Source organism: Streptomyces sp. NPDC029151, from assembly GCF_055564315.1.
In genome coordinates this window covers 1,093,507-1,149,547 of record NZ_JBVHWQ010000002.1, presented here as the reverse complement: position 1 = coordinate 1,149,547, position 56,041 = coordinate 1,093,507, and the positions used below count along the sequence as shown (strand labels likewise).

The 56,041-nt window shown below is 74.5% G+C and carries 49 protein-coding genes and 2 pseudogenes; 20 read left to right on the top strand and 31 right to left on the bottom strand.

The features are described from left to right. The first annotated feature begins 191 nt into the window (after positions 1–191). Positions 192–668 carry a single-stranded DNA-binding protein gene (locus ACZ4VF_RS12880; RefSeq protein WP_467925551.1) on the top strand — a complete coding sequence of 159 codons (477 nt, stop codon included), beginning with the start codon at positions 192–194 and terminating at the stop codon, positions 666–668. Positions 669–1,133: 465 nt separating this feature from the next. Beyond that, the gene (locus ACZ4VF_RS12875; RefSeq protein ID WP_467925654.1) at positions 1,134–2,492 is read left to right on the top strand and encodes a Cys-Gln thioester bond-forming surface protein; all 1,359 of its coding nucleotides are present in this window, start codon (positions 1,134–1,136) and stop codon (positions 2,490–2,492) included. 8 nt (positions 2,493–2,500) lie between these two features. Here ACZ4VF_RS12875 and ACZ4VF_RS12870 read toward each other — a convergent pair whose 3' ends face one another. Both ACZ4VF_RS12870 and ACZ4VF_RS12865 read right to left on the bottom strand, forming a co-directional pair. Further along, positions 2,501–3,682 (bottom strand): cellulose-binding domain-containing protein, encoded by a 1,182-nt coding sequence (locus ACZ4VF_RS12870; RefSeq protein WP_467925549.1) that lies wholly within the window; start codon positions 3,680–3,682, stop codon positions 2,501–2,503. A 140-nt stretch (positions 3,683–3,822) separates the two neighbouring features. Next, positions 3,823–4,500, bottom strand: coding sequence for a lytic polysaccharide monooxygenase auxiliary activity family 9 protein (locus ACZ4VF_RS12865; RefSeq protein ID WP_467925547.1), 678 nt, complete (start codon positions 4,498–4,500; stop codon positions 3,823–3,825). Between the two features lie 305 nt (positions 4,501–4,805). Here ACZ4VF_RS12865 and ACZ4VF_RS12860 point away from each other — a divergent pair, with 305 nt between their 5' ends. Both ACZ4VF_RS12860 and ACZ4VF_RS12855 read left to right on the top strand, forming a co-directional pair. Continuing rightward, positions 4,806–5,108 (top strand): hypothetical protein, encoded by a 303-nt coding sequence (locus ACZ4VF_RS12860; protein WP_467925545.1) that lies wholly within the window; start codon positions 4,806–4,808, stop codon positions 5,106–5,108. A 13-nt stretch (positions 5,109–5,121) separates the two neighbouring features. Next, entirely contained in the window at positions 5,122–5,379 is a 258-nt protein-coding gene (locus ACZ4VF_RS12855) for a DUF7660 family protein (protein WP_467925544.1), read from the top strand. A 475-nt stretch (positions 5,380–5,854) separates the two neighbouring features. On the opposite strand, the pseudogene ACZ4VF_RS12850 reads toward ACZ4VF_RS12855, so the two are convergent. Further along, positions 5,855–6,133 (bottom strand): annotated as a pseudogene (locus tag ACZ4VF_RS12850) (site-specific integrase); the annotation flags it as partial. A 5-nt stretch (positions 6,134–6,138) separates the two neighbouring features. Between ACZ4VF_RS12850 and ACZ4VF_RS12845 the strand changes: the two are divergent. Beyond that, a pseudogene (locus ACZ4VF_RS12845) lies at positions 6,139–6,322 on the top strand (UTRA domain-containing protein); the annotation flags it as partial. Here ACZ4VF_RS12845 and ACZ4VF_RS12840 read toward each other — a convergent pair. Beyond that, the gene (locus ACZ4VF_RS12840; protein ID WP_467925540.1) at positions 6,312–6,812 is read right to left on the bottom strand and encodes an HAD domain-containing protein; all 501 of its coding nucleotides are present in this window, start codon (positions 6,810–6,812) and stop codon (positions 6,312–6,314) included. The pseudogene ACZ4VF_RS12845 and the gene ACZ4VF_RS12840 overlap by 11 nt on opposite strands. 242 nt (positions 6,813–7,054) lie before the next feature. Here ACZ4VF_RS12840 and ettA point away from each other — a divergent pair, with 242 nt between their 5' ends. From ettA to ACZ4VF_RS12825, 3 genes are read left to right on the top strand one after another with little or no spacing between them, the layout of a single operon-like run. Continuing rightward, positions 7,055–8,719: an energy-dependent translational throttle protein EttA gene (gene ettA, locus ACZ4VF_RS12835; protein ID WP_467925539.1), complete on the top strand. Its 1,665-nt coding sequence runs from the start codon at positions 7,055–7,057 to the stop codon at positions 8,717–8,719. A 6-nt stretch (positions 8,720–8,725) separates the two neighbouring features. Beyond that, a complete protein-coding gene (locus tag ACZ4VF_RS12830) occupies positions 8,726–9,139 on the top strand; it encodes an acyl-CoA thioesterase (protein WP_467925537.1) in 414 nt (137 codons plus the stop codon). Beyond that, on the top strand, positions 9,136–9,813 hold the full coding sequence (locus tag ACZ4VF_RS12825; RefSeq protein WP_467925535.1) for a DUF8185 domain-containing protein: 678 nt from the start codon (positions 9,136–9,138) through the stop codon (positions 9,811–9,813). Before ACZ4VF_RS12830 ends, ACZ4VF_RS12825 begins: the two co-directional genes overlap by 4 nt. A gap of 11 nt (positions 9,814–9,824) precedes the next feature. Here ACZ4VF_RS12825 and ACZ4VF_RS12820 read toward each other — a convergent pair whose 3' ends face one another. The 4 genes from ACZ4VF_RS12820 to ACZ4VF_RS12805 form a co-directional block, all read right to left on the bottom strand. Next, the gene (locus ACZ4VF_RS12820; protein ID WP_467925533.1) at positions 9,825–10,775 is read right to left on the bottom strand and encodes an ABC transporter ATP-binding protein; all 951 of its coding nucleotides are present in this window, start codon (positions 10,773–10,775) and stop codon (positions 9,825–9,827) included. Positions 10,776–10,815: 40 nt separating this feature from the next. Further along, positions 10,816–13,551 (bottom strand): ABC transporter permease, encoded by a 2,736-nt coding sequence (locus tag ACZ4VF_RS12815; protein ID WP_467925531.1) that lies wholly within the window; start codon positions 13,549–13,551, stop codon positions 10,816–10,818. A gap of 1 nt (position 13,552) precedes the next feature. Further along, positions 13,553–16,888, bottom strand: a complete 3,336-nt coding sequence (locus ACZ4VF_RS12810; RefSeq protein ID WP_467925529.1) for an FtsX-like permease family protein — start codon at positions 16,886–16,888, stop codon at positions 13,553–13,555. 163 nt (positions 16,889–17,051) lie between these two features. Continuing rightward, positions 17,052–17,456 (bottom strand): globin, encoded by a 405-nt coding sequence (locus ACZ4VF_RS12805; protein WP_467925527.1) that lies wholly within the window; start codon positions 17,454–17,456, stop codon positions 17,052–17,054. A gap of 95 nt (positions 17,457–17,551) precedes the next feature. Between ACZ4VF_RS12805 and ACZ4VF_RS12800 the strand changes: the two genes are divergently transcribed. Beyond that, positions 17,552–18,529, top strand: a complete 978-nt coding sequence (locus ACZ4VF_RS12800) for a methyltransferase domain-containing protein (RefSeq protein ID WP_467925525.1) — start codon at positions 17,552–17,554, stop codon at positions 18,527–18,529. A gap of 6 nt (positions 18,530–18,535) precedes the next feature. Here ACZ4VF_RS12800 and ACZ4VF_RS12795 read toward each other — a convergent pair whose 3' ends face one another. The 7 genes from ACZ4VF_RS12795 to ACZ4VF_RS12765 all read right to left on the bottom strand — a co-directional run bounded on the left by ACZ4VF_RS12795 (position 18,536) and on the right by ACZ4VF_RS12765 (position 29,408). Beyond that, complete coding sequence (locus ACZ4VF_RS12795) at positions 18,536–20,326, bottom strand: FHA domain-containing protein (protein ID WP_467925523.1); 1,791 nt, start codon at positions 20,324–20,326, stop codon at positions 18,536–18,538. 34 nt (positions 20,327–20,360) lie between these two features. Then, positions 20,361–21,704 carry a hypothetical protein gene (locus tag ACZ4VF_RS12790; RefSeq protein ID WP_467925521.1) on the bottom strand — a complete coding sequence of 448 codons (1,344 nt, stop codon included), beginning with the start codon at positions 21,702–21,704 and terminating at the stop codon, positions 20,361–20,363. Positions 21,705–21,818: 114 nt separating this feature from the next. Further along, entirely contained in the window at positions 21,819–23,132 is a 1,314-nt protein-coding gene (locus tag ACZ4VF_RS12785) for a PP2C family serine/threonine-protein phosphatase (protein ID WP_467925519.1), read from the bottom strand. 3 nt (positions 23,133–23,135) lie between these two features. Continuing rightward, complete coding sequence (locus ACZ4VF_RS12780) at positions 23,136–25,610, bottom strand: serine/threonine-protein kinase (RefSeq protein WP_467925517.1); 2,475 nt, start codon at positions 25,608–25,610, stop codon at positions 23,136–23,138. Next, positions 25,607–26,887, bottom strand: a complete 1,281-nt coding sequence (locus tag ACZ4VF_RS12775; protein WP_467925515.1) for a coiled-coil domain-containing protein — start codon at positions 26,885–26,887, stop codon at positions 25,607–25,609. Before ACZ4VF_RS12775 ends, ACZ4VF_RS12780 begins: the two co-directional genes overlap by 4 nt. A 41-nt stretch (positions 26,888–26,928) precedes the next feature. Then, positions 26,929–27,960 carry a glutamate ABC transporter substrate-binding protein gene (locus ACZ4VF_RS12770; protein ID WP_467925513.1) on the bottom strand — a complete coding sequence of 344 codons (1,032 nt, stop codon included), beginning with the start codon at positions 27,958–27,960 and terminating at the stop codon, positions 26,929–26,931. Positions 27,961–27,974: 14 nt separating this feature from the next. Continuing rightward, complete coding sequence (locus ACZ4VF_RS12765) at positions 27,975–29,408, bottom strand: hypothetical protein (RefSeq protein WP_467925511.1); 1,434 nt, start codon at positions 29,406–29,408, stop codon at positions 27,975–27,977. 232 nt (positions 29,409–29,640) lie between these two features. On the opposite strand from ACZ4VF_RS12765, the gene ACZ4VF_RS12760 reads away from it, so the two are divergent. Continuing rightward, the gene (locus tag ACZ4VF_RS12760) at positions 29,641–30,057 is read left to right on the top strand and encodes a hypothetical protein (RefSeq protein ID WP_467925509.1); all 417 of its coding nucleotides are present in this window, start codon (positions 29,641–29,643) and stop codon (positions 30,055–30,057) included. 95 nt (positions 30,058–30,152) lie between these two features. Here the strand turns inward: ACZ4VF_RS12760 and ACZ4VF_RS12755 are convergent, their stop codons facing one another. From ACZ4VF_RS12755 to ACZ4VF_RS12725, 7 genes are all read right to left on the bottom strand, one after another. Further along, positions 30,153–31,151, bottom strand: coding sequence for an N-acetylglucosamine kinase (locus tag ACZ4VF_RS12755; RefSeq protein WP_467925507.1), 999 nt, complete (start codon positions 31,149–31,151; stop codon positions 30,153–30,155). Continuing rightward, positions 31,142–32,407, bottom strand: a complete 1,266-nt coding sequence (locus tag ACZ4VF_RS12750) for a 6-phospho-beta-glucosidase (RefSeq protein WP_467925505.1) — start codon at positions 32,405–32,407, stop codon at positions 31,142–31,144. Before ACZ4VF_RS12750 ends, ACZ4VF_RS12755 begins: the two co-directional genes overlap by 10 nt. Before the next feature lie 7 nt (positions 32,408–32,414). Next, positions 32,415–33,248: a carbohydrate ABC transporter permease gene (locus tag ACZ4VF_RS12745; RefSeq protein ID WP_467925503.1), complete on the bottom strand. Its 834-nt coding sequence runs from the start codon at positions 33,246–33,248 to the stop codon at positions 32,415–32,417. A gap of 3 nt (positions 33,249–33,251) precedes the next feature. Further along, positions 33,252–34,193: a carbohydrate ABC transporter permease gene (locus ACZ4VF_RS12740; RefSeq protein WP_467925501.1), complete on the bottom strand. Its 942-nt coding sequence runs from the start codon at positions 34,191–34,193 to the stop codon at positions 33,252–33,254. After that, positions 34,193–35,536, bottom strand: a complete 1,344-nt coding sequence (locus ACZ4VF_RS12735) for an ABC transporter substrate-binding protein (RefSeq protein WP_467925499.1) — start codon at positions 35,534–35,536, stop codon at positions 34,193–34,195. The genes ACZ4VF_RS12740 and ACZ4VF_RS12735 overlap by 1 nt, the downstream gene beginning before the upstream one ends. 68 nt (positions 35,537–35,604) lie before the next feature. Beyond that, a complete protein-coding gene (locus ACZ4VF_RS12730; RefSeq protein WP_467925497.1) occupies positions 35,605–36,816 on the bottom strand; it encodes an ROK family transcriptional regulator in 1,212 nt (403 codons plus the stop codon). Positions 36,817–37,032: 216 nt separating this feature from the next. Beyond that, on the bottom strand, positions 37,033–37,860 hold the full coding sequence (locus ACZ4VF_RS12725; RefSeq protein ID WP_467925495.1) for a hypothetical protein: 828 nt from the start codon (positions 37,858–37,860) through the stop codon (positions 37,033–37,035). Positions 37,861–38,089: 229 nt separating this feature from the next. On the opposite strand from ACZ4VF_RS12725, the gene ACZ4VF_RS12720 reads away from it, so the two are divergent. Beyond that, positions 38,090–38,701 carry a hypothetical protein gene (locus tag ACZ4VF_RS12720; RefSeq protein ID WP_467925493.1) on the top strand — a complete coding sequence of 204 codons (612 nt, stop codon included), beginning with the start codon at positions 38,090–38,092 and terminating at the stop codon, positions 38,699–38,701. On the opposite strand, the gene ACZ4VF_RS12715 is transcribed toward ACZ4VF_RS12720, so the two are convergent. Both ACZ4VF_RS12715 and ACZ4VF_RS12710 read right to left on the bottom strand, forming a co-directional pair. Then, positions 38,691–39,311, bottom strand: coding sequence for a Uma2 family endonuclease (locus ACZ4VF_RS12715; RefSeq protein WP_467925491.1), 621 nt, complete (start codon positions 39,309–39,311; stop codon positions 38,691–38,693). The two genes, ACZ4VF_RS12720 and ACZ4VF_RS12715, sit on opposite strands and share 11 nt — an antisense overlap. Before the next feature lie 133 nt (positions 39,312–39,444). Next, entirely contained in the window at positions 39,445–40,557 is a 1,113-nt protein-coding gene (locus ACZ4VF_RS12710) for a mechanosensitive ion channel family protein (RefSeq protein ID WP_467925489.1), read from the bottom strand. Positions 40,558–40,873: 316 nt separating this feature from the next. On the opposite strand from ACZ4VF_RS12710, the gene ACZ4VF_RS12705 reads away from it, so the two are divergent. Beyond that, positions 40,874–41,410: an HNH endonuclease gene (locus ACZ4VF_RS12705; protein ID WP_014672759.1), complete on the top strand. Its 537-nt coding sequence runs from the start codon at positions 40,874–40,876 to the stop codon at positions 41,408–41,410. Between the two features lie 98 nt (positions 41,411–41,508). Here the strand turns inward: ACZ4VF_RS12705 and ACZ4VF_RS12700 are convergent, their stop codons facing one another. From ACZ4VF_RS12700 to ACZ4VF_RS12680, 5 genes are all read right to left on the bottom strand, one after another. Beyond that, on the bottom strand, positions 41,509–42,111 hold the full coding sequence (locus tag ACZ4VF_RS12700; protein WP_467925487.1) for a hypothetical protein: 603 nt from the start codon (positions 42,109–42,111) through the stop codon (positions 41,509–41,511). Next, positions 42,108–43,469 (bottom strand): hypothetical protein, encoded by a 1,362-nt coding sequence (locus tag ACZ4VF_RS12695; RefSeq protein WP_467925485.1) that lies wholly within the window; start codon positions 43,467–43,469, stop codon positions 42,108–42,110. Before ACZ4VF_RS12695 ends, ACZ4VF_RS12700 begins: the two co-directional genes overlap by 4 nt. After that, a complete protein-coding gene (locus tag ACZ4VF_RS12690; RefSeq protein WP_467925483.1) occupies positions 43,466–44,239 on the bottom strand; it encodes an ABC transporter ATP-binding protein in 774 nt (257 codons plus the stop codon). The genes ACZ4VF_RS12695 and ACZ4VF_RS12690 overlap by 4 nt, the downstream gene beginning before the upstream one ends. A gap of 230 nt (positions 44,240–44,469) precedes the next feature. Next, on the bottom strand, positions 44,470–45,459 hold the full coding sequence (locus ACZ4VF_RS12685; protein WP_467925481.1) for a cupin domain-containing protein: 990 nt from the start codon (positions 45,457–45,459) through the stop codon (positions 44,470–44,472). Beyond that, positions 45,456–46,064 (bottom strand): RNA polymerase sigma factor, encoded by a 609-nt coding sequence (locus ACZ4VF_RS12680; RefSeq protein ID WP_467925652.1) that lies wholly within the window; start codon positions 46,062–46,064, stop codon positions 45,456–45,458. The genes ACZ4VF_RS12685 and ACZ4VF_RS12680 overlap by 4 nt, the downstream gene beginning before the upstream one ends. A 161-nt stretch (positions 46,065–46,225) precedes the next feature. On the opposite strand from ACZ4VF_RS12680, the gene ACZ4VF_RS12675 reads away from it, so the two are divergent. From ACZ4VF_RS12675 to ACZ4VF_RS12665, 3 genes are all read left to right on the top strand, one after another. After that, on the top strand, positions 46,226–46,477 hold the full coding sequence (locus ACZ4VF_RS12675) for a hypothetical protein (protein WP_467925479.1): 252 nt from the start codon (positions 46,226–46,228) through the stop codon (positions 46,475–46,477). Then, entirely contained in the window at positions 46,478–48,673 is a 2,196-nt protein-coding gene (gene malQ, locus ACZ4VF_RS12670; protein WP_467925477.1) for a 4-alpha-glucanotransferase, read from the top strand. A gap of 80 nt (positions 48,674–48,753) precedes the next feature. After that, positions 48,754–49,035, top strand: a complete 282-nt coding sequence (locus ACZ4VF_RS12665) for a hypothetical protein (RefSeq protein ID WP_467925475.1) — start codon at positions 48,754–48,756, stop codon at positions 49,033–49,035. Between the two features lie 206 nt (positions 49,036–49,241). Here ACZ4VF_RS12665 and ACZ4VF_RS12660 read toward each other — a convergent pair whose 3' ends face one another. After that, complete coding sequence (locus ACZ4VF_RS12660) at positions 49,242–49,799, bottom strand: TetR/AcrR family transcriptional regulator (protein WP_467925473.1); 558 nt, start codon at positions 49,797–49,799, stop codon at positions 49,242–49,244. 433 nt (positions 49,800–50,232) lie between these two features. On the opposite strand from ACZ4VF_RS12660, the gene ACZ4VF_RS12655 reads away from it, so the two are divergent. After that, positions 50,233–51,768 (top strand): FAD-dependent monooxygenase, encoded by a 1,536-nt coding sequence (locus ACZ4VF_RS12655; RefSeq protein ID WP_467925471.1) that lies wholly within the window; start codon positions 50,233–50,235, stop codon positions 51,766–51,768. A gap of 12 nt (positions 51,769–51,780) precedes the next feature. Here the strand turns inward: ACZ4VF_RS12655 and ACZ4VF_RS12650 are convergent, their stop codons facing one another. After that, positions 51,781–52,281: a MarR family winged helix-turn-helix transcriptional regulator gene (locus ACZ4VF_RS12650; protein WP_467925469.1), complete on the bottom strand. Its 501-nt coding sequence runs from the start codon at positions 52,279–52,281 to the stop codon at positions 51,781–51,783. A gap of 116 nt (positions 52,282–52,397) precedes the next feature. On the opposite strand from ACZ4VF_RS12650, the gene ACZ4VF_RS12645 reads away from it, so the two are divergent. The 4 genes from ACZ4VF_RS12645 (at position 52,398) to ACZ4VF_RS12630 (ending at position 55,877) form a co-directional block, all read left to right on the top strand. Further along, on the top strand, positions 52,398–53,354 hold the full coding sequence (locus tag ACZ4VF_RS12645; protein ID WP_467925467.1) for an EamA family transporter: 957 nt from the start codon (positions 52,398–52,400) through the stop codon (positions 53,352–53,354). Between the two features lie 127 nt (positions 53,355–53,481). Next, the gene (locus ACZ4VF_RS12640; RefSeq protein ID WP_467925651.1) at positions 53,482–54,387 is read left to right on the top strand and encodes a DMT family transporter; all 906 of its coding nucleotides are present in this window, start codon (positions 53,482–53,484) and stop codon (positions 54,385–54,387) included. A 54-nt stretch (positions 54,388–54,441) separates the two neighbouring features. Beyond that, positions 54,442–55,386 (top strand): LysR family transcriptional regulator, encoded by a 945-nt coding sequence (locus ACZ4VF_RS12635; protein WP_467925465.1) that lies wholly within the window; start codon positions 54,442–54,444, stop codon positions 55,384–55,386. A gap of 251 nt (positions 55,387–55,637) precedes the next feature. Next, positions 55,638–55,877, top strand: a complete 240-nt coding sequence (locus ACZ4VF_RS12630) for a hypothetical protein (protein WP_467925463.1) — start codon at positions 55,638–55,640, stop codon at positions 55,875–55,877. Positions 55,878–56,041 lie beyond the last annotated feature (164 nt).

Genomic DNA, 56,041 nt, shown 5'->3' with positions numbered 1-56,041 from the left:
GGACGTTTGGGTTGAATGGAGCTCACAGGTGGGTTCGGGCGGGGGGGGTGGGGGGGGGTGGGGGGGTCGGGGTGTGGCTGCCCCCCCCCCCCCCCCCCCCCCCCCCCCCACGGCAGACGCAGCCGTACGGGACGGGCCCGTACGCGTGTCCGCCCGGCCGCAAGGGACGGGCGGGGGAGGGGAGCGAGGACATGAACGAGACCATCGTCTGTGTGGTGGGCAACGTGGCGACCCAGCCGGTGTACCGCGAGGTCGCGACGGGGCCGTCGGCCCGGTTCCGGCTGGCGGTGACCGCGCGCTACTGGGACCGGGAGCGCGGCGTGTGGACGGACGGGCACACCAACTTCTTCACCGTGTGGGCCAACCGGCAGCTCGCGACCAACGTGGCCGCGTGCGTGGAGGTGGGCCAGCCGCTCGTGGTCCAGGGCCGGTTGAAGGTGCGCACGGAGGCGCGGGAGGGGCAGCAGCAGTGGGCCTCCGCCGACATCGACGCCGTGGCGATCGGCCATGACCTGTCGCGCGGCACGGCGCTCTTCCAGCGCGCGGTCAAACCCGACGGGCCGCCGGTGGCGGCCCGGCCTGAGCCGGCCTGGGAGACACCGCGACCGGCCGACCCGCAGGACGACCAGGTACGGCAACAGGCGGAGGCGGCAGTGGCCGTGACGTGACAACGGGCGGAAGCAGCACTGGCCGTGACGTGACAACGGGCGGAAGCAGCACTGGCCGTGACGTGACAACGGGCGGAGCGCGTAGTGGCCGCGGCGGGACAACCAGCCGCGACCGTCGTGGTCGTGACGGAGCGTCAGGCCGGGTGTCATACGCGTCTCCGGGCCCATTGGTCGCTGCCGTCCTGGCGGGGCCGCCGGTGGGGACAGGCTGTACGAACCGGTGGATTTGTCGATATGGCCAGCTCAAGAGGGGTCCCCGCGATAACGATTGCGGATCGGATCGGCCATCGGATGATCCGACCGTCGGGTGGGGCTCCCGATGATCCATAGGATGCCGGAGCGTGCCCCTAGGGGCTGCCAATTCTGCTGGTGGGACCGTCCCCCACGTCCAACGGGTCCTGCTCGAAGGGGAATTCTGTGCTTGCTGCGCTCTCTGGGTTCCGCCGGTCCACCCGACCGGCCCGCCTGGCCACCGCCACCACGGTGTCCGGCCTCGTGGCCGCCGGCGTGCTCTCCGGTGCCGGTACGGCCCTGGCGGAGGGCAGACCCCAGGCGCAGGGCGGGGCCACGGCCACGCTCAACGGTCTGAAGACCTACGGCGAGGCCGTGATCCACGAGGACGGCGGCGACCAGCGGGTGTCCGCGGGCCTGTTCGAGATGTCCGTGGACGGCGGCGGCACCCTGCAGACGTACTGCGTCGACCTGCACAACCCCACCCAGCGGGACGCCAGGTACCAGGAGACGCCCTGGAGCGGCACCTCGCTGGGCACCAACAAGGACGCGGGCCGGATCGGCTGGATCCTGCGCAACTCCTACCCGCAGGTCAACGACCTCGCCGCGCTCGCCCGGCGGGCGGGCACGAGCGGGCTGACCGAGCAGGACGCCGCGGCCGGCACCCAGGTGGCCATCTGGCGCTACTCCGACGGTGCGAAGGTCGACGCCGTGGACCCGCAGGCGGAGAAGCTCGCCGACTACCTGGAGAAGCACGCACGGAGCGTCGCCGAACCGCAGGCCTCGCTCACCCTCGATCCGCCCGCCGTCTCCGGCCGGCCGGGCGACCTGCTCGGACCGGTGACCGTGCACACCAACGCGGGCGCGGTCACCGTGAGCCCGCCGGCGGACGCGGCCGCCGACGGGGTGCGGATCATCGACCGGACGGGCCAGGTGATCACCTCGGCGAAGGACGGCACCCGGCTGTACTTCGACGTCCCCGAGGACGCCGCGGACAGCACGGCCCAGCTGACCGTCCAGGCGTCGACCACCGTCCCAGTCGGCCGGGCCTTCGCCTCCGAGAGCCGTAGCCAGACCCAGATCCTGGCCGGCTCCAGCGAGTCGACGGTCTCCGCGACCGCGACGGCCGGCTGGGCGGCCGACGGCGGCATACCGGCGGTCTCCGCCCGCAAGAACTGCGCCAAGGGCGGAGTGGACATCACCGCGGTCAACAAGGGCGACGAGCCGTTCACCTTCCGGCTGATGGGCGCCGAGCACACGATCCCCGCGGGCGCGTCCCGCACGGTGACCGTGCCGCTCCAGGAGGACCAGGCCTACGACTTCACGATCACCGGCCCGCACGGCTTCAGTCACCGCTTCACCGGCGTCCTGGACTGCAGGACCCAGGGCACGGTCACCACGCAGACGGCCCAGCTCCGCAACGGGCCCAGCCCGGCCACGGTCGGCGGCAGCACGGTCCCCGACACCAACCTGGCCGAGACCGGCGGTTCCGCCATCACGCCCCTGATCGCGGGCGTGGCCATCGGCCTGGTGGTGATTGGCGGCGCGGTGCTGGTGGTGCTCCGCCGGAAGGAGACCCCGCCCGGCGTGTGAGCGGCCGGTCAGCAGCCGATCGGTGCGGAGCCGGCGGCCACGTCGTCGAACCACACGGTGTCGTCGCCGGTGCCGTAGCTCTCCCAGCCGAGCCGCAGCGCGGTCGGCCGGGGCGGCACGGTCCGGGAGAGCCACTGCTGGTCGACGTCCTGCGTCGGCACCCCGTCGGCGTGCAGGCCGGGCACCCGCTCGTCGCCGAGCCAGGTGTCCAGACCGGGCGCCGAGGTGTCGACCGCGAACCGCAGGCACTGCCAGCTCCCCGTCGGCAGCGGCCTGCTCAGCGCGACCCCGGCCGGGCTCTGCGCGGGGAGGGTGGCGTCGTCGCTCTCCCGGTTCCACTGCAGCGCGCCGTTCTGTCCGCCGACCCGCAGCGCCCGGCCGCCCTGCGAGGTGTCCGGCATGGACACGAACGTGACGTGGGAGGAGGGGAGGGCGGTGGTGTGCCGGACCCACAGGCGGACGTACAGGACGGGGCCGACCGAGGACAGGTCGGTGGTGGCGGCGACGAAGGCGTGGTTGCAGTAGCCGGCCCGTCCGTCCACCCGCAGCGACCTCGTGCCGCTGTGCGCGACCGACGTGTCGACGGCGGCCGTGCCCGTGCCCTGGCAGTCGGGGGCGGTGAACCGCCAGCCGCCGGAGGGTGAGGTGCCGGTCTGGTCCTCGAAGTCGGTGCAGAGGACGGCAGCGCCGCATCCGGAGGGCGCGGGGGTGGGAGCGGGCGTGGTGGGCGGTGGGGTCGGCGGCTCGGTCCCGTCGCCGGTGCAGGGCGCGCCGTTGAGACGGAAGTCGGTGGGCGCGGGGTCGGCGGACCGCCAGGTGCCCTGCAGCCCGAAGTCGGTGCCGGCACCGCCGGCCAGGACGGCGTTCCAGGCCGTGCCGACGGCGGTCACGGAGTGGCCGGACTGGGTGACGGTGGCGTTCCAGGCGGAGGTGACCTGCTGGTCGCCGCCGTAGGTCCAGGTCAGCCGCCAGCCGTTCAGGGTGGCGCCGAGGTTGGTGACACGGATCTGGGCGGTGTAGCCGCCGGCCCACTCGTTGACGGTGTGGTCGACGCGGCAGGCGGGGGCGGTCCCGGCGCTGCCGGCGGCGGGGGCGGCGGCGAGGAGTGACCCGGCCAGCGCGAGGGCGGCCGCGACCGCCCCCCAGGGCCCGCGTATCCAGCGCGGGCAGCGGGTGAGCAGGGTGGACATGTGAGCCTCCTGAGGGGGCCGGTGCGGGTGGTTCCGGGAGCGCTCCCAGTCGGAGGCGGGCGCGGCCCCACGAGTCGGACTGCGCCCGGTGGGCCGGGATGGACCGCGCCCGGTGGGCGGGGATGGGCGACGCCGGCGGATCAGCGGAAGTTCACGTCACTGCACAGGAAGTACGTCTGGTCCATGTGCGAGGCCTGCCAGATGGTGTAGACGACGTGGCGCCCGCTGTAGCCGGAGGTGCTCACGGGGACCGAGTAGTTCTGGCTTGGCGCGTACCTGCCGGTGCGGGCGACGAGTTGCAGGTCGTTCCAGGTCAGCGGCCGGCTGGTGGGGTCGAAGCCCTGCCGGGTGACGTAGACGAGGAAGTAGTCCGCGCCGTGGCTGGCCTGGTCGTACAGCTTCACGGTGAAGTCGGAGCCGATGTCCGTGGTCTTCCAGGGGCCGACGGCGTCCAGGGAGTTGTAGCGGCCGCCCTCGGTGTGGCCGCCGCTGCACAGCTGCCCGTCGGGGACGACAGCGGGGAAGTTGCCGGCGGAGCCGTTGCGGTACAGGCCGTTCCAGTTCCACATGGCGTTGGGGTTGGCCTGCCACGCCTGCCAGCACATGGGGTCGAGCTGCGCCATCGCCGGGTTCTGGAAGTCGCTGCCCCAGCGCTGCCAGCAGCCGTAGTTGCGCGAGGCCGGGTCGACCACCGAGCCGTGGGCGGACGCCGTGCCGCCCCAGGTGATCAGGCTGACCAGCACCGCGACGAGAGTGCCGAGGACGAGGGCCAGGCGGCGGGAGCCCGGTCCGCGATGTTCATGCTCATGACAATGCATGACGGAGATCTTCCTGTGGGGGAGTCGGTTCTCTGTGGGGGTTGGAGTCGGCCGTGGGAGCGCTCCCGCAGCCGCGGTTCCAGGCTGCGCGGCGGACCGCGGGGACGGCAACGGTTCGTTTCCGCCAAACCTGGCCACCCCGTCCCCGGCCGTGCGGCGGCACGCGAAAGCCCGGCTGGTGACGGTGGCGCAGGGGCCGCAAAGCCCGCGCCCGGCCGGCGGCGTTTCTGAACCGATGGCCGGTGCCCGCCGGCGCGACCCCTCGTCGAGGCCCGCCGGACCGGCTCTCCTGGAATGATCTCGCCGTGGCCGAATACACGATCAGCACCGCCCATGGTGAGGACTGGCCCGTCTTGCCCCGTGCCGACTTCGAAGCCGTCCTTCAGCCCCGGTCGCTCGCATGTGACGCCGTCGACAGTGACGACGACCATTGCTTCCGCGCGGGCGACATGACGGTGTCGGCGTCATGGGAGCTCGCGGGCACCTGGTACGTGTGCGTCGACGGCGCACCCTCCCTCGGCGTGGCGGACGCGATCGTCGCGGAGATGGCTCGGCAACTCGGCGAGGCGACCGGCAAGAAGGCGAACCACCACCGGATCATCGACTAGGGAGGGTTTCCGCGTGACCATTCCTCTGACGCCTCGTGATCGCATCGCCGATCGCGAGGGACTGTGCGCCTTCCTGGCGCACCTCCGAGCCGAGTACGAGGAGAGCGGTGCGGGGTGGGAGAACCGGACGCTGGACACCTTCCTCGAGGCCCTTGAGGCCTGGGTCTCGTCGGCGCCGGGCTGGTACGCCAACCATGGTCAGGTGCTGCCGGCCGACGGCGACTGGACGTTCTTCGCCCGGGCACTCAGCGCGGCACGACACTACGAGTGACCAGGGGCTGCGGCGTGTCCGGTGGGAGGGCACGCGGCGGCCGGCAGCGGGGAGCGCCGACAGCTCCCCAGGGCGCCCGTGTCGGCACCCGCCGGGCCGGCGCCCAGTCGCGTGTGCGAGCCGCCGGACCAAGGCGACCCGGCTTCCATGACGGTGATGCTGCCGTCCGGCACGCTCCCGCACCCTCGGCCGTTCACCGTCGGGCCGTCCCCCAGCGGCCCCCGGCCGTCCTCAGCCGGGCGAGGCCGCCCGAGGCCGCCCGAGCACCCGAGGCGCCCGAGGCCGCCCGAGTGTCTTTCCGCAACAGCCGACAGTGAGGCGAGCCCAGCCCGCAGCAGCAAAACGCCAGGTCGGAGCGCCCGGACCAGACGCGTTTCCACCCAGGGGTCGCCGTCAGGCATGGTGGGGTGTTACTTGCCGCGAGGGCATGAAAAGGCCCCTCACCAGCAACTTTTCCCGCCGATGAGGGGCCGTCTCAGGCAGCCTGGGCCGTCTCTGGGCCGTCGCCCGTCTTCGGGCCGTCGTGAGCGTGACCGGCCACCCCCCAGTACATCGCGGAGACGGCCTTCCGGGTCCGGGTCTCGCCGGACGGCATGAGGTGCGGGTAGACGCGGAGGGTGAACCCCGGACCGCTGTGGCCGGGATAGAGGCTCAGAGCCTTGACGCTCTCCCCGGCGTCCAGGAGCACCGAGGCGTAGCAGTGGCGGAGGGCGCGCATGCCGTGTTCGCGGGCGGCTGCACAGCGCTGTCCTTCTCCCGCAGCCCGAGCCGAGGCAGGCGACCGCCGAGGAGGCGTCACTCCTGGGCACGCAGAAGGCCCGCCCTTGTCACGCACATCCGGCGGACGTACTCCAGCGACGAGGGACGGCCCGTCGAGACGGCGGACATCGTGGTGCCCGCCGCGCACTGCGGGATCGTCTACGGGATCCCGGTCAACCGGTAGTCGGCGCCCTCGCATCGAGCCAGTCGCCGAGCGCCGAGAAGTCGGCGTCTACGAGTCCTTGAGCCGGGTCGACACGATGGAGTAGCGACGGCCCAGGGTGTTGGGCGTCGACCCACAACCGATCCATGGCGCTGATTTCGTCGTCGACCCAGATGAACGGTCGACCGGCGGCCCACGCGATCAAGGGGCGGGTCTTCCAGTGCAGACCGCGGGGCCCGTCGTCGGCTCCGGCATCCGGCCACTCCACCACGGGCAGCTTCGGCAGTCCCAGGCGCGGAGCGACGGCCTCGTTCGCGTCCTCCATCCACGTCGTGGCCCATACGAGAGGGCAGCCCAGGGCGAGGAGGCGCGAGCCGATGCCGTGGTCTAGCCGATCAAGCAGCGGGTTCCCCTGATCGACAGACGTCGAGGAGCCGTACGACGCCCCGAACGGGATGAGCGGCCCGTCGACGTCGAGGAAGAGGATGGGACGCTCCGCTGCGCTGGCCACAGCGGCACGATAGCCCGGCGCGGTGCCGGCGGGGACCCCGCTTCCCGGGCCGTCCCCGGGCCGTGCGAGGGTGGCCGAGGTCGGCCGATGATGACCGGCAGTGACAGGCGAGTCCAGGACGATCAGCGGGAAACCCCAGGTCACAGCCCCCGGATCCAACGGGTTTCCCCCCAGGGGTGGCGGTCAGGCAAGATGGGGTGTATCTGCCCACTGCCAGATTTCAAGCTGCCGGACGGTTTCTCTTGGCTGAGTACATCTACACCATGCGCAAGGCGCGCAAAGCGCACGGCGACAAGGTGATCCTCGACGACGTCACCCTGAGCTTCCTGCCGGGGGCGAAGATCGGCGTCGTCGGGCCGAACGGCGCGGGTAAGTCGACCGTCCTGCAGATCATGGCGGGACTGCAGCAGCCGTCCAACGGTGACGCGTTCCTGTCGCCGGGCTACAGCGTGGGCATCCTGCTGCAGGAGCCGCCGCTGGACGAGGAGAAGACCGTCCTGGAGAACGTCCAGGACGGTGTCGCCGAGGTCAAGGGCAAGCTCGACCGGTTCAACGAGATCGCCGAGCTGATGGCGACCGACTACTCCGACGCGCTGCTCGACGAGATGGGCAAGCTCCAGGAGGAGCTCGACCACGCCAACGCCTGGGACCTCGACGCCCAGCTGGAGCAGGCCATGGACGCGCTGGGCTGCCCGCCCGGCGACTGGCCCGTCACCAACCTCTCCGGTGGTGAGAAGCGCCGCGTCGCGCTCTGCAAGCTGCTGCTGGAGCAGCCCGACCTGCTGCTCCTCGACGAGCCCACCAACCACCTCGACGCCGAGTCGGTGAACTGGCTGGAGCAGCACCTGGCCAAGTACCCGGGCACCGTCGTCGCCATCACCCACGACCGGTACTTCCTGGACAACGTGGCCCAGTGGATCCTCGAGCTGGACCGCGGGCGCGCCTACCCGTACGAGGGCAACTACTCCACGTACCTGGAGACCAAGGCCACCCGTCTCAAGGTCGAGGGCCAGAAGGACGCCAAGCGGCAGAAGCGGCTCAAGGAAGAGCTGGAGTGGGTGCGGTCGAACGCCAAGGGGCGCCAGGCCAAGTCCAAGGCGCGTCTGGCGCGGTACGAGGAGATGGCCGCCGAGGCCGAGAAGATGCGGAAGCTGGACTTCGAGGAGATCCAGATCCCGCCGGGCCCGCGCCTGGGCAACGTCGTCGTCGAGGTCAACAACCTCAACAAGGCCTTCGGCGACAAGGTCCTCATCGACGACCTCTCCTTCACCCTGCCGCGCAACGGCATCGTCGGTGTCATCGGCCCGAACGGCGCCGGCAAGACGACCCTGTTCAAGATGATCCAGGGCATCGAGCAGCCCGACTCCGGATCGATCAAGGTCGGCGACACCGTCAAGATCTCCTACGTCGACCAGAGCCGCGAGAACATCGACCCCAAGAAGACGCTGTGGGCCGTCGTCTCCGACGAGCTGGACTACATCAACGTCGGCCAGGTCGAGATGCCGTCCCGGGCGTACGTGTCGGCCTTCGGCTTCAAGGGCCCGGACCAGCAGAAGCCGGCCGGTGTCCTGTCCGGCGGTGAGCGCAACCGCCTCAACCTGGCGCTGACCCTGAAGCAGGGCGGCAACCTGCTGCTCCTCGACGAGCCCACCAACGACCTCGACGTCGAGACGCTCTCCAGCCTGGAGAACGCCCTGCTGGACTTCCCCGGCTGCGCCGTGGTCGTCTCCCACGACCGGTGGTTCCTCGACCGCGTCGCGACGCACATCCTCGCCTACGAGGGTGAGTCGAAGTGGTTCTGGTTCGAGGGCAACTTCGAGTCGTACGAGAAGAACAAGGTCGAGCGGCTCGGCGCGGACGCCGCGCGTCCGCACCGCGCCACCTACAAGAAGCTGACCCGGGGCTGATCGGTCTTGCGTCACGTCTACCGCTGCCCCCTGCGCTGGTCCGACATGGACGCGTACGGTCATGTCAACAACGCGGTCTTCATCCGCTACCTGGAGGAAGCCCGGATCAACTTCCTGTTCCGCCCGGACAAGGAGTTCAAGCAGGGGTCCGTGGTGGCGCGCCACGAGATCGACTACAAGCGGCAGCTCGTCCACCGGCACCACCCGGTCGACATCGAGCTGTGGGTCACCGAGATCAAGGCCGCGTCCTTCACCATCACCTACGAGGTGAAGGACGACGACCTGGTCTACGTACGGGCCTCGACGGTCGTCGTGCCGTTCGACTTCGAGACCCAGCGGCCGCGCCGGATCACCCCGGAGGAGCGCGAGTTCCTCCGGGAGTACACGGACGAGGCCGACGAGGAGGCCGTCGCGGCATGACCATGCTGCACCTGGCCGACGAGAGGGAGGCCGCGGACCTCGCCGCCTTCCTCTCCCGGCTGCTCCACTACGACCGTGGGGCCGCGGTGCGGCTGCAGGCGGCCGGCACCGCCCTCGCCGTCTTCGGCCGGCCGCCGTCCTTCGAGGTGCTGGCCGTCCGCGCGGTGCGGCTGGCGAAGCCGTACGAGGACGGGCTCGACGTCACCCTGGACGTGACCGTCTCCGCGGGTGAGTTCCTGGAGTCCGTGGACGAGCGGGCGGCCACCGCCGCCGTCCCGGGCGCGGTCACCGGCCCCCCGTGGGCCGGAGTGCTGCCGCCGCGGACCGGCTGGCGGCCGGAGCCGGGGCTGCCCGCGCCGGACGCGCTGCGCGCCACGGTCGGCGCGGCGGTGGCCGAGTTCCGCTCCCGCACCGAGGAACTGGGGCCCGAGGACCGTACCCGCGCGGAGCTGGACCGGATCGGGCGGGACATCTGGTCCCGGCGGATCAAGGGCACCGGGCTGCCGGTGCGGGCCGTGCACGCCGCCCAGTCGCTGGGCTTCCTGCGGCCCGGGACCGGGCCGGAGGAGACCGGCCTGTTCTCCTCGGGCGCGTGGCTGCGGCTGCGTACGCCGTACGGATCCGTGGCCGTGCGAGCGGCAGGGCTCGGGTCCTTCGGGCTCAGCGTGCGCTGAGCGCGCTCACCTCACTCCGTGTCGTCCGGCCACACGCCGATGTGGTCGGACTCCAGTTCCAGGGCCACCCGGTCACGCATGTCCAGGGCGCGGAGGTAGTCCGCGGGCAGCTGGAGGCGGCCGGCGCGGTCGAGCATGGCGTACTCGCGGGCCACGACCGTCTCGTGGCCGGTCGCCGCGTCGATCTCGCTGCGGCGCAGCACCTCGGTGGAGGTACGGCCGTCACGGATCGCCACCGTACGGCGGACCTCGCTCGCCACCGCCTGGTCGTGGGTGACGATGACGATCGTCGTGCCGAGGGTCTCGTTGGCCGTGCGGAACGCGTCGAAGATCCGGCCGGCCGTCCGGGAGTCGAGTTCACCGGTGGGTTCGTCGGCGAGGAGCACCTTGGGGTCGTTCGCGAGGGCCACGGCGATCGCCACGCGCTGCTGCTGTCCGCCGGACAGCTGCCGGGGGTGGCGGTCGCGGCAGTCGGCCACCTGGAGCAGTTCCAGCAGTTCCAGGGCGCGTTCGGCGCGGGCGCGGCGGCCCTTGCGGGTGCCGGCGAGCTGGAGGGGCAGGGCGACGTTCTGGGCCGCGGTGAGGTAGGGCAGGAGGTTGCGGGCGGTCTGCTGCCAGACGAAGCCGACGACTTCCCTGCGGTAGGCGAGGCGGTCGGCGGCGGTCATCGTGAGCAGGTCGCGGCCGGCGACGCGGGCCGCGCCGGCGGTGGGGGTGTCGAGGCCGGCCAGGATGTTCATGAGGGTGGACTTGCCGCTGCCCGACGCGCCCACCAGGGCCATGAGTTCGCCCTCGCGGACGAGGAGGTCGAGGCCCTGGAGGGCTTGGACCTCGATGCCGTCCGTGGTGAAGACGCGGACCAGACGGTCGCAGGTGATCAGGGCGTCGTGGCCGTAGGCGGGGTTCGCCCGGGCCTCGGTCACCCGGTTCGCCAGCTCGGTCAGGCTCGGATTCGCTGTCATGGGGTCTCCTGCGTGGCGGTGCGCCGTGTCTGCCGGACGTTCATCGGCCGTCCCCCGCCCTCAGTTCCGTCACCGAGCCCCGTCGTCCCGTCCACCACGCCTGGAGGGCGGCCACTCCCACCGCCACCGTGATCACCGCGAGGGCCGGAACGGTGAGGGACCAGGGGTCGGGGTGCAGTTCGGCCTGGGCCGGGGGTGCCTGGGCGGACGGGAGGGAGATGACCGTCAGGTCGATGCCGGGGGAGAGGAGGGTGATCGCCGACCAGCCGGTCAGGATGCCGCCCGCCGCGGCGAGGACGGCCTGCGGGAGGGATTCGAGGATCAGCAGCCGGCGGGAGCCGGAGCGGGTGAGTCCCATCGTGCGGAGGCGGGCCAGGAGCGCGGCGCGTTCCGGGGCCGCCCGGAGCAGGGACAGCAGCAGCGCGAGGACGGCGAACCCGGCCCCCGCGGCGACGGCCGCCGTGTACACGTGCTCGGCACCGGACTGGAGGGGCGAGTCGGCGTACCGGGCGCGTTCCTCGGCCCGGATCCGGACGGTGGCCGTACCGCCCACCGCGTGCCGCAGCGCGCCCGCGTCCAGGTGGTCGCCGGTCAGCAGCAGGGTCGTCGGGCGGCTCGCGGGCGCCGGAAGGCCGGCGCGGTCCACGAGGAGGAAGTCGGCGCCGGAGACGCCCGGGGTCCGGTCGCGGACCAGGACGATGCGGACGGTGACCGCGCCGCCGTCCTCCAGCCGGACCGGGAAGGGCCGCCGGGTGCCGTGGGCGGCGGCCACGGCGGGGGAGGCGACGGCCGGCAGGGGGCGGGAGGGGCGGCCGGCCAGGCGGTCGGGCGGGAAGGCGCCCAGGCCGGTGTGGGACGTCAGCCGGGCGTAGCCGGGCGGGTCCACGCCCAGCAGGGGCACCTCGTCCTGGCCGCCCTCCGGCTTCGCCTGCCAGGAGACGCCGACGGCGGTCACCGCGCGCACCCCGGGGAGCGAGCGGACCCGGGCGGCGGCGCCGGCCGGCAGGGGCGCGCCCGCGTCCGCGCGGGCGTCGGCGCCGACGGTGAGCAGGGCCGCCCGGTCCCGGGCCTCGGCCACCCCGGCCAGCACCGAGCCGCCGAAGGCCGCCGTGGTCAGCGCGGCCAGCAGGGCGAGCAGCGGGAGCACGGCGGAGGCCTGCGCGCGGCCGGCCCGGGCCAGGGAGAGGTGGCCGACCGCGCCGCGCAGCCGGCCGGCGGGCCCGGCCAGGCGGCGCAGCAGCAGCGGGTGGAGACGGAGCAGCAGCAGTGCGGCGATCACACCGACCAGCACGGGGGCGACCGCCACCAGCTGGTCGCCGGTGGTGCCGCGCCGGCGCAGCGTGGCCACCGCACCGGCGGCCAGCACCAGCAGGGTCAGCTCGGCGACCGTGCGCCGCCGGGAGGGCCGTACCGAGGCGGCGTCCTCGCGCGGGGGCGCGAGCCGTACCGTGCGGTGGGCGAGTACGGCGCGCAGGGGGAGGGCGGCGCAGGCGGTGAGGGTGACGGCCAGGGCGGCGAGGACGGCGGGGGTGACACGGCCGACGGGGACCGCGAGCAGGGACGCGGCGAGGCCGAGCGCGCCCGCCGGTACGGCGACCACCGCCGTCTCGGCCAGCAGCCGCCCGGCGAGGCCGGTCAGGGAGGCGCCGCGGGCGCGCAGCAGGGCGAGTTCGCCGCGGCGCCGGTCGGCGGCCAGGGCGCCGGTCATGAGCAGCACGACGGCGACGACGGTCGCGGTGCCCGCGGCGGCCACGGCGACCAGCGGGGCGATGCCGGAGCGCAGCCGGGAGAAGGAGGCGAGGGCGTCGTCCAGGTCGGTGTCGACGCCCGCGCCGTCGTCGGTGAGGGCGCGGGCGCGCTGCAGCGCGGGTCCGGCCTCCAGGGCGGCGACGGCGGACTTCAGCCGGTCCAGGTCGTGGGCGTGCAGGCCGCGCAGGTCGGGCGCGAGGTTCCAGTAGCGGGCCGGGTCGGTGCCGGTGCCCAGCAGGGCGGGGGCCGCCTCCGGGGCGAGCAGCAGTGCGCCGAGCCAGTACTTGTCCGGGTCCGGGCCGGGATCGGGCAGGGTCACCAGGGTCGGGGTGCGCAGCAGCGGGACGGTGGACCAGTAGGCGCCGTCGGGGTCGCGCGGCAGGAGGATGCCGGTGACCCGGACGGCGAGCGGCCGGCGGCCCGGCGCCGGTACGTGGATGACCGAACCGACCTCGATGTGCAGGCTGCCGGCGGTGGCGGCGGTCACCGCGGCCTCCACCTCGGCCGCACTGCCGTCGACGGGGTGCGCGGCGCGCGGAAGCCGCCCGGCGCGCACGCGCGCGTGTTCGGCGAGGCCGCTCTGCGCGGTCAGCGAGACACGGGCGGGCAGTCCGGTCGGCCGGGGCAGCCAGGGGTCGGGCACCGCCGGGGTGACGGTGCCGGCGACGCCGTACGCGGACTGGGCGCGGTCCACGCCGAGCGGGCCGCCGACCACGCCGAGCACCTTCTCGTACTGCCGCTCCAGCGTGGCGGGGCGCAGCGCCTCGGCGCGCCGCCCGGGCGGCAGCCCGAGGCCGGGCTGGGGCGCCGACAGCCGCACGGTGGTGTGCTCGGGCCGGGCCTGCCGCAGCGCCCGGCCCAGGCCGGCGTCCTCGTACCGGTCCACCGCGCGCGGGTAGGCGCCGGCCAGGCACGCGGTCAGTGCCACCAGCAGCGCGAGCGCGGCGGCGGCCCCGGGCGCGGCCCGCAGCCGGGTCCGCACCCAGGGCGCGACCACCGACGCCACCGGCACCGGCCGGTCCGCCATCTCACTCACCTCCCTGGGCGCGCAGCGCCGCCGCCGGACGGGTCCGGCGGACGGCCGGGACCGCCGCGACCACCAGGGGTGCCGCGGCGACGGAGGCGAGCAGCAGCGCCACCCGGCCGGGCGGGAGCTGGACGAGCAGGTCGGGCACGGGGCGGGTCGCCTCCCCGGTCAGGACGATCAACGGCAGGACGGCACGGGCCAGTACGGTGCCCAGCCCCAGGCCCACCGCGAGGGCCAGGCCCACCAGGACGGCCTGCTCGGCGGCGACCGTGCGGGCGAGTTGGCGGCGTGGCACGCCGAGCGCGCGCAGCACGGCGAACTCGGCCTCGCGGGCCCGCTGCGCGCCGGCGGCGCCGACGGCGAAGCCGACCGCGGCGAGCGCCGCCGCCACCACGGCCGCCGCGGTGAACGCGGCCTCGGGTCCGGCGCCGAACGGGTCGTCGCGCAGCTCGGCGGCGATCTCGTCGCGGACCACGACCTGCCCCGGTCCGACGTCCGGCAGGGCGCGTACGGCGGCGGCCACGCGGGCGGTGGCGCGGGGCGCGGTGCCGAGCCACCACTCGGTGGGGGCGACGCTCTCGCCGTAGCGGGCCTGGAGGAGCTGGTTCAGGGCGCGCAGGTCGAGCAGGACGGCACCGCCGTCGCGGGCGCCGGTGTTCGCGGGGTCGGCGGTGGCGGGCAGCGCGCGGACGGCCCGGACGATCCGCACCGGCACCCTCCGGTCGCCGACGGTGAGGTCGACCCGCTGCCCGGGGCGGGCGCCGGCCGCGGCCAGGTAGCGGTCGGTGGCGACGGCCGGCACCGCGGCGGGCGCGGCCCGGGTGACCTGGAGGCGGAGGGTGACGGTGGCGATCGTCCAGATGTCGGCGTCCGGGAGGTAGCCGGTGCTGTAGGCGAAGGCGAGCGGACCGGTGCCGGTGAGCCGGGGGCGGGTGGGGCTGGTGGCGGCGCTCGGTACGGCGGCGCCACCGGTCTCCGCGGTGGTGGTCCACCGGGCGGGCAGGGTGAGCCGGTGCTCCGTGCCGTCCGTCCCCGACGCGGTCAGCCCCTCCAGGACGAGCCGGTGGCGCTCGGCGCGTTCGGCGGGCTGGGTGAGGTCCAGGCGCAGCCCGGTGAGGGTGGCCGGTCCGGAGGCGGCGGGCAGGGCGAGGGTCAGGGCGTGCGGGCGGCCGTCGGCGGGCAGCTGCCCGAGCGGCAGCTGGTACGGCACCCCGTACCGGTCCGCGAGCGTCACCGTCACCGCGGTCGTGGTGCCGGGCCCGGTCGAGCTGTGCAGGCGGGCCGTCAGCGTCAGCCGGGCGGTGCCCGCCGGCACCCGGGCGCCGGCCGGGGCGCCCCTCGGCGTGAGCCGGCCGAGCAGCGGCCGTACCGGTTCACCGGCCAGGTCGGGGCGCATCAGGACGGTGTCCGCCGCGTGCGCGGTGTCGAGGGCCAGCACGGTCGCCGTACGGTCGCCGGACAGCGGCTGGGAGCCGCGCACGGCCGGGGCGGCCTCGCGTACGTCCGGCAGGCCGGCGTACAGGTCCGTACGGCCGAACCCGTCCTCCCCGCCGGCCAGCACCCGCACCGGCACCCCGGCCCGGAAGTCGGCCTGGTCGTCCTGCGAGCGGTCCCAGGAGGCGGCCTGCCCGATCGCGAGCATGCCGAGGGCGACGGCGAGGACCAGCAGCAGCACCGGGCCCGCACCGCGCGCGGTGCGCCGGCTGAACTGCCAGCCCGCGAGCGCCACCGGCAGCCCCCGCCCGCGGGCCGCCCACCGCTCGGCGAACCGGGCCACGGGCGGCAGCAGCCGCAGCGTGAGCACGGTCCCGGCGAGCAGGGCCAGCGCGGGCGCGGCCACGAGGAGGGGGTCGACGCCGAGGGCGCCCGACCGGTCGGCGCTCACACCGCCGGAGTCCTGCCGGCCGAGCTGCCAGTAGGCCACGCCGGCGATCGCGAGCAGGCCGAGGTCGGCACCGGTCCGCAGCGGGGCCGGTACGGCGGTCCGGGCCGGCTTCGTACGGGGCCCGCGGGGCTTCAGCGGCAGGAGCCGGCCGCGCCGGAGGCCCGATGTCCGCGCCCGTGCCCGCACGCCGTCCCCGGCTCCCGTCACCGCCGGTACGGTCACCGCCAGCGCGCAGCCGAGGGCCACCCCGGCCGCGACCAGCCAGACGGCGGGGCGGCCGGCCGGGGGGAGGTCCAGGCGCAGACCGAGCCGGGCCAGCGGGCCGTGCCCGGCGAGGAGCGCGGTGAGCGGGCCGGCGAGGAGGGGCGCGCACACGGCGGCGGGCAGCGCGAGCAGCAGCGCCTCGGCGGCGGCGAGGGCGGCGATCCGGGCGCGGGAGGCGCCGCGGGCCCGCAGCAGCCGGGTCTCGTCGGCGCGTTCGGTGCTCAGCAGCCGGGCGACCAGCAGCAGCGCGTAGCCGGCGAGCAGCACCAGCTGGAGCGCGATGATCAGCAGGGTGGAGCGGGCCACGAGCAGTGAGCGCTCCACCCGGTCCAGCACGTCCGGCAGCGCGGTCTGCGAGACCGTCGCCCCGCTCAGCGCGGTCGGCCTGCGCAGGGCCGTGCTGCCGTCCCGCGCCGCCGAGCGCAGCCCACCGATCCGTGCGGTCGTCACCGAGGCGAAGTCGGCCGTCGCCAGCCAGCCCGTCGCCCCGGCGCTGACCCGGCCGCCGGCGAGCACGGCGGGGTCTGCGAGCAGCGGGCCGTACGTCGTGAAGCCGGACTCCTTCACCCCGCGGCCGAGCAGGTCGTCCAGCCGCCAGTACGGTGCCGTCACCGAGACGGGCCGGTACACGCCGACGACCCGGACCCGGACCGCGGGCCCCCGCAACCGGTCGGCGAGGGTGAGCCGGGCGCCGGGCGTCAGCCGCAGTGCCCGGGCGGCGGCCTGCGGGAGCGCCACCTCCACCTCGCCGGCGGCCGGCCCGCCGTGGCGCGGGAGACGGCCGGCGGTGAGCCGCAGCCGGCCGCGGTCCAGTGCCGCGAAGTACGTCAGGTCCGGGTCGCCCGACCTGCGCGCGGGCGGCTGGAGCGAGCGGGGGAGCGCGTACGGCCCCGAGCGGCGCAGGGTCCGTACGGTCACCGGTAACCCGGCGAAGGTACGGCGCGCGCCCCGGTGCACGGCGGTGTCGGCGGCGGCCCGTTCGGCCGCGGGCACGTCCGCCTTGACGATCAGCGCGGTGTCGGCGGCGTTGCGCGGGTCGCCGAGCACATGGCGCAGCGCCGCGTCGCCGATGGCGCCCGAGTACGCCGTGAGCGTCGCCAGTACCGCGGTGGTCAGCGCCACCGTCAGCAGAGCGGCGCCCAGCAGCAGGCGGTGCGCACGCGCGCGTGAGAAGACGAACCCCGTCACCCGGCCCCCGTGTGTCCGGACTTCCAGACCTTCGGGCGATGCTGGCAGACGGGACGGTCCGACGGTAAGCGGTTGTCGGCCCGTCTATACCGGATTGTGATCGGAATGCGGGGACGGGCGACCGGAATCCGACCTTCAGTGACGACCTGTCAGGGCTGTGTGATCAGCCGGCGGTGTTCACCATCGACGCGGCCGCGTACGTGAGGTAGTTCCACAGCGTCCGCTCGTGCTCCTCGGACAGGCCCAGCTCGTCGACGGCCTCCCGCATGTGCCGCAGCCAGGCGTCGTGCGCCGCCCGGTCCACGGTGAACGGGGCGTGCCGCATGCGCAGCCGGGGGTGGCCGCGGTTCTCGCTGTACGTCGTGGGGCCGCCCCAGTACTGCATCAGGAACAGCGCCAGCCGCTCCTCGGCCGGGCCCAGGTCCTCCTCCGGGTACATCGGCCGCAGCAGCGGGTCCCCGGCGACTCCCTCGTAGAAACGGTGGACGAGCCGGCGGAAGGTCTCCTCCCCGCCGACCTGCTCGTAGAAGGTCTGCTCCTGAAGCGTGCCGCGCCGAATCTCATTCACCCGTCCATCGTCTCAGACCGGGCGGCCCAGGACTGAAGGCTTAGGACCACTCCCGCCCGGCCCTGCGGCGGGCCGGCCGACCCTACTGTGGAGCCATGGGCGCCTACGACGCGGAGACCGAGGTCCTCGCCGACGCGGCACGGGCCACGCTGGTCGAGGAGATCGACGCCGACGGGGCCTGGACCGGGGACCCCGTGTGGCGGGAGGCGTTCGCGGCGGTGCCCCGGCACCTGTTCGTGCCGTACTACTACGTCCCCGGACCACGCGGCTACGAACGCCGCTGGCGCGAGAGCCCCGAGCGCGCGGCCCGGGAACGCTGGGTGCGCGGCGCCTACGCGGACGCACCGCTGGCCACCCGGCTGCGCGACGGCGAGCTGCTCTCCTCCAGCAGCCAGCCCTCCCTGATGGCCCGGATGCTGGTCGCCCTGCGCGTCCGGGACGGCGACCGGGTCCTGGAGGTCGGCGCCGGCACCGGCTACAACGCGGCCCTGCTCGCCCACCGGCTCGGTGACGACGACCTCGTCACCACCGTCGACCTGGAACCGGAGATCACCGAGTCCGCCCGGCAGCACCTCGCGGCCGCCGGCCACCACCCCGCCGTCGTCACCGGCGACGGAGCGCGCGGAGTCCCCGAACGCGCCCCCTACGACCGGATCATCGCCACTTGCGAGCTGCCCACGGTGCCGCGCGCCTGGCTCGCCCAGTGCCGCCCCGGGGCGCGGATCCTCACCCCGCTCGCCACCGGGCTGCTCGCCCTGACCGTGCGGGACGCGGGGCACGCCGAGGGCCGTTTCCTCCCCGGGGCCGCCTTCTTCGTGCCGCTGCGCGGCGGGGGCAGGCCGGAGCCCGGGGGTGTCCCGACGGCCGGACTGCCGGGCCGGGCCTGCCGGCAGGAAACGTTCCGCTTCCTGCTCGCGCTGACCCGGTCCGTCCTCGACCCGCGGGAGGCGTACGCCCTGTGGGAGCGCGAGGGCGAGCCGGGCCGCGGACGCTACGGCGTCACGGTCGACGGCGAGCGCACCTGGGCATGGCTGGACGACCCCGGGGGCCCGTACGCCTGGCCCCTGCCGTGAACCCGGTCAGCCCCGGCGGACGGTGATCGTCGTCCAGGCGCCCACGTGCACCCGGTCGCCGTCCTGGAGGGGGACCGGCACGAACGGCTGGATCGGCTCCTCCGACATGTTGACCGTGGTGCCGTTGGTCGAGTTCTGGTCGACGACCGCCCAGCTGCCGTCCGGCTGCTGCACCAGCACCGCGTGCTGGTGCGAGACGCCCGGGTCCTCCGGCGGCACCGAGAGGTCGATGTCGGGGGTGTCGCCGGTGGAGTGCCGGCGGCGGCCGATGGTGACCTGGTTGCCGGTGAGCGGGCGCTGCTGCTCGGGCGAGTACGCGGGCAGGTTCAGGCCCGCGGCCTCGGGGCCGGAGCGCTGCATCATCGCCATGAAGTACTCGCGGTCCGGGCCGATGGTCGCGGTCCAGGTGCCCGGCTGGGAGGACTGCGGCGCCTGCGGGAAGCCGCCGCCGGGTCCGGGCGGGGCCTGGGTGGCACCGGTCTGCGGGTAGCCGTAGCCGCCGCCCTGGCCGCCGGGGCCGGAGGAGGGCGGGGAGAGCACCCAGTCGTCGTCACCGGCCGGCGGCCGGCCGGCCTCGCGCGGGAACGCGGGCGGAGCCGACGCCCCGGCCTGCTGGAACGCCTGCGGGGCACCGCCGGGACCGGACGGCGTCGGCCCGGGCGGGGGCGGCACCGGACGGGAGGGGTCGCCGCCGAAGCCGGAGGGGCCGGGGGATGCGGGACCGCCCTGGCCACCCGGGCCGCCGGGGCCCTGCCCCGGACCGCCGCCGAAGCCGGGGCCGGAACCGGGGTGCTGGTTCTGGTTGCCGCGAAACCCCGACGGACCGCCCGGGCCGCCCGGACCGCCGGACGCCGGACCCTGACCGCCGCCGAAGCCGGAGGGACCACCGGGACCCCCCGGGCCGCCGGGACCCTGCCCCTGACCGCCGCCGAAGCCGGAGGGACCACCGGGACCCCCCGGACCGCCGGACGCCGGACCCTGACCGCCGCCGAACCCGGACGGGCCACCGGCCCCCGGGCCCTGACCGGGACCCTGGCTCTGCCCCGGACCCTGCCCCGGACCCTGGTTCTGCCCCGGCACACCGCCGAAGCCGCCCGGACCCGAGGGGCCGCCGGAACCCGGACCCTGACCCGGACCACCGCCGAAGCCGCCCGGACCGCCGGGACCGCCCGGCCCCCCGGGACGCTGACCCGGTGCCGTGCCCGGCCCCTGACCCTGCCCCGAGCCCTGACCCGGACCCTGGCCGAAGCCCTGAGGCGGGCCCGGTGGGCGCTGGTTGCCCGGGCCGAACGGGGCCGCGCCCGCCGGGCCGGGGGAGGTGCGCGGGCCGGAGGGACCGCGGTCGCCGCCGAACGGCGTCGGGCCCGACGGCTCGCTGTCGAAGGACGGGATCGGCTCGGCGGGCCGGTTCACCCGAGAGGGCCGCGAGCCCTGGTACTGGTACCCGTCACCGCCGCCGTACGTCGCGCTCGGCGGCTCGAACCGCGGCTGCGGCGGACGCGGGGCCGCCGGGGTGTAGGAGGTCGCCGTGTTGGTCAGGAAGTTCCACCGGCACTCCTCGCAGAACGGCGCGCCGCCCTCACGGGGCGTACGGCACTGCGGGCACAGCTCCGGCTCCGGGGCCGAACCGGCCGGCGGACGTGCGCCGGCCGGGCCGCCCTGCGGGGGCGGGAAGCCGTAACCGCCCGCGGGCGGGGGCGGCGGAGGGGGCGGGGGTACGGCACCGGCCATGCGGTGACCGCAGACCTCGCACCAGTCGTCGGAACCCGACTGGTGTCCGTTCGGGCAGGTCGGCATGTCGGCGCTTCCCCTTCTCCTACGCTTTTGAGGGTCACTTCTTTACACGGACGGTCTTCGTGGACCGGGTCTCCAGCGTCATCTCGTCCGCCTCGGCGACCCTCGTCTTCAACCGCACAGTACCTGTCACGGCGTCGACCACGTCCACCACCTTCGCAAGCAGTTTCGCAGTATCCGCGTTCCCCGAGGCGCTCGCGAGCTGAACCGCGCGCCCCAGTTTGGCCGTTGCTCCATCGAAATCGCCCGCTTTGCGAAGGTCCAGTCCCTTCTGGATGGCCTGTGCCAGTTCGGCCTGCCCGGTGTAGTGGGCGACTTGGGGGTTGATCGAGGTGGAGGCGGCCATGTCGTCGGTCCATACCGCCCGTACGAGCCCCTGCCCCCCGAGGGTTTGCGCGGTTCCGTCCGGTTGGGGAATCACCAGGGACACCCGCGCGGCGAGCATCTCCTGGCCGAGTCCGGCCGGCGGGACCGTCACGCACAGGTGGTAGTCGCGGGACTCGTCGCCCCAGGAGCCGGTCGGGTAGTCCCCGGCGCGCGGTCCGGCCTCGGTGCGGCGGGCGGTCAAGTCCTCCATGACGGGCGCGACTTGCTTGACGAACCGGATCGTCGTGCCGACCGGCGTCCACACCCGCAGGGAGACGTCGGCGACCTCCTTGCCCATCGCCGTCTCCATCATCCGCGTGAAGTCCGCGGCGAGGCCCGCCGGGTCGGCGACGATGTCGGCGGTGCCGAGCAGCGCCGAGGCGATCCCTGTGACTTCTTTCACTTCCCAGTCGGTGCCCACGCCCCGCGCGTCACACGTGAACCGGCCGGCGCAGGCGTCCAGCGTGGCCCGCAGGTCCTCCGCCGACTCGTGCTCGTTGCGGCCGTCGGTGAGCAGGATGCCGTGCCGGATGCCGACGTCCGCCGAGGACAGCAGCCGGTCGGCGAGCCGCAGCCAGGTGCCGATGGCCGTGCCGCCGCCCGCGCTCAGCCGGCGCAGCGCCCGCTTGGCCTGCTCACGGGTGGTGGCGTCGGCGACCGCGAGCCGCCCGCCGCCCGGATAGACCTCGGAGGCCACGTGCGTGCCGCCGATCACCGCGAAGAAGGTGCCGTCGCGCAGGGCGTCGATCGCGGCGGCGGTGGCGTCCCTGGCGCCCCTCATCTTGGCCGGCGGATAGTCCATGGAGCCCGAGCAGTCCACCATGAGCGCCACCGCGGCGGAGGGCCGCCGACCCGGCGCGTACACGGGCGCGGAGACCGAGCCGCCGATGGTGCCGCCGCCGGTCGCGCTCACCGTGACGATGGCGTTGACCTCGCTGCCGTCCTCGGGCAGGTACTCGTTCTGGTAGACGTCCACCGAGAACTGCGGCACGTTCGACTTCGCGAAATTGGCCATGCTTGATCGCATCCCCCTCGACGCCCCGCCCACGCGGGGCGATGGCTGTGAGCGGACCGGTCCCCTCCGGTCCGCCCCGGCTTCCCCGTGCCGTTCCCCCGTCGGATACGGCCCTCAGGCCGATCCTGCCCCCTGCGGCGGCGCGGGGAACGGCAGGACCGCCACTGTTACGTTGTCGTGGCCCCCGCCGTCCAGGGCGTGCCCCACCAGCACCCGGGCGCCGTGCAGCGGGCGGGCCGCCGCGTCCGCCGGGATGACCTCGGACATCTCCTCCGCCGTCTCGGCGTAGTTCCACAGTCCGTCGGTGCACACCACGACGGCACCGGGCCGGTCCGGTTTGAAGGCGGCGGTGTGCGGCTCCAGTTCGTAGGCGTCCGCGCCCAGCCAGCCGGTGATCGCGTGGGCCCGCTCGTCGGCGTACGCCTCGGCCTCGCTCATCAGGCCGGCGGCGACCATCTGCGCGGCCCACGAGTCGTCCTCGGTGAGCCGGGCGGGCGGCGCGGAGCGGTCGCTGGGCACCCAGTAGACCCGGCTGTCGCCGACCCAGCCCACGACCAGCAGCCCGGAGGTGACGATCGCGCCGACGATCGTGCAGGCCGGCGCGTTCTGGTGCGGGGCGTGCTCGCGGGCGGTGGCGGGCTCCTCGGCGAGCGCGTTGACGGCCTGCGAGGCGGCGACGATCGCCTCGTGCATGGCCGCCTGCGGGTGGGTACCGCGCGGCAGCGCGGCCAGCAGGGTGTCGCCGGCCGCCTGGGACGCGGCCAGGGAGGCGTCGTCGGGGCGGGTCGCGGAGGACACGCCGTCGCAGACGATCGCCACCGCGGCCGGGGTGCCGTCGGGCAGCCTGGTGTGGCCGACGGCGAAGGCGTCCTCGTTGCGGTGGTGGCGCAGCCCGCGGTCGCTGACGGCGGCCACCGGGCCCGACTCCCGCTCCACGTGGTCGCGTTCGCGCGGCTGGGCGTGCCCGCAGTTCTCGCAGTAGCCGTCGCTGTCCACGCGGCCCGCCCGGCAGGCCACGCAGAGCTGCGCGGGCTCGGCCGGGGCGGCGGCCGGCCGCGGGTCCGGCGCCTGCAGCGGGTACTCGTCCGGCTCCTCCGGCCGGTCGAACCGCACCCCGGAACCGGGGGACGGCTCGGCGCCGGAGTCGTGCCCGGGCAGCGGCGTGTCGCTCGAATCGGTGCCGGGCAGGTCCGTCGGCAGGTGTGCCGCCGACGGCGTGCCGGAACCGGCCGGGCCGGGCTCGGGCCAGGCCGTGCCGTCGTCCGCTGTCGCGGAACCGGTCATGGTCAGCGTCGGGTGGTCCTGCGGCGGTGCGGGCACCACCGAAAGGTCGTACCCGCACGCTCCGCAGAACAGGTCACCCGGCTCCACGGGCTCCGCGCAGCTCGGGCACTTGGGCAGTGCGGCCTGCCGGGGCATCTGCGACATCGACTACACCCACGTCCGGGGGCGGTAACGGTTGGCCCGTTCCACCAGCTCGATCCTCTCCTTGCCGCCGGGCGCCAGCCGGGCCAGCGCGCGGTAGGCGCGCTCCAGACCGAAACGGAGGTCCCGCTCGTCCAGACCGCTGCCCAGCAGCACCCGGCCGCCGGCGGCGGGCCCGGTGCCCCGGCCCCCGGAGAGTATCCAGTCCAGCGCACAGCCGAGCACCTCCGCCGACAACAGCTCGCGCCGCGCCGGGTCCAGGCCGTACGCCCGGAGTGCCTCGACCTGACCGGCGGCGGCCGTCAGGTCGTCCAGGAACGGTACGTCACCGGCGGCCGCGGTGCGCTGTCTCAGCCGGGCCCGGACGGCGGCGACGCGGGCGGCCGTGTAGTGGATGGAGGACTCCGGCACCGACTCCAGCGTGCGCACGGCCCCGCCGCGGTCCCCGGCCGCGAGCCGCACCCGGGCCAGCCCGAACGCGGCGCTCACGAAGCTCCGGTCGGTCGTCCACACCAGGCGGTAGTACTCGGCCGCGTTGTCCGGCTGGCCCAGCACCTCGGCGCACAGGCCGAGCGCCAGCTTGGGCGCGGCCTCCCCCGGGAAGGCGTCGTAGACCGCGTCGAACGCGAGCGCGGCCCCCTCGAAGTCGCCGGTGACCAGCGCGGCCACACCCCGGTACCACACCACCCGCCAGTCGTCCGGCCGTTCCTCGTCCAGCTTGGCGAGGCTCATCGCCGCGCCCTGGTGGTCGCCGCTCTCCAGCCGGGCGCGGACCTGCCTGAGCCGGGTCTCGACGGTCTGGGCGGGCGCCGCGGCCAGCGCGGTCATCAGCTCGGCCGGCGCGGAGGCCATCAGCCCCGCGAGGAAACCGGCGTTGGGGTCGGCGGGGTCGACCAGCGGAACCGGCAGGGCCAGCGCGGCGGCCGCGGTGTCGACCGGCTCGACCATCGCCGGCGGGAGCGCGGCCGGGGCGGCGGGCGCCTTCCCCACCGGGCGTGCCCCCAGCCGGGACACGTCCCCGTCCAGCCGCGGGAACAGCTCGGTGTCGGTGACCTTCACCTCGGGTCCGAACAGCGTCGACAGCGCGGGCCGCGCCTGCCCGGACTGGAGCGAGACGACCTCGCGCAGCACCCCCGTCAGCTGCTCGGCCATCTCCTGCGCGGAGGCGAACCGGCGGGCCGGGTCGGGGTCGGTGGCGCGGACCAGGAGCCGGTAGAAGGACTCGTACCGGCGGAAGACCTCGATGCTGTCGGGGTCGGGCAGGGAGTCGGCGTAGACGTTCGTGTAGCCCTGGAAGTCGAAGGTGAGCACGGCGAGGGTGCGGCCCACCGTGTACAGGTCGCTGGCCACCGACGGACCGGACTCGGCGACCTCCGGGGCCTGGTAGCCGACCGTGCCGTAGATCGCCGACTCGACGTCGTCCATGCGGCGGACCGCGCCCATGTCGATCAGCTTGAGCTGGTCCTCGGTCTGGATGGCGTTGTCGACCTTGAAGTCGCAGTACAGGAGGTGGCGGCTGTGCAGGTGACCGAGTGCCTCCAGCGCCTCGATGCCGTACGCGCACGCCTGTTCCACCGGCAGGGGGTCGCGCCGGCCGTCGGGCGCCCGGCGGGCGTTGGCGATCTCCTTCAGGGACTTGCCGCCGACGTACTCCATGACGATGTAGCCGTCGAGGGAGCCGGTGCGCTGGTCCAGGTGCTCCACGAAGTTGTAGATCCGCACGATGTTGGCGTGCTCGATCTCCGCGAGGAAGCGCCGCTCGGAGATCGCCGCGGCCATCGCGTCCTGGTCGCCGGTGTCCAGCAGGCCCTTCAGCACCACCCAGCGGTCGGAGACGGCCCGGTCCACGGCGAGGTAGATCCAGCCGAGCCCGCCGTGCGCGAGGCAGCCCGCCACCTCGTACTGGCCGTGCACGATGTCCCCGGCCTTCAGCTTGGGCACGAAGGAGTAGGGGTGTCCGCACTTGGTGCAGAACCCCTCCGTGCGGCCCGGCCGGTCACCCCGGGCCCGGCCCACCGGGGCCCCGCAGTCCGCGCGCGAGCAGAACCGCTTCCGCTCGGGCACCTCCGGGTTCTCCAGCACCATCGCGCGCGGGTCGGGCCGGGGCACCTGCGGCACCGAGACGAGTCCGGCGCCCAGCCGGCCGCGCGAGGAGGCGCCGGACGAGGAGCCGGAGCTGCGCACCGACACCGAGCGGCCGGTGGAGTTGCCCGACAGCGACCGGGAGAGCCGCCCGGACACCGAGCGGCGTGACTTCGACGACTGCGAGGACGTCCGCGCGCTGCGCGAACTGCCGCTGTCGGCGGCGCCCTTGGTGATCCCGGTGGCCGGCGATTCCACCATCCCGCCCCCCGAGGGGGGACCCGCGGCCGAGACCACGGGCGCGAGTCCGCACGTGTCGCAGTACAGCTCGCCGCCGCCGACGTCCTCGTACGTCCCCGCGCAGCCCGGCCGCTGGCAGGTCTGCCCCGGCTGACTCATGACGTGTCCCCCTTGCGGTCCTCCGGAGCGTTCGCGCCGCCGATGAGTTCGGCCGCCGCCTGCTGGTAGCGCAGCACCGCCTGCTCCGCCACGCGCAGGTCGCAGGGCGCGCTCCACAGCATGCGGCGGGCCGCGTCGTACCGCTCGACCAGCAGCGGGTCCTCGGCGAGACCGTGCCGGGCCACCTTCGCCCGGTAGGCGTCGAGCCGGCCGCGCAGCTCGGCGCGGACCGCGAGCGGCGCGGTGACGGCGGTCAGCGACTCGCGGGCGCGCAGCAGCTCGTCCTCCGCCTTCTCCTCCAGCGACTCCAGCAGCGGGGAGAGCCGGTGCCACTGGGCCTGCCTGCGGTACTCGGCCGCGGTCGCCAGCTGCTCCTGCAGCGCGGTCGGCGGGCCGCTCACCACCGGCACCTCGGTCGCGGCGATCTTCGCGAGCACCTCGCCGCGCGCGGTACGGGCCTCGGCGAGGGTGCGGTCCGCGCGCGAGAGCACGTCCCGCAGCCGGATCAGTCGCGCCTCCGCGTCCTGGCGCACCGTCAGCACCGCGTCGATCTCCCGCCGGACGTCCTCCAGGGCGCGCGCCTCGCGGTCGTACACCGCCGTGTCCGGGCGCCCGCCGCCGGGCGCGGAACTGCCCTGGGCCGGCACCCAGAAGGCGAGCGGGTCGCGGACGACGTCCTCGCGCAGCCGGGTCAGCGTGCGGGTGATCCGCTCCAGGTCGTCGCCGGCCGGGTGCTCGCCGGGGCGGACCCCGACCGAGTGCGCGAGGCCCCGGGTGCGCGAGAGTTCCGCGGCGAGTAAATCGATCCGCGCGGGCAGCGCCGACCAGACCGCGTCGGCGGCGACGATCATGTCCAGGCTCGTCGCGTACAGCTCGTTCATCCGGTCCACCAGCGCGGACAGCGAGTACGTCTCGCTGAGCCGGCCGGTGCCCACGCCGGGGACGGTCACGGACTCGCCGCGCAGCAGCCCGGTCAGCTCCGCCAGGTCCTCCCGGCTGGACCAGCGGCGCCGGGCGCGGATCTCCCGGGCGCCGCGCAGCGCGGCCGTGTAGGCGTCGAAGTACGCCCACAACCGGGTGATCTGCGCCTCCGTGGCCTGCCAGCGTTCCTTGGTGACGCCGGCGAGGTCGGCGCCTTCGAGGAGTCTGCGGCCCGCGTGGTCCTGCAGGGCCAGCAGCGAGGTCTCGATCGCCTCGTGCTCCTGGCCGAGCCGCGCCAGCGCACGGTCCACCTCGTCCCGGTCCATCACCGGCCCGGCGGGGTCCGTGACGCCCATCGATCACCTCTCGCTTGCTGTCTGTTGCGGTCGGGTGCGGCTCAACTGCCGCGCAGGTACTGCGGCGCGGGCGGTTTCGACGCGGCGGAATCCTTTCCCAGTGTCGCCGACAGCCAGTCGTCGTACGACGTCTGCCAGCCCTGTGCGCGATAGTCCACCAGAACGCGGTTGACCCGGCGCACCAGATCGCTCGCGTCCTTCTTCATCGCCACTCCGTAGTACTCGGTCGTGAAGGCCTTGCCCTTGAGTTCGACCGTCGGGTCCTGCGCGGCCTGGCTCGCGGCGAGCGCGCCGTCGGTCACCACCGCGTCCACCTCGCCGAGTTGCAGCCGGACCAGGCAGTCCAGCTGGTTCGGGACGGTGGTGGAGATGTCGGTGGAGGCGGGCAGCCGGCCCTCCTTCCGGTCGGCGTCCAGCTTGGCGTGGGCCGTCGAACCGGCCGCCGTGCACACCTTCTTGTGCGCCAGCGAGTCGTCGTAACCCGTGATCGGGGACGACTTGGGCGCGAGGACCTGCTGGCCGGTCTTGAAGTAGGGCGCGGAGAAGGCGACCTGCTGCAGCCGGGCACAGGTGATCGTCATGGTGCGCACCACCATGTCGACGCGTCCGTCCTCGATCGCCGGGATGCGCTGGCTGGTCGGGATCGCCTTGAACTGCACCGCGTCCGGGTCCCCGAGGAGGTCCTCGGCGATCCGGTGCACCAGGTCGATGTCGAAGCCCTCCAGGCGCGCGCCCTCGGTGTTGGGGTTGCGGTAGCCCCAGCGGTAGCTGTTCTGGTCGACGCCGACGACCAGCTTGCGCCTGGCGCCCGTACGGGCCTTGATGGCGTCGATCGTCGGACCGTCCGCGCCGGACGGGGCGAGCGTCTGCCGGTGCGCCTCGGCGTCCACGCAGCCGTCGGCGCGGGCCTGGATGCCGGTGGCCGTCCTCTGCCCGGCCCGCTCCGGGTCCCCCGGTGCCCGCTGGGTGCACGGCAGCAGCAGGGCGCACGCCAGTGCCAGCGCGCACAGCACCGCCATCGCGGCGACTCCGCCCCAGCCCCGCAGGGACGGCCGTGCACGGCTCACGTCCATCACCTTGCCCCCTGTCACCGGTACTCCGAAAGTCTGCGGCCGATGCCGGCGACGGCACCGGCCGCGCCCAGCACCGCCAGGACGGCGACGCCCACCGGCAGCCCGGTCATCGCGTCCCGCCCGTCACCGGCGGCCTGCCGGAACTCGGCCTGCTCGTGGTCGATGGCCCGGGCGAGAGCGCGGTCGACGCCGTCGAAGCACTCGGCGGTCGCTCCCTTCGCGCCGATCACCTTGTCCAGCGCCTGCTGGTAGTTGCCGTTCTCGTCCTCGCCGCGGGCGGCGGTGTGACGCTGCTTCCACACGGCCATGTCGCCCTCGGCCGCCCTGACCGGTGCGGTGCCCCCCTGGTCGTCGGCGAGCCGCACCGCCTCGGTGAGGCCCTTGCCGAGCACGGCGATGTCCTTGTCGAAGGCGTGGTAGTAGGCGTCGTACGGCTTCCCGTCCACCGTGACGGTCTCCGCGCCGCGCGCCACCAGGCTCAGGTTCTCGTTGCCGCGGGCCTTCAGGGAGGCGATCCGGGCGTCGTGGAGGACGTTGAGCGAACGGATCCCCTGCTCGTAGGAGGTGTCGAGGCCGGAGCGGGCGACCGCGTGGCCCACGACCAGCCAGAGCAGGGCGACGGTGGTCGCGGCGGCGGCGGCGACCAGGCCGTGGTTGAGGACGCGGTTGGTGCGCCGGTACATGCGGTGCTGGGCCCACCCGAGCGCGGCCAGGGCGAGCAGGCCGAGCGCGATCGCCGCCCAGGGGTACGGCGTCGCGTCGCCGTAGTCGGCGTCGAGCCGCCTGTTCTCCGTCGTGTACAGGTCCTCCGCCGCCGGGAGCATCTGCTTCTGCATCTTCTCGTTGGCGTACCGCAGATAGGCGCCGCCGACCGGGTAGCCCTGCCGGTTGTACGTCCGGGCGCGCTCGATGAGGCCCTTGTACTCGGGCAGCAGCCGGTTCATCCGGGTGATGGTGGCCTCGGCGGCGGAGCCGGGCTCGGCGTTGGCGGCGGCGGTGACGAGGCCCGCGGCGGCGGTCCTGATGTCCTTCTCGTACCGGTCCCTGGACTGCGCGTTCTCCTGGCCGCCGGCGAGGAACCCGCTGGAGGCGGCGGTGTTGGCGTCGGCCAGCGAGCGGTAGATGGCGGCCGCGCCGGAGCTGAGCGGCTGGCTGCGGTGCAGGACGTCGTCGGCGGCGGCCGAGCGGGCACTGGTCTGCCAGGCGGTGACCGCGCCGAACACCACGACCAGCAGCGCGAGCACGGCACCGATGATCCGCAGCCGGCCGGGCTCGGTCGTCGCGGCGGCCCGCAGCCGCTCGACGCCCTCGGCGAAGGCGGTCCGGCGCGCGGGCGGCACGCCCGGGCCGGCGGCCGCGGGACGCCCGGGCTGTGCGGGGATGCCGGGGGCGGCGGGCACACCGGGGCCCACCACCGATGGTGCCGCGCTCTTCGGCGGGTGTGTCACTTGACCTCCCCCATGGTCATCCGTTCGCCGCCAAGTATCGCCGCCGGCCACGGCATCCGCACCGGCCTTCACTCGATCTTGATCGGATCGCAGTGTGCCCAGGGGCGCACGGTGCCCGACGCACCACCCCTTGCTGATGAACACGCCGGTCGGGTCGGACCGGTTCCCGTGGCGCCAAGTAGGCTTTCCGGCAGGGGAGTTCGCGTGTGCGGCGGGGAGCGGAGGTGGCGGTGTGGAGGCCGAGCTGACGGCGTTGGCCGTGTCCGGGGCGACGACCCTGGTGCAGCTGATGGCGGGTGACGCCTGGGCCACGGCGAGGAGCCGGGTGCAGGCGCTGTTCGGGCGCGGACGGGAGCAGGAGGCACGGGCGGCGGCCGAGGAGCTGGACGAGGCGCGCGGCGCGGTGGTCGCCGCCCACGCCGACGGCGACCGGGCGGCCCTCGCCGGGATCGAGTCCCTGTGGCAGGCGCGGCTGCTGCTCCTGCTGCGGGACGACCCCGCGGCGCGGGACGAGCTGCGCGCGCTGGTCGAGACGGCACGGGCCGCCCCGGAACGGGGCGGCACCACGTACAACACCGTCAGCGGAGGCGACATCCGCGGCTCCGTCGTCCAGACCGGCACCATCAACGGCGACCTCCACTTCGGCTGACGCCACGCGATGGGACCGGCGCCTCGGACCGGGACCGGCGCCTCAGGGCCGGGCCGGTGCCTGACGGCGGGGCCGGTGTCTCCCCGTGCTCCGGGTCAGCGGGGGCGCCGGGCCGGTTCCCAGTGGCTCCGCGCCCGCTCCTGTGCCCGTGGGCCCGAGCCCAGCCGGTCCAGGCCCAGCAGGACCGCGCCGAGGACGGGGCTCGCCGTCACCACGCGGACGTCGGCCTTCGGGGCGCGGGCCGCCATCAGGGTGCGGATGCCGTCGTCCAGCTGGGAGTGGCCCGCGGTGAGGACGCTGCCGCCGAGGAGGACCGGGGTCTCCTCCGCCAGCAGCTCCAGGCGGGTCAGGGCGACCGTCGCCATCACCGTGACCTCCTCCGCGAGCCGGGCGACGATCGCCCGGGCCACCGGGTCGCCGTCCGCCGCCGTGGCGAACAGCACGGGTGTCAGCTCGTGCCGGCGGTCGTGGCCGACCTGCTCCAGGTGCAGCGCCTCGATGAGGGCGTACATGTCCGGCAGGCCGAAGTGCGCGGGGAGGGTACGGGCCAGCGAAGTCGGCTTCCCGCGGCCGTCCTCCGCGCGGGCCGCGTGCCACAGCGCCTCCTCCGCCAGCCCCCAGCCGCCGCCCCAGTCACCGGAGATACGGCCGATGGCCGGGAAGCGGGCGGTGCGGCCGTCGGGGCGCATGCCCACGCAGTTGATGCCCGCCCCGCACACCACCGCCACCCCGCGAGGCTCGGCGACGCCCGCGCGCAGGATCGCGAAGGTGTCGTTGCGGACCTCCACCGACGCACCCCACGCGCGCGCGTGCAGCGCGCCCGCCAGCTGCTCCTCCTCCACCGGGAGATCGGCGTTGGCCAGGCAGGCCGCGACATGGCCGACGGAACCGACCCCGGCGTCCGCGAACGCCCGGGCCACCGGTTCCGCCAGCGCGTCCAGCGCCGCCGCCACGCCCACCGCGGGCGGACGGAAGCCGCCGCCGCGGGCCGTGGCCAGGACCTCGCCCGCGGCCGTGACCACGGCCACGTCGGTCTTGCTGTTGCCCGCGTCGATGGCGAGGACCGTCCGGGGTGCGGGTGCGGTCAGGCCCACGCGAGGTGCTCCCGGTTGTGCGCGACCAGCTGGTCGGTGAGGGCGTCGGCGTAGGCGTACTGGCCGATCAGCGGGTGGGCGAGCAGCGCGCGGAAGACGCGGTCCCGGCCGCCGCGCAGCGCCGCCTCCAGGGCCAGCTCCTCGTACGCCGTCACGTTCGCGACCAGGCCCGAGAACAGCGGGTCCGGCTCGGGGACCGGCAGCGGGACCGGGCCCGCCGGGCCGACCGCCGCCTGCACCTCGATCACCGCGTCGTCCGGGAGGAAGGACAGCGTGCCCCGGTTGAGCGTGTTCACCACCTGGTACGGGCTGCCTCCCCCGCCCAGCAGGGCCGCCGCCAGGTCCACGGCCGCCTCCGAGTAGAAGGCGCCGCCCCGCTTGGCGAGCAGCGCCGGCTTCTCGTCCAGGGCCGGGTCGCCGTACATGGTCAGCAGCTGCCGTTCCATGGCGGCCACCTCGGAGGCGCGTGACGGCTTGGTGCGCAGTTCCCGTACGACCTCGTCGTGCGCGTAGTAGTAGCGCAGGTAGTAGGAGGGGACGACGCCCAGGCGGTCCAGCAGGGTGCGGGGAAGGCGGACGTCGTCGGCGATCGCCTCGCCGTGCTCGGCCAGGAGCTTCGGCAGGACGTCCGGGCCCTGCGGGCCGCCCAGCCGCACACCGGTCTCCCAGGTGAGGTGGTTCAGGCCCACATGGCCCAGATGCACCTCGGCCGGGGCCACGCCGAGCAGGGCGGCGAACTTCCGCTGGAAGCCGATCGCCACGTTGCACAGGCCCACCGCCCGGTGGCCCGCCCGGAGCAGGGCGCGGGTGACGATGCCGACCGGGTTGGTGAAGTCGATGATCCACGCGCGCGGACTGGCACGGCGGACCCGTTCGGCGATGTCGAGCACGACGGGGACCGTGCGCAGCGCCTTCGCCAGGCCGCCCGCGCCGGTGGTCTCCTGGCCGATGCAGCCGCACTCCAGCGGCCAGGTCTCGTCCTGCTCCCGGGCCGCCTGGCCGCCGACGCGGAGCTGGAGCAGCACGGCGTCGGCGCCGTCGACGCCCGCGTCCAGGTCGGAGGTGGTGACGATCCGGCCGCCGTGGCCCTGCCGCGTGAAGATCCGGCGGGCCAGGCCGCCGACCAGCGCCAGACGCTCGGCGTCCGGATCCACCAGGACCAGTTCCTCGACGGGCAGGGTGTCCCTGAGACGTGCGAAGCCGTCGACGAGTTCGGGGGTGTAGGTCGAGCCTCCGCCGACCACGGTGAGTTTCATGTGTGGTTCAACCCTTCACTCCGGTGAGCGTGACGCCTTCGACGAACGCCTTCTGGGCGAAGAAGAACACGAGGATCACGGGGGTCATGACCAGCACGGTGGCGGCCATGGTGAGGTTCCAGTCGGTGTGGTGGGCGCCCTTGAAGGACTCCAGCCCGTAGGACAGGGTCCAGGCACCGGGGTTCTCGGACGCGTAGATCTGCGGGCCGAAGTAGTCGTTCCAGGCGTAGAAGAACTGGAAGAGCGCCACGGCGGCGATGCCCGGCCGGGCCATCGGCAGCACGACCCGCAGCAGGGTCCCGAGGTCGCCGCAGCCGTCGACCTTCGCCGCGTCCAGGTACTCGTTCGGGATCGTCATCAGGAACTGGCGCAGCAGGAAGACGGAGAACGCGTCACCGAACGCCATCGGGACGATCAGCGGCCACAGCGTGCCGGACAGGTCCAGCTGTTTCGCCCAGAAGAGGTACATCGGGATGACGACCACCTGCGGGGGCAGCATCATCATCGAGATCACCAGCATGAGTGACAGGTTGCGCCCCCGGAAGCGGAACTTGGCGAGCGCGTACGCCACCGGGACCGAGGAGACCACGGTCAGCACGGTGCCGAGACCGGCGTAGAGCAGCGTGTTCCGCCACCAGGTGAGGAAGCCCGGGGTGGTGAGCACGCTCCTGTAGTTCCCCCACTCCCAGGTGTGCGGGATCAGGTCCCGGCTCAGGGCCTGGCTGTCGCTCATCAGCGAGGTCAGGAACACGAAGACGAAGGGGAGCGTGAAGAACAGCGCGGCTGCCACGCCCAGGGAGTGGACCGCCACCCACTCCAGAGATGCCTTGCGGCGGTTCATACGTCAGTCACCTGCCTGGATCAGGCCGCCCCTGCGCCGCATCAGCAGCGCGGTGAACGCCATCGACAGGGCGAACAGCACCAGCGCCACCACGCACGCCGAGCCGTAGTCGAAGCGCTGGAAGCCGAGGTTGTAGACGAGCTGGGGGAGGGTGAGCGTGGACTTGTCCGGGTAACCGGGTTCGAACTGGGTGCCGGCGCCCTGGATCACCCCGGAGGCGACCTTCCCGGCCACCAGCGGCTGGGTGTAGTACTGCATGGTCTGGATCACGCCGGTGACCACGGCGAACATCACGATCGGCGAGATGGTCGGCAGGGTGACGTACCGGAAGCGCTGCCAGGCCGAGGCGCCGTCCAGCTCGGCCGCCTCGTACTGCTCGGCCGGCACGTCGAGCAGCGCGGCCATGAAGACGACCATCAGGTCGCCGATGCCCCACAGGGCCAGCAGGGTCAGCGCCGGCTTGGACCACGCGGGGTCGTTGAACCAGCCCGGCGCGGGCAGTCCGGCCTTCTCCAGCAGGGAGTTCACCGGGCCGGTGCCCGGGTTGAGCAGGAACGCGAAGGCCATGGTCGCCGCGACCGGCGGGGCGAGGTACGGCAGGTAGAACAGGGTGCGGAAGACGCCCGTACCCGTCCTGATCCTGGTGATGAGCAGCCCGACGCCCAGGCCGAACACCACGCGCAGGGTCACCATGACCACGACCAGCCACAGCGTGTTGCGCAGCGCGGGCCAGAACAGCGGGTAGTGCCGGAAGACGTACGTCCAGTTCTTCCCGCCGCTCCACTGCGGCGGCCGGAAGCCGTCGTAGTGCATGAAGGAGAAGTAGACCGTGGAGATCAGCGGATAGGCGAAGAAGACCGAGAAGCCGACGAGCCACGGCGACATGAAGGCGAGGGTGCGCAGTGCCGCGCGCCGGCGTTTCGACGCGAGGGTGACGGTGGCCATCACCGGGCCTGCGCGATGTCCGTGTCGATCTGCGCGGCCGTCTTCCGCAGTCCGGCCTTGAGGTCGGTGACCTTGCCGCTCTCGTAGTCGTAGCCGAACTGCTGGATCGTCACCAGGTACACCCCGCCGTTGACCGAGGCGGGAGTGGTGGTCGAATGCGGATCGGCGGCGATGTCCAGGAAGGTCTTGAAGCGCGGGTCGTACGTCAGTTTCGGGGACTTCAGCGCGGCGAACGTGGAGGGCACGTTGTGGATGTCGTTGGCGAAGCCGACCACCGCGTCCGTGTCCGTGGTGATGTACCTGAGGAACTCCCAGGCCGCGTTCTGCTTGCGGCTGGTGGCGGCGATGCCCGCGATGGTGCCGGTGATGTAGCCCTTGCCGTACTGGCCGGCCTGGTCGTCGGGGACGGGCAGCGGGGCCACCCCGATGTCGAAGCCGGGCTTGGCGTCCTCGGCCATGCCGAGCCGCCACTCGCCGTCGAGCTGCATGGCGACCTGACCGGTGTGGAAGGGGTGCTTGGGGCCCCATTCGTCGCCGAGGGTGGCGCGGAACCTCTCCAGCCGCGTGAAGCCGCCGAGTTCGTCCACCAGTTTCTTCTGGAGCGTGAAGCCCTCCTCGAACGCGGGGTCCTTGGCGAGGTTCGACTTGCCGTTCTCGTCGAAGTACGTCGGCGAGAACTGGCCGAGGTAGTGCTCGGTGGTGGACTCCCAGCCGTGGTAGTCCGGCATGAACCCGAGCTGCCGGTAGCCGTCGCCGCGGGGGATGGTCAGTCTTTTCGCGTCGGCCTCGAACTCCGACCAGGTTTTCGGGGGGCCGGCGATGCCCGCCTTCTTGAACGCCGTCTTGTTGTAGTAGAGCCCGTACGCGTCACCGAGCAGCGGAACGGCGCAGCGGTCGCCGTCGAACCGGGTGTACTCGTTCATCGGCTTCGGGAACGTCTTCTCCGGGTCGATGCCGGACTTCTCGAAGAACGGGTTCAGATCGACCAGCGCGCCCGAGGAGCAGAACCTGCCCACGTTGTTCGTGGTGAACGACGAGATGACGTCCGGGGCCCGGTCGCCGCCGGCCCGCAGCGCCTGGTTGATCTTGTCGTCGGTCATGTTGCCGACGATGTTCACGTGGATGGCGGGGTGCGCGGTCTCGAAGCCGGCGACCAGCGCCTTGACGGCCTTCACCTCGTTCGGCGCGCTCCAGGCGTGCCAGAAGGTGATCGTGGTGTCCTTCGAGGGGTCGTCGGTGGCGCCCGAGCCGGACTGGCCGGTACAGGCGGTGGCGAGGAGGGCGAGGGAGGCGGTCAGGGCACAAGCCGCTTTTCGGGCGGCCGCGGGTATGGCTGGGGGCATGGCGGTGGGCATGGCGAGGTCTCCCAGGGACAGGTGCCAGGGGCAGGTGCTACCGGGGTGGGGCGGGCTCAGCGCGAGGTGTCGAAGACCTCGTCGCGGGTGGCGGCGAGCGCGGACTCCAGCGCGCCGCGCAGCACGGGGTGGTCGTGGACGTCGCCGACGACCAGCCGGGGACGGGCCGCGGCCAGTTCCTCCAGCTCGGCCTGGACGAGGGCGCGCAGCACCTCGCCGCCGGCCGTCAGCGCGGAGCCGCTGAGGACGACGAGTTCGGGGTCGAGGACGGAGACGAGCGAGGCCAGACCGGTGGCCAGCCGGGTGGCGTAGGCCTGGAGCAGCTCCTGGTACGGGCCGCTCGCGTGGTCGGCGGCGCGGGCCACGAGCGCGGTGGCGGCGTCGGGGTACGGCCCCGACGGCACGTCCGGGACGCCGAGTTCCCGGGCCAGCTTCGGCAGCGCCTGGGAGCCGGCCAGCTCCTGGTAGCCGCCGCTGTTGGCCTTGGTGACGTGCCGGACCAGGGGGGCGCCCGGCACCGGCAGGAAGCCGACCTCGCCGGCGCCGCCGGTCCAGCCGCGGTGCAGCCGGCCGCCCAGGACCAGGGCGGCGCCGAGGCCCTCCTCGTTCCAGAGCAGCACGAAGTCACCGTGGCCCCGGGCCGCGCCGAGCCGCTGTTCGGCGATGGCGACGAGGTTGACGTCGTTCTCGTACTCGACCGGCATCGGCAGCGCCGCCGCGAGGTCGTCGAGCAGCGCGGGGGAGTGCCAGCCGGGCAGGTGGGAGGCGTAGCGCAGCCGCCCGGTGGTGGGGTCGAAGGCGCCGGGCGTGCCGATGACCAGCCGGTGCACGTCGGACCGGGCGAGTCCGGCCGCCTTGACGGCGCCGTCCAGGGCGTCGGTGACCTGCTGGACGACGGAGCGCGCGGGGTGCCGGCCGGGGGTGGGGAGTTCGTGCTCGCCGACCGTGCGGCCGGTGATGTCGGCGACGGCGGCGCGGATGCGGTGCGGGGTGACGTCGAGCCCGGCGGCGTAGGCGGCGGTCGGGTCGACCGCGTACAGCTGGGCGTTGGGGCCCGGGCGGCCCTCGCTGGTGCCGGTGAGCCGGACCAGGCCGGCCGCCTCCAGACGGGCCAGCAGCTGGGAGGCGGTGGGCTTGGACAGGCCGGTGAGCTTGCCGATCCGGGTACGCGACAGCGGCCCGTGCTCCAGCAGCAGGTCCAGGGCGGCGCGGTCGTTCATGGCGCGCAGGACGCGCGGGGTGCCCGGCGTACCGGCGGTTCCTGCCATGGGGTCGACACCTGCCTTTCCGGCCGCCCAGCTTTTCAGTGACCCGGGCACGACGTCCAGTCTTGATCACCGGACCCCGAGATCACTGTTAGGAAACTTTCCTATTGCGGGTGGGAGGAACGTAAGCCGAGGACGAAGGGGGCGTCAATAGACGACGCCCCCGAGGCAACGGAGTCGTTACCTCGGGGGCGTCGCGGTACGGGCGTGGCCCGGCGGCTACTTCACGGTCACGTGGTCACCGGCGGAGGTCTTCGCGGCCGTGGTGGCCGTACCGGCGAAGACGAAGCGGTAGGTGCCGCTCCGGCCCGCCTTCACCGTGGTGGACAGGGCGCCCCCGGCGCCGGAGGTGACCGTCCTGACGGCGGTGTACGTGCCGCCGTCCGCCTTGAACTGCAGGACGGCCTTCTGGTCCCGGTAGCCCGTGTACGAGCCGGTAGCCCAGTTCGCGCGGGTCAGCCTGCCCTTGACGGTCAGCGTCCTGCCCTTGGCCACCGGCTCCGGGGCGGCGTCCGCGGTCAGCCGGGACGCGCGCCGCACCGCCACCGAGGCGAGGTTGCCCCACATGGTGACGTCGGACTCGCTGTGCAGGTAGTCGTCCGAGACGCTGCCGTCGCTGTGCGCGTAGACGCCCGCGGCCTTCCAGGTGCCGGCGTCGGCGGCCTCGTACAGCGTCTCGTCCGGAGCGGCGACGATGCGCTCGGTGCAGCTCTCGGTGACGGTCGTGTCCGTCGTGGCGGTGGTCGTGCAGACCGGGGCCCTGTCCGGACCCAGATCGTTGTCGAGCGACCTCAGGGTGCCGCGGTACAGGATGACCGCCTGCAGCGTGTTCTTCTGGTCGATGACCACGTTCTTCGGCCGCGTCAGGGTGTACGACACCGGCACGTTCACGGCCTTGGTGGTGCCGACCACGACCGGCTTGCCCTTGTTCACGGTCACGCCGGAGAACGTCAGGTCCGGTGTACCGGCCGCCGACGCGGCGGGCGCGGCCAGGCCGGCCAGGGCCAGGGCGCCGGACAGGGCGGCGCCTATGGCGAGCTTTCGCATGTTTCCCCACATTCGAGACGGGCCCCCGGGGCGACGTCGCGCTCCGGATCAGGGGTCCGTGGTGGAGCGACCCTAGAGGATCACCGGATGCGGACGGAATGCGGGGTTCCTGTGAGGGCGGTCCGGATCCGTGCGGCGGTCGGCGGGGCGTCACGGATGCGCAACGGCTGTGGTTTTCGCTGGTCACGGCACGTACATTCGGGCGACGCGCGAGACGGGGAGAGACGAAGTGAGAAGAAGCCGTACGACGGTGGCGGCCCTGCTGCTGGGAGCGGTGGCGGTGGCGTGTACGGCGCAGCAGCCGCACCGGGTCCGGGCGGCGCCCCCGGCGAAGCCGTCCGCGTCACCGTCCTGCGGCTCCGGCACGTTCCGCTGGGGCGGGGTGCGGCAGGAGACACGGCTGACCGGTGTCTCCCCGGTGGTGAAGGTCGGCGAGGACGACGGCTGGACCACCTTCCGGAACATCCCCGTGCGCACGGTCGTCGCCTCCATCCAGGCGAACGGCGTCCGGGTGTCCCCGCGGCGCGCGCTGGCCTCGCTGGAGAAGCGCCTGAACTACGACACCGGGGCCCTGATGGCTCCCGGCGAGGACACCGCCCACCATCCCCGGCACCCCGACCGCATCGACTTCGACGGCGCCGGCCGCTTCGTCACCGCGGAGGCCGTGAAGGTCGTGGACGCGGGCTTCGCGGTGACCTGCCCGGACGGCACGCACTACGGCAGCGTCACGACCTGGCTGAACGCCGACCAGGGCGCGTCCCTGGCCTGCGGGGTCGACCCCGGCGAGGAGGCGTGGCTCCGCGAGGCCTACCAGCTGGCCTGCGGGCCGCTCAGTCGGTGAGGAACGGAGTGGTGTCGAGGGTGGGGTAGGGCGCGGGGAGGGGGAGGGGGTCGCCGAGGGTGACCTTGGTGTCCGTCTTGTAGTAGGCCTCGGTGGGGTCGTCGCCGGGGAGGACGGGGTCCGTGTAGCAGTGGGCCGTCTGGGAGTGGCGGTCGATGAGGACGTAGACGGGGATGCCGGCGGCCGCGTAGGTGCGGAACTTGGGGCCGGTGTCGGTCTCGTGGTTGGTCGACGTGACCTCGCCGACGAGGGCGATCATGTCGATGGGGTACCAGCCCTTGTTGGCCTTGCGGTACGACTCGTCGAGTTCCGTCGGCCTGCGGCGGCGGACGTAGAGGTCCGGAATGATCAGGGCCATGGTCCTGCCGTCCTTGTGGGCGGCGCGGTAGCCGTTGCCCATGCCCACGAGGCGGTGTCCGGCGGCTCGGAACTGAAAGCTCAGCTCGAATGCGCCATCGTTGTGGTGGTCGTTCGGTTGCGGCGGCACGAAGGCGGTCCCCTCGACGTACTCGGGTCGAATCGGCATCGGTGCTGCCTCTTCGATCGCGCTCAACAGGTCGATGGGGTCCACCTGCGTCATGACCGGCTCCATGATCGGTTCGGCGCTCATCGCTTCTCCTCGTCACGCTGATGCCAGGCTAAGCCCACGCCGGGCGCCCCGCTGCAACGATGGGGCACCCCGTGCGCGCCCGGCGCCGGAATGCCCCACTCGTTCACTCGAACGTGTGTGCCGAACCGTTCCGCTACTTCGCCGGCGGCGCCGAGCGCTGCGGGGTGATCGGGGCGGCCGCCGCCGTCTGCGGGGAGTCCGTGTTGGAGTAGACCGAGGGGGCCGCGACCGTGGCGGTGGGGTCGGGGGTGTCCTCCTGGTCCTCGACGGCCGTCGCGCCGCCCACGATGCGGATGCTCGCCGCGTCGAACGCCCGCTTGATCCGCCAGCGCAGCTCCCGCTCCACGGTGACCGACTTGCCGGGCATCGTCCTGGCCGAGACGCGGACCACCATGGAGTCGATCAGCACCGAGTCCAGGCCGAGCACCTCGACCGGGCCCCACAGCAGCTCGTTCCAGGGCTCTTCCTTGCTCAGCCTCTCGGCGACCTCGTCCAGCGTGGCCCTGACCCGGTCCAGGTCCTCGCTCGCCTTCACGGTCACGTCGACCCCGGCCGTCGCCCAGCCCTGGGACAGGTTGCCGATCCGCTTGACCTCGCCGTTGCGGACGTACCAGATCTCCCCGCCGTCGCCGCGCAGCTTGGTCACGCGCAGCCCGACCTCGATCACCTCGCCGGTCGCCACACCCGCGTCGATCACGTCCCCGACGCCGTACTGGTCCTCCAGGATCATGAACACGCCCGACAGGAAGTCCGTGACCAGGTTCCGCGCGCCGAAACCGATCGCCACACCCGCGACACCCGCCGAGGCCAGCAGCGGCGCCAGGTTGATCTTGAAAGTGCCCAGCACCATCAGCGCGGCCGTGCCGAGGATCAGGAAGCTCGCCACCGACCGCAGCACCGAACCGATCGCCGCCGCCCGCTGCCGCCGCCGCTCGGCGTTGACCAGCAGCCCGCCCAGCGCACTGCCGTCCACGGCCTGCGCGGTGCGGTTCATCCGGTCGATCAGCTTGGTGATCGCCCGCCGCACCACCGCGCGCAGCGCCACCGCCACGACCACGACCAGCAGGATCTGCAGCCCCATCGCGAGCCACGTCGACCAGTTCTGCTCGACCCAGCTCGCCGCGTTCGTCGCGCTCTCCTGGGCGTCCTGGAGCGTCGGCACGGCCGGTGCCGTCGAGCCCGACGGCGACGGGGACGGGGACGGCGATGCCCCGGCGGCCAAGAGGGCGGCGGGCAGGGACGACACGGCAGGTACCTCCCAGGTGCTGCACGGTCCGTACCGGCGGGCGGTCAAGGTCACGAAAAGGTCACCGGGCGGACAGGACCACCACACTAACGGGGCATTGTGCGTGCCTCGTGCCGATCCGCACAGGAGGCGTGCAGGAGAGACACGGCTCACGCGGGCTTGAACAGGCCATGGTCCGGGGGATGTATCGGGTGTGGTCGAAAACACTCCCAGCCCGTTACCGGGACATGGTGGCGCGTTCACCAGGCATGAGGGGAGACTGACTGCAGATCGTCCCGGCGCGAGCCACGCGCCGCCGACGCCCAAGGAGGCACCCGTGCCGCATGTCCTGGTCCTCAACGCGTCGTACGAGCCGCTCGGCGTCGTACCGCTCCGCCGCGCGCTCGTCCTCGTCCTGGAGAACAAGGCGGTCTCCCTGGAGGAATCCGGCGCCTATATGCACAGCGCAACCGTCACCCTCCCCGCACCCAGCGTGGTCCGGCTCAAGCGATTCGTCCGGGTCCCCTACCGAGGGCCCGTCCCGCTCACCCGCCGTGCGCTCTTCGCCCGCGACGGGGGCCGGTGCATGTACTGCGGTGGCGTCGCAACCAGCGTCGACCACGTCATCCCGCGCAGTCGCGGGGGCAAGCACGTCTGGGACAACGTGGTGGCCTCGTGCCGCCGCTGCAACCACGTCAAGGCCGACCGCCACCTGGTGGAACTGGGCTGGCGGCTCCGCCACAAACCGGCTCCGCCGACGGGACTGGCCTGGCGGATCATCGGCACGGGGCACCGCGACCCGCGCTGGTTGCCGTACTTGCAGCCCTACGGCGCGGACGATGCTCTGGCCCGGATCGACGGTATCTCCGCCTAGTCGAACCGGGCCGCTGTGTGTCCGGGGCGTGCCCGGGGGCCCGGGGGCGTGTGCGGTGTGGTCGCGGCCGTGAGACGCCTCGCGGGTGCCCGGGCCGGTCAGCCGCGCGGGCCCTCCGGGCGTGCGCCGCGCACGGCGTACAGCCCCGCACCCAGCACGAACGCCGTCACCGCCGCCGCCCACGCGCCCGCCGCCGCGCCCGGCTGCATCGGCCACGCCCAGACCGTGGCCGCCCGGCCCCGTGCCGCGTGGGAGCCCAGGTAGACGGCGGTGACGTAGCCGAACGCGGGGAGCCAGCTCAGGCGGGCCCCCAGGAGTACGGCCGCCGCCGCCGTCAGGCCCGTACAGCCGAGGGTGTTGCGGAGCACGGCGGGCGGGCCGAAGGTCTCCGTGTGGCCGAGGACGGCCGGGGTCACCAGCAGGGCGGCCAGCGCCGTCAGGCCGGCCAGCTGCGCCAGCCGGCGCGGCCACCAGCGGCGTACGGCCGTGCGGTCCAGCTCGTCCGAGGCCGTGTACAGGCTCGCCCCGATCACCGCCGACGCCAGCAGCGGGGCCAGGGCGACGATCGGCACCCGGCGGTCGGGGTCGAGGTAGGCGTCCAGCCGGCCCGCCGCCCAGACCGCGAAGGCGGCCGTCGCGGCGAGCGCGGCCAGGGTGGCGGGCAGGGCACGGGAGCGGGCGTACAGGAGGAGTCCGGTCACAGGGCCGGCACCCCCTTCGGGTCGCAGGCCGCGCGGGCCGCGAAGTACGCCGACAGCCAGTCGCGGCGCTCGTCCTCCGCCATCCCGGCCAGCCGGGCGCGCGCGGCACGGCGCTCGCGCAGCTCGGCGCGGCGGGTGCGGTCGCCCCGTGCGTCGGCCTCGTCGAGCGCCTTGCCCACCCGGGTCGGCGCGAGGTAGTGCTCGACCGCGTCGTTCGCCCCCAGCATCCGGGCGGTCAGGGTGCGCTCCGGGCAGTCGACGCCCTCCAGCGCGACGACGGCCTCCCACGCGAACTGCTCCGGATCGGTCAGCCGCCCCCGCACCGCCGACCAGCCCAGCGGCGTGATGCCCGGCAGCTGCGCCTCGTCGGCGCGCAGGGCACCGCCGTGGTCCGCCCAGCGCCCCGGCAGGTTCCGCACCCCCTCCAGCTTCCCCGTGACCCCCGACAGGGCCTGGCCGACCTGCGGGAGCATCCCGGCGTACCGGGCGTTGACACAGACCGCCGGAGCCACGGAGGTGTCGCACACCTGGCGGCGGGCGAGCGGATCGGTGTGCCACAGCCCGTCCCCGGCCTGCACCAGCAGCGCGCCCGCGGCCAGCGCGGCGGCCAGCGGCAGCAGGGCCAGCACCCGGCGCCGGGCCGCGTACGCCAGCGCGGCGGCGCACGCCAGTCCGCCCGTCCACACCGCCATCGCCCACGGCTGCCACCACACCGGCAGCTGCCCGACCGCGAGGGTCGTGGCCGGACCGAGCCGGCGGCCCACCTCCGGGCCGTCGATCGACAGGACACCCAGCCCCACGTACCCGGCCATCGCGAGCAGCGGGGCCGCCAGCCGGGTGGGCACGGTCCGGCCCAGCACGTGCCCGGCCAGCGCGCCCGCCACCACGGCGACCGTGTCACCCGGGAGCAGCGCCGGGTGCGGATGGTCGCCCTGGGCGTAGGGCCAGGTGGCGAGCAGCGCCAGGACCGCCGCGACCAGATAGCCGGCGGCCGCCCACAGCGCCACCGGAAGGGCCGACACGAGCAGGCGGGCCAGCGGTGACCGCACGGTCGTACGCCACAGCTCCTCGGTCCGGCGCCGACGCTCCCGGCCGCCCTGCCAGCAGCCCGCCGCCGCGGCCAGCGGAAGGACGATCAGCAGGGCCGTGTGCGTGTCGGTGGCGGTCTCCGCCCACCCGCCCTGCCAGCGGTCCGCCGTGCCGGCGAGCATCGCGCCGGTCGTCAGCAGCACCGCGGCCCCGGCCCAGGGCGCGAAGCCGCGGACGGCCTCGGCGCGCAACGGGTGCGGTGCCCGCGCGGGCACCGCCGTGCGGTCGGCGGGATCCACGGTGTCCGTGGGACGCGTGGCGAGGGTCATCGGACCGCCTCCCGCGCACCCGGCGCACGGTGGGCGCGCAGCGCCGCCGTGTACCCGCGCTCGATCGGATGGTCACCGGGCCCGCCGGACGTCTCGCCGAGCAGTGACAGCGCCTGCGGCGTGCCCCGGTACGCGATCCGGCCCCCGTCCAGCAGCGTCACCTCCGTACAGGCGGCGGCCACGTCCTCCACCAGGTGGGTGGAGACCACCACGGTCGACGAGGTGCCCAGCTCACGCAGCAGTTCGCGGAACTCCACCCGCTGCTCCGGGTCCAGACCGGCGGTCGGCTCGTCCAGCAGGAGCACGGCGGGGTCGTTGACGATCGCCTGCGCGATCCCGACCCGGCGGACCATGCCGCCGGACAGCGTCCGCACCTTGGCGTCGACACGGTCCGCGAGACCCACCCGGGCCACCGCCCGTTCCACGGCCGCCGGTACCCGCGCGGCCGGCACCTCCTTCAGCCAGGCCACGTACGCCACGAACTCCCGCACGGTGAACCCCGGGTAGTAGCCGAACTCCTGCGGCAGATAGCCCAGCCGGCGTCGCACCCCGGCCAGGGCGCGGTGGCCGGCGGTGTCCTCGCCGAGCAGCTCCACCCGCCCGGATTCCGGCCGCGCCACCGTGGCCAGCACCCGGATCAGCGAGGTCTTCCCCGCCCCGTTCGGCCCCAGCAGCCCGTGCACACCGGTGCCGAGCGCCAGGTCGAGCGAGTCGAGGGCAAGCGTCTTGCGGTGCCGGACCCGCAGGCCGGTCACACGTATGGAACTCATGGGCTCTCCAGGAGAAGAGGGGAGTACGAAAGGGGCGAGGGGGTGGCAGGGGCGGGCCGGCGCAGGCCGGTGGAGTGGTGGGCGGCCGGCCGGCGCCGGACCGGGAGCGCCCGCCGCACGGCAGGGCGTCGCGTGCGTACGGGCGTCACCGGCGCCGTGGCCGGTCGTGGCCGTACCCGCTGCTCCGGTGACCGGCCCGGCCCGGTCACCGGGACGTGGTCCGCCCGCCGTCAGGGGCGCAACGGGCGGTCGTACGCCGGGCGGCGCAGCACCAGCAGGGCCGCGCTCAGGACGGCCGCCGCCGCCCACACGGCCTGCGTCGCGGTGCCGTCCAGGCAGCGGGAGAGCTGCTCGGACAGCCGTGCCGTCGCCGCCGCACCCGGCGCCACCGCCACCGGTGACAGCACGGCGCACAGCCAGCCGCCCCCCGTCACCCCGGCCGCGACCCGGCACCCCACGAAGGAGGCCAGGGCCAGCGAGGCCAGCGCCAGCGCCAGCCCCGGCAGCAGCCAGGCCGCCGCGGCCGGCGCACCCGAGGCGGGCAGCAGCAGCCCGGCCAGCGTCAGCAGCGGCACGCACACCGCCAGCACGGCGACCGTACGGGTGAGCACGAGCCGCAGCCCGCCGCTCGGAGTGGCCGCGGCGACCTCGTGCAGGGGGTCGGCGTGCGGGCCGTAGGACAGGGCGACACCGGCGACCGGCACCACCGGTGCCACGGCCAGCAGCAGCGCCCGCGCTCCCGCGAACCCCGCCAGGTAGGAGAGGGCCGGCGCGGCGGCGGCCACGAGCAGCACCGCCGGCAGCCACGCCCCGCGCACGGCGGGCCCCGCGGCCCACAGCAGCCGGGCGAGCCGGGACAGCGCGCGCCGCCGGGCAGGGGCGGGGGACACGACGGGCGCGGGCGACGGGGCAGGGGCGGGGGAGGGGACGGGTGTGAGGGAGGCGGCAGGGGCGGGGGAAGGGACGGGTGTGAGGGAGGCGGCAGGGGCGGGGGACACGGTCGGTTCCGGCGCCGACTCCAGCACCGCCGCCCGCACCCGCGCGAGCACCGCCCCCGCCGCCGTACCGCGCACCGCGGCCGACACCCGGGACGCGCACCCCGCGCAGTCCTCCACGTGCTTCTCCAGGGACCACGCGTCCGGCTCCGGCAGGTCGCCCCCGGCGTAGCGGGCGACCAGGTCGTCGGAGACGTGCCAGGGCCCTCGTTCGCGCCGTGTCATGCCGTACCTCCCAGCGGGGACGGGTGCAGATGGTCGAGTGCCTCCCGCAGTTCGGCGCGGGCACGGCGGGCCCGGGACTTGACCGTGCCCTCCGGGATGCCGAGCAGCCGGGCCGCCTCCCGTGTGCTCAGCCCGTCGACGACCGTCGCCCGCAGCACCTCCCGCAGCTCCGGGGAGATCCGGTCGAGCGCGGTGCCGACATCGCCGTACTCGAGCCCGGCCAGCACCCGGTCCTCGGCGGACGGCACGGCGGCGGACCCGTACCGTCCGGCGGACCCGGGCTCCGGCAGCGGTCCCGCGACCCGCGCGGCCCGGTCCTGCGCCCGCCGCGCGTCGACGAGCCGGCGCGCCGCGATCGTCCACAGCCAGCCGCCGGCCTCCTGCCCGCGGTGCCCGGCCGCCGACCGCCACACCGTGACGAACGTGTCCTGCAGCACCTCCCGCACCAGCTCCGGGTCGGCGCACCGCCGGGACAGCCGCGCGTGCAGCCACCCGGCGTGCCGGTCGTACAGGCCGGCCATCGCCGCCGCGTCCCCCTGTGCGACGGCCCGCAGCAGGGCGGCGTCCGCGCCGCTCCCGTCGTCCGTCTCCCGCTGGCCCCCCATGGGGCGGAACAGTCTCACACCCCCTCTATCGATCACCGGACCGGCGCCGGATCACCCCGGCGCCGGTTTTTGCCGGGCGTGGCGCGGGGCTCACGGGGTAGGCCTGCGGTAACCCCACCCGTCCGAAGCCGTAGCACCCGCACACCGACAAGGAGGCCCCCGTGGCCGCACCGGCTCGACTCCCCATCCCGGCCCAGTCCCAGTGGAAACCCGTGGCGGAGCCGTCCGCCGACACCGACCAGGCGGCGCTGTGCGTGTTCAGCGCCGAGAGCGCCTGCACCCAGGCACCGCTGACCAGCGAGCCGCCGCTGCCCGAGGCCGCCCCCCTGACCAGCGAACCCCCGATCGCCGAGGCCGCCCCGCTGACCAGCGAGTCCGACCCGGTCCCGGACTTCTACGCGCCGGAGCTGTAGATGGCCGCGGCGCCCGACGAGCACCCAGCGGAGGACCTCGCCCGGCTCGCCGAGCTGCACGGCGTCGCCACCTCCTACCGCCCCGCACCGGACCGCACCGTCCAGGTCCCCGCCTCCGCCGTGACCGCCGCCCTGGCCGCCCTCGGCGTCGACGCCACCGGCCCGGACGCCGTACGCACCTCCCTCGCCGCCCGCGAACGCGAACTGCGCGAGCGCCTGCTGCCGCCGACGGTGGTCCAGTGGTCCTCCGCGGAACCGTCCGCCGCCCCCACCGTCCCCGCCGCCCTCACCGCCCTGCCCGTCGGCACCCGGCTCCGGGTCGAGACCGAGGACGGGGAGGAGCGGGTCGCGGAGGAACGGGCCGGGAAGGAACGGGCCGGGGAGGAACGGGCCGGGGAGGAACGGGCCGGGGAGGCGGAGTCCCTGATCGCGGACCTTCCGCTCGGCGTCCACCGGCTGACCGCCACCGCACCCGACGGGCGCACCGGCGAGGCCTGCCTCGTCGTCGCCCCGGACCGGCTGCCCGCCCCGCCCGGCCGCTCCTACGGCCTCCTCGTCCAGCTGTACTCCCTGCTCTCCCGGCGCTCCTGGGGCATGGGCGACCTCGGCGACCTCGCCGAACTGGCCGGCTGGGCCGGACGCACCGCCGGCGCCGGGTTCGTCCAGGTCAACCCGCTGCACGCGGCCGTACCCGGCGCCCCCACCGACCCCTCCCCGTACCGCCCCTCCTCCCGCCGCTTCCCCGACCCCGTCCACCTGCGGATCGAGGACGTCCCCGAGTTCGCCTACGCCGAGGACCGCGAGCGGCTGGGCGCGCTGCTGGAGCGGGCCGGGCGGCTGCGCGCCGCCGTCCTGGACAAGGGCGCCCTCATCGACCGGGACGCGGTGTGGGAACTGAAGCGGGAGGCACTGGAGCAGGTCCTCGCCGTCCCCCTCGGCCCCGGCCGGCAGGCCGCCTACGACGCCTTCCGCGCCGCCCACGGCCAGGCCCTGGACGACCACGCCACCTGGTGCGCCCTCGCCGAACTCCACGGCTCCGACTGGCACCGCTGGCCGGACGGGCTGCGCGACCCCCGCTCGGCCGCCACCGCGCGCGCCAGGGCCGACCTCGCCGACCGCGTCGAGTTCCACGCCCGCCTCGCCTGGCTCACCGACGGACAGCTGCGGGCCGCCCAGCGCGCCGCCCGCGAGGCCGGCATGCCCGTCGGGATCGTGCACGACCTCGCCGTCGGCGTGCACCCGGCCGGCGCCGACGCCTGGGCCCAGCAGGACGTGTTCGCCGCCGGCATGTCCGTCGGCGCCCCGCCCGACGCCTTCAACGCCCGCGGCCAGGACTGGGGCCTGCCGCCCTGGCGCCCCGACCGGCTCGCCGCCACCGGCCACGCCCCCTACCGCGACCTCCTGCGTGCCCTCTTCCGTTACGCCGGCGCCCTGCGCATCGACCACGTCATGGGCCTGTTCCGGCTCTGGTGGGTACCCCAGGGCAGCCCGCCCACCGACGGCACCTACGTCCACTACGACGCCGAGGCCATGCTCGCGCTCCTGGCCCTGGAGGCGACCCGCGCCGGGGCCGTCGTGATCGGCGAGGACCTCGGCACCGTGGAGCCGGGCGTGCGCGAGACGCTCCAGCGGCGCGGGCTGCTCGGCACGTCCGTCCTCTGGTTCGAACGGGACTGGGAGGGCGACGGCCGCCCCCTGCCGCCCGAACAGTGGCGCGCCGACTGCCTGGCCACCGCCACCACCCACGACCTGCCGCCCACCGCCGCCCGGCTCACCGGCGACCACGTCGACCTGCGCGACCGCCTCGGCCTGCTCACCCGTTCGGCCGCCGAAGAACGCGCCGAGGCCACCGCCGACGCCGCCGAGTGGCTCGCCCTGCTCGGCAGCCTGGGCCTGCTGGACAGCCCGGCGGCCGGACCGCCCGGCTCCGACGAGGAGGAGGAGATCCGCGCCGTCCACCGCTTCCTGCTGCGCACCCCGGCCCGGCTGATCGGCGTCTGGCTCCCGGACGGCCTGGGCGACCGCCGCCCGCAGAACCTGCCGGGCACCTGGGACGAGTACCCGAACTGGCGCCTGCCCGTGGCCGACTCCGACGGCCGGCCCGTGCCGCTGGAGGACCTGGTCGCCTCGCCGCGGCTACGGGCCCTGCTGGACGTACTCCGGCCGTCCGGCGCCGGACCGGCGGCCCGACGCTGACCCGGCGCCCAAGCCCCGGGGTGGCCTTGTTGGGCACCCCGGGCGCGCGGCCCCGACACCGGTTCGCTAACTTGATTTCCGTGGACAAGAAGAACGCCCTGCGCGCCGGCGCCCTGGCCGCCGGTACGACGCTGATGATGCTGCTCATGTCGTCCCCCGCGCTCGCGCTGACCCGCGACGACGGCGACGACCCCGGCAAGGGCCTGAGCGTCATCGAGACGCTGGGCCTCTACGTCATTCTCCCGGTCGTGCTGTTCCTGGTCATCGCCGGACTGGTGATGGCCCTCGACCGCACCCGGGCCAAGAAGGACACCACCTCGTCCAACATCAACATCAAGCCCGAGGCCCGCGCCAAGGCCTGACCGGCCCTCGGCCCGACGGTTTCCCCACCGGGGCGCCGCTCACCCTCCCACCGGTACGTCCACACGTCGTACCCGGGGGGTGACCGGCGCCCCGGCTTTTTTGCGCTGTGCCCGTCGGCGGAGCCGGGCGAGCGGAGCCGGGCGGGCGGCTCGGGCATTCGGTGCCGCTCAGGGATTCGGTGCCGGCTCAGGGGTTCGGTGTCGGCTCAAGGGTTCGGTGCCGTCAGATAGCGCTGGACGGTCGGCCCCAGCCACGCCAGCAGTTCCGCGCGGGGCAGCTCCCTGGCCGGTGTCAGGCGCAGTACGTAGCGGGTGAGGGCCAGGCCGAGCAGCTGGGCGGCGCACAGCGCGGCCCGCGCGGGGACCTGCTCGGGGTCCGGGCACACCTGCCGGGCCACCGGCAGCAGCTGCTCACGGAAGACGCCGTGCATCCGCTCGGCCCCGGCCTGGTTGCTGGCGCCGACCCGGAGGACGGCGGTCAGCTCCTCGTTCTCCTCCCACAGATCGAGGAAGTGGCCCACCAACGTGCGGCCCACCTCGTCGCGGGGGACCTCCGTCAGGTCCGGCAGCCGCAGATCGAGCGCGACGGCCGCGGCGAACAGCCCTTCCTTGCTGCCGAAGTACCGCATCACCATGGACGGGTCGATCCGCGCGTCCCCGGCGATGGCCCGGATGGTGGCCCGCTCGTACCCGTCGGCGGCGAACCGTTCGCGGGCGGCGGTGAGGATGGCGGTACGGGTGGCGTCGGAGCGGCGTGCTGGCATGCCAACAAGCGTAGGCCCACAAACGTTGGCCCCACAAGCGTTGGCCTACGGGTGTTGGCTTCACGGGTGCGGGTCTGCGGGCGGGTCTGCGGGTGTTGGCCTTGCCGGTGCGGGCCTACGCGCGTTGGCGTACGTGTGTTGGCATCGCTGGCGCTTGGCCTCGCCGGCGCTTGGCCTCGTAGGCGTTGCCTACGCCTGTTGGCCTACGCCTGTTGGCCTACGCCTGTTGGTCTCACAAGTGCTGGCCCATGGGGTGCGCGGTCTCGTAAGTCCTGACCTACAGGGGTGGGCCCACGAATGTGGGCCCACAGCTGTTTGCCAACAACTGTTGACACCCCCCGCCGCGCCGCCCTACCGTTGCCAACAAGCGTTGACCAACACCCGTTGGCCAACACCAGTTGCCCAACGGGCGTTGGCACCCCAGGAGGCCCCCATGAACGGCACCACCGGCACCGGCCACACCCCCGACCAGACCCCCGACCGCACCGCCGCTCACACCGCCGCCCACACCGCCCGCATCCTGATCGTCGGCTCCGGCCCCACCGGCCTCCTCCTCGCCGGCGACCTCGCCACCGCCGGTGTCCCCGTCACCGTCCTGGAGAAGCGCCCGCGGAAGATCAGCAACCTCTCCCGCGCCTTCGTCCTGCACGCCCGCACCCTCGAACAGCTCGACGCCCGCGGCCTCGCCGACGATCTGGAGTCGGTCGGCCGGCCCCTCGACCGGCTCCGCCTCTTCGGCCGGCTCACCCTCGACCTGTCCCGCCTCCCCTCCCGCTACCGCCACCTCCTCGTCCTGCCGCAGTACGAGGTCGAGAAGGCGCTGGAGCGGCGGGCGGTCGAGGCGGGGGCCGAGTTCCGGTACGAGACCGAGCTGACCGGGCTCGGCCAGGACGCGGACGGGGTGACGGTCGAGGTCCGGGGGCCGGACGGCCGGACGGAGTCGCTGCGGGCCGCGTACGTCGTCGGCGCCGACGGCATGCGCAGTGCCGTGCGCCAGGCGATCGGGCTGCCCTTCCCGGGCCGGTCGGTGATCCGTTCCGTCGTGCTCGCGGACGTCCGGCTCGCCGAGGAGCCGCCGACGGTGCTCACCGTCAACGCGGTCGGTGACGCCTTCGCGTTCCTCGCGCCCTTCGGCGACGGCTACTACCGGGTGATCGGCTGGCACCGGGGCCATGACGTCCCGGACGACGAGCCGCTGGACCTCGCCGAGATCAAGGAGATCACCCGTCTCGCCCTCGGCCGGGACTACGGCATGCACGACGCCCGCTGGATGTCCCGCTTCCACAGCGACGAGCGCCAGGCGCCGGCCTACCGGGCCGGGCGGGTCTTCCTCGCCGGGGACGCGGCGCACGTGCACACCCCGGCCGGCGGCCAGGGCATGAACACCGGGCTCCAGGACGCCGCCAACCTGGGCTGGAAGCTCGCCGCGGTGGCCGGCGGGCACGCGGATCCCGGGCTGCTCGACACCTACCAGGCCGAGCGGCACCCCGTCGGCCGGGCGGTGCTGCGCAGCAGCGGCGGGATCGTCCGCCTCGCCATGGCCAAGCGGCCCTGGACGCTGGCGGCGCGCGCGGCGCTCACCGCGTTCCTCGACCGGGTCGGCCCCGCGCGGCGCAAGGCCGTCGGCCAGATCACCGGCATCGGCTACCGCTACCCCGCACCGCGCGGCGCCCACCGTCTCACCGGCACCCGTGTCCCCGACGTCGCCCTCGCGGACGGTGGCCGGCTGTACGAGGCGCTGCGCGGCGGACGGTTCGTGCTGATCACTCCGGAGCCGTACGAGGCGGGGGCCGGCCGCACGGACCGGCTGGCCGTGGCCCGCTGGGCGAGCGGCCGCCGTACGACCGTGCTGGTGCGCCCCGACGGATACGCGGCCTGGGCCGCCGACTCGGCGGCCCCCGCGGAGACCGAGGCGGCTCTCGCCCGCCACCTCGGCCCGGTCGGCCTCACGCGTGACGTGGTCGGTTGAACCCCGTGACGGCTACTCGGCCGTCGCGTCCAGCAGTTTCCGCAGCAGGCCGGCCAGGTGGCCGGCCTCTTCGGCGTCCAGGGCGGACAGGGCGGCGCCCTCCGCCGCCAGACCGGCGCCCACCGCCTCGTCGATCAGCCGCAGCCCCTCCTCGGTGAGGGTGACCTTCAGGCCGCGCCGGTCGTGGGGGTCGGGGGAGCGGCGCAGCAGTCCGGCGCGCTCCAGCTTGTCGAGCCGGCCGGTCATCCCGCCGGTGGTGAGCATGAGGGTGGCCGACAGTTCACGGGGCGAGAGGGTGTACGGCTCGCCGGAGCGGCGCAGGGTGGCCAGGACGTCGAACTCGCCGCGCGAGATGCCGTAGGGCTTGTACGCCTGCTCCATCCGGTCGCCCATCGCGCGTGAGAGCCGGAAGATCCGGCCGAAGACCTCCATCGCCCGGGTGTCCAGGTCCGGCCGCACCCGGCCCCACTGCTCGATGATCGCGTCCACGGCGTCCGCCGGCTGTTGCTGCATGCGCAGAAGTATCGGCCCCTTTCCGCTCGCCCGCAAGAAAGTCACTTGCAATTAAGTAGCTTAGCGCTAAGCTACTTACCACTGACTCGCCTGTGCCTCCCAGGAAAGGGCCCGCCATGACCACCACCCGTACGGCCGGCGGCAGCACCACCGCCGTCATAGCCCTCACCGCCCTCGCTCCCGTCTCCTGGGGCACCACCTACGCGGTCACCACCGAGTTCCTGCCGCCGGACCGCCCCCTGTTCACGGCCCTGATGCGCGCCCTGCCCGCCGGACTGCTGCTGCTCGCCCTCACCCGGGTGCTGCCGCGCGGGGTGTGGTGGGCCAAGGCGGCGGTGCTCGGGGTGCTGAACATCGGGGCGTTCTTCCCGCTGCTGTTCGTCGCGGCGTACCGGCTGCCCGGCGGGATGGCCGCGGTCGTCGGCTCGGTCGGGCCCCTGTTCGTCGTCGGGCTCTCCGCCCTGCTGCTCGGCCGGCGGCCCGAGCCGCGCACGCTGCTCACCGGGGTGGCGGCGGCGTTCGGGGTCAGCCTCGTGGTGCTGAAGGGGGCCGGCGCGCTCGACCTCGTCGGCGTCCTCGCGGCCCTCGCCTCCACCGCCGCCATGGCCACCGGCACCGTGCTGACCAAGCGCTGGGGCCGGCCGGAGGGCGTCGGCCCGCTGGCGCTCACCGGCTGGCAGCTCACCGCGGGCGGCCTGCTCATCGCGCCGGTCGCCCTCCTGGCCGAGGGCGCCCCGCCGGCCCTCGACGGCCGAGCCGTCGGCGGCTACCTCTACCTCGCCCTGGCCAACACGGCCGTCGCCTACTGGCTCTGGTTCCGCGGGATCGGGCGGCTCACCGCCACCCAGGCCGGTTTCCTCGGCCCGCTCTCCCCGCTGACCGCGGCGGTCGTCGGCTGGGCGGCCCTCGGCCAGGCGCTCACCGCCGTGCAGGTGGCGGGCATGGCGCTGGCGTTCGGGGCGACGCTGGCGGGGCAGCTCGGCGGGGAGCGGAAGCCGCGACCGTTCAGCTCGGCTGAAAAGAACGATCGTAAAGATTCGATGGACCTGACAGTTCCGGCGCTGCGACGGTAGAGGCACCCCCGGCCGAAGAAGCTCCACCGGCAGACGACCCCAGCCCAGCGGCGACGACCGAGTCGCCCCGGAAAGGCCCCCTGTGACCGCAGCCGTGCACCAGACCCCCACCGCCTCCACCGCCCCCGTGCCCCGCACACCGGCCCGCCCCGCCCCCCGGCGGCGGCGGGCCGCCGCACCCCTCCTCGGTCTGGTCTGTGCCGCGCTCGCCACCGTCGTCTGGTCCGGCAGCTTCGTCACCTCGCGCGGCCTGCACGACAGCGTCCCGCCCGTCCAGCACGCCTTCTGGCGCTGGGTGATCGCGCTGGTCGCCGTCGCCCCCTTCGGCGCCCGGCAGGCCTGGCGGCAGCGGCGCCTGTTCCGCCGGCACGCCCGGTACGTGCTCCTCGCCTCGCTCCTCGGCGTGGCCGTCTACAACACCCTCGTCAACCAGGCCGGTCTGACCACCCCGGCCGCCACCATGGGCATGATCATGGCGGCCTCGCCCGTGCTCATGGCCCTGCTGGAGCGGCTGGGCGGCGTACGGCTGGGGACGCGGCGTACCGCCGGGCTGCTGCTGGCCTGCGCGGGCGTGGCCCTGCTCCTCGGCGGCGACGCGGACTTCACGGCCGGCGGGCTGTGGATGCTCGCCGCCGCCTGCTGCTTCGCCGGCTACAGCGCGCTGCTGCGCCGCCGGCCGGCCGAACTCGGCGGCACCGCCTTCCTGTTCACCACGTTCCTCGCCGGCACCGTCCTGCTGCTGCCCGCGCAGGCCGTCAGCCTCGCCGTGCAGGGCGGTTTCCGCCCGGCCCCCGCCACGGTCCTGCCCCTCCTCTACGTCGGCGTGGCCTCCTCCGCGCTCGCCTTCTTCGCCTGGAACAAGGCCGTCGACCTGATCGGCGCCACCCGCGCCGGCATCGTCTACCACCTCCAGCCGGTGTGCGTGGCCCTGCTGTCCTGGGCGCTGCTCGGCGAGCGCACGGGGTGGCCGCACCTGCTCTGCCTGGCGCTGATCCTGGCCGGAGTCGTGCTGGGCGCGGGCTCCCGTCGCTGACGGCTCCACGGGGCCGTGCTCCGGCGGCCGTGGCGGCGGCGGTACCGTGCGGGCATGGCCGAGTGGGACCTGAGGAAGCTGCGGATCCTGCGCACCCTGCGCGAACGGGGCACGGTCACCGCCACGGCCGGGGCCCTGCACATGACCCCGTCCGCGGTCTCCCAGCAGCTCGCCGGCCTCGCCGCCCAGCTCGGCGTGCCCCTGCTGGAGGCACACGGCCGCCGGGTCCGGCTCACCGACGCGGCCCGGCTGGTCCTCGCCCACACGGAACCGGTGTTCGAGCAGCTGGAGCGGGCCGACGCGGCCCTCGCGGCGTACGCGCGCGGCGAGGCCGGAGAGGTCCGCGTCGGTGCCTTCCCGACCGCCGTCCCCGCCCTGGTCGTACCGGCCGTACGGGCCCTGCGCGCGACGCACCCGCGGGTGACCGTACGGGTCCGGGAGGCCGAGGCCGCCGAGGCCTACGACCTGCTGGCCGCCGGCGAGGTCGACCTCGCCCTGTCCCTCGCGGCCGGGGCCCCCGACGCGGCCGACGCCCGCTTCACCCGCGTCCCGCTCCTCGCCGACCCGCTGGACGTCGCCCTGCCCCCCGGCCACCCCCTGGCCACCGCCCCCGCCCTGACCCTCGCCGACCTGGCCGCCGAGTCCTGGATCTTCGGCGGCAGCGGCCCCTGGTCCGACATCACCCGGCGCGCCTGCGAGGCGGCCGGCTTCAGCCCCGTCCAAGGGCACTCGGCCTCCGGCTGGACGGCGATCCTGGCCATGGTGGAGGCGGGGATGGGCGTCGCCCTGGTCCCGAGGACGGCGGCCGGCCGAGGAACCGGCGTGGTCCTGCGGGAACTGGGCGCGGACCGCCCCGTCCGGCACGTGGTGGCAGCGGTACGCCGGGGCGCCGCCGACGCCCCGGCGACCGCCCGGGTCCTGCGGGCCCTGCGCGGCGCGGCGCGGGAGCTGGAGGCCGACGACCGAGCGCGCGAACCGGGCCCGGCGGTGTCTCCGTAGCACGGCAGCCGGGAGCGGGCCCGAGATGCTGAGTCACCGAAGGGCGGCTAGCGTGAAGGAAAAGGGCCGCGATCAGGGGTGTGCCCGCCGCCCGGCGAGTGCCCCGTCCACCGGGGCCGACAGCCGACGCGGCGCAGGCCCGCTGCTCGTCCCCCCGCGGCAACACCTACGACCGCGCCGCCCGATCCCCGCGGCCGCGGCCATCGCCCCGCACCGGAAACCCCGCGAGGGCGTGGAAGGAAGGTAGGCCCATGAAAGCACAACGCGTGAGGCGTCTCCTCGCGGCCACCGCGACCGGCGTCCTCCTTGCCGGTGGTGCCGCGATCGGCACAGCGGGCACGGCCTCGGCCGCGACCACCCCCACCCAGGTCCCGACCCACCACGGCTGCTGGGGCAACTGCTTCAACAACGGCTTCAACAACGGCTTCCGCACCGGCTTCGTCCCCGGCTTCGGCTTCGGCGGCGGCGTCGTGGTGATCGTCGTCAGCTGAACGCCCGACGCGGCCCCCGACCGCCGGTCCGGCCGCTGACCCAGCCCCCGGTGGGGGGGGGGGGGGGGGGCGGAGGGGGGGGGGGGAGGGGGGGGAGGAAGGCAACCCAAACCCAGACGGGAGAAAGAAGAAACCAACCCCCCCCCACGGAAACAAAACCACCT

Coding starts and splice junctions, on each gene's coding strand:
- ACZ4VF_RS12800 (WP_467925525.1), top strand. CDS start 17,552: ATGGGCGCCTACGACGCGGAGACCGAGGTCCTCGCCGACGCGGCACGG.
- ACZ4VF_RS12645 (WP_467925467.1), top strand. CDS start 52,398: ATGACCACCACCCGTACGGCCGGCGGCAGCACCACCGCCGTCATAGCC.
- ACZ4VF_RS12780 (WP_467925517.1), bottom strand. CDS start 25,610: ATGAGTCAGCCGGGGCAGACCTGCCAGCGGCCGGGCTGCGCGGGGACG.
- ACZ4VF_RS12680 (WP_467925652.1), bottom strand. CDS start 46,064: ATGGGGGGCCAGCGGGAGACGGACGACGGGAGCGGCGCGGACGCCGCC.
- ACZ4VF_RS12775 (WP_467925515.1), bottom strand. CDS start 26,887: ATGGGCGTCACGGACCCCGCCGGGCCGGTGATGGACCGGGACGAGGTG.
- ACZ4VF_RS12630 (WP_467925463.1), top strand. CDS start 55,638: ATGAAAGCACAACGCGTGAGGCGTCTCCTCGCGGCCACCGCGACCGGC.
- ACZ4VF_RS12730 (WP_467925497.1), bottom strand. CDS start 36,816: ATGGCAGGAACCGCCGGTACGCCGGGCACCCCGCGCGTCCTGCGCGCC.
- ACZ4VF_RS12825 (WP_467925535.1), top strand. CDS start 9,136: ATGACCATGCTGCACCTGGCCGACGAGAGGGAGGCCGCGGACCTCGCC.
- ACZ4VF_RS12715 (WP_467925491.1), bottom strand. CDS start 39,311: ATGAGCGCCGAACCGATCATGGAGCCGGTCATGACGCAGGTGGACCCC.
- ACZ4VF_RS12795 (WP_467925523.1), bottom strand. CDS start 20,326: ATGCCGACCTGCCCGAACGGACACCAGTCGGGTTCCGACGACTGGTGC.
- ACZ4VF_RS12725 (WP_467925495.1), bottom strand. CDS start 37,860: ATGCGAAAGCTCGCCATAGGCGCCGCCCTGTCCGGCGCCCTGGCCCTG.
- ACZ4VF_RS12750 (WP_467925505.1), bottom strand. CDS start 32,407: ATGAAACTCACCGTGGTCGGCGGAGGCTCGACCTACACCCCCGAACTC.
- ACZ4VF_RS12770 (WP_467925513.1), bottom strand. CDS start 27,960: ATGGACGTGAGCCGTGCACGGCCGTCCCTGCGGGGCTGGGGCGGAGTC.
- ACZ4VF_RS12650 (WP_467925469.1), bottom strand. CDS start 52,281: ATGCAGCAACAGCCGGCGGACGCCGTGGACGCGATCATCGAGCAGTGG.
- ACZ4VF_RS12745 (WP_467925503.1), bottom strand. CDS start 33,248: ATGAACCGCCGCAAGGCATCTCTGGAGTGGGTGGCGGTCCACTCCCTG.
- ACZ4VF_RS12785 (WP_467925519.1), bottom strand. CDS start 23,132: ATGTCGCAGATGCCCCGGCAGGCCGCACTGCCCAAGTGCCCGAGCTGC.
- ACZ4VF_RS12660 (WP_467925473.1), bottom strand. CDS start 49,799: ATGCCAGCACGCCGCTCCGACGCCACCCGTACCGCCATCCTCACCGCC.
- ACZ4VF_RS12790 (WP_467925521.1), bottom strand. CDS start 21,704: ATGGCCAATTTCGCGAAGTCGAACGTGCCGCAGTTCTCGGTGGACGTC.
- ACZ4VF_RS12685 (WP_467925481.1), bottom strand. CDS start 45,459: ATGACACGGCGCGAACGAGGGCCCTGGCACGTCTCCGACGACCTGGTC.
- ACZ4VF_RS12695 (WP_467925485.1), bottom strand. CDS start 43,469: ATGACCCTCGCCACGCGTCCCACGGACACCGTGGATCCCGCCGACCGC.
- ACZ4VF_RS12690 (WP_467925483.1), bottom strand. CDS start 44,239: ATGAGTTCCATACGTGTGACCGGCCTGCGGGTCCGGCACCGCAAGACG.
- ACZ4VF_RS12735 (WP_467925499.1), bottom strand. CDS start 35,536: ATGCCCCCAGCCATACCCGCGGCCGCCCGAAAAGCGGCTTGTGCCCTG.
- ACZ4VF_RS12880 (WP_467925551.1), top strand. CDS start 192: ATGAACGAGACCATCGTCTGTGTGGTGGGCAACGTGGCGACCCAGCCG.
- ACZ4VF_RS12740 (WP_467925501.1), bottom strand. CDS start 34,193: ATGGCCACCGTCACCCTCGCGTCGAAACGCCGGCGCGCGGCACTGCGC.
- ACZ4VF_RS12655 (WP_467925471.1), top strand. CDS start 50,233: ATGAACGGCACCACCGGCACCGGCCACACCCCCGACCAGACCCCCGAC.
- ACZ4VF_RS12870 (WP_467925549.1), bottom strand. CDS start 3,682: ATGTCCACCCTGCTCACCCGCTGCCCGCGCTGGATACGCGGGCCCTGG.
- malQ (WP_467925477.1), top strand. CDS start 46,478: ATGGCCGCGGCGCCCGACGAGCACCCAGCGGAGGACCTCGCCCGGCTC.
- ACZ4VF_RS12635 (WP_467925465.1), top strand. CDS start 54,442: ATGGCCGAGTGGGACCTGAGGAAGCTGCGGATCCTGCGCACCCTGCGC.
- ACZ4VF_RS12820 (WP_467925533.1), bottom strand. CDS start 10,775: ATGACAGCGAATCCGAGCCTGACCGAGCTGGCGAACCGGGTGACCGAG.
- ACZ4VF_RS12815 (WP_467925531.1), bottom strand. CDS start 13,551: ATGGCGGACCGGCCGGTGCCGGTGGCGTCGGTGGTCGCGCCCTGGGTG.
- ACZ4VF_RS12865 (WP_467925547.1), bottom strand. CDS start 4,500: ATGCATTGTCATGAGCATGAACATCGCGGACCGGGCTCCCGCCGCCTG.